The sequence below is a fragment of the Streptosporangium sp. NBC_01639 genome (assembly GCF_045209755.1).
GTDB lineage: Bacteria > Actinomycetota > Actinomycetes > Streptosporangiales > Streptosporangiaceae > Streptosporangium.
The window spans coordinates 7,161,947-7,219,352 of record NZ_CP109272.1 but is presented as its reverse complement, the minus strand read 5'-3'; the positions used below and the strand labels follow the sequence as shown (position 1 = coordinate 7,219,352).

General features: G+C 68.7%; 50 protein-coding genes, 1 tRNA gene and 2 pseudogenes (2 of these 53 cut by a window edge). 26 read left to right on the top strand and 27 right to left on the bottom strand.

The features are described from left to right. Positions 1–1,100, bottom strand: partial view of a SpoIIE family protein phosphatase gene (locus OHA77_RS32825; RefSeq protein ID WP_406313183.1) — the 5' portion only. The gene continues 694 nt to the left of window position 1, outside the view; only the first 1,100 of its 1,794 coding nucleotides appear in the window; its start codon is at positions 1,098–1,100; the stop codon falls past the left edge of the window. A gap of 135 nt (positions 1,101–1,235) precedes the next feature. On the opposite strand from OHA77_RS32825, the gene OHA77_RS32820 reads away from it, so the two are divergent. Then, positions 1,236–2,771, top strand: a complete 1,536-nt coding sequence (locus OHA77_RS32820) for a gamma-glutamyltransferase family protein (RefSeq protein WP_406313182.1) — start codon at positions 1,236–1,238, stop codon at positions 2,769–2,771. Positions 2,772–2,810: 39 nt separating this feature from the next. Continuing rightward, on the top strand, positions 2,811–3,125 hold the full coding sequence (locus OHA77_RS32815; RefSeq protein WP_406313181.1) for a DUF5709 domain-containing protein: 315 nt from the start codon (positions 2,811–2,813) through the stop codon (positions 3,123–3,125). Between the two features lie 217 nt (positions 3,126–3,342). On the opposite strand, the gene OHA77_RS32810 is transcribed toward OHA77_RS32815, so the two are convergent. Next, on the bottom strand, positions 3,343–3,999 hold the full coding sequence (locus OHA77_RS32810) for an HAD family hydrolase (RefSeq protein ID WP_406313180.1): 657 nt from the start codon (positions 3,997–3,999) through the stop codon (positions 3,343–3,345). Between OHA77_RS32810 and OHA77_RS32805 the strand changes: the two genes are divergently transcribed. Next, positions 3,899–4,768, top strand: coding sequence for a Uma2 family endonuclease (locus OHA77_RS32805; RefSeq protein ID WP_406313179.1), 870 nt, complete (start codon positions 3,899–3,901; stop codon positions 4,766–4,768). The genes OHA77_RS32810 and OHA77_RS32805 overlap by 101 nt on opposite strands. A gap of 82 nt (positions 4,769–4,850) precedes the next feature. On the opposite strand, the gene hrpA is transcribed toward OHA77_RS32805, so the two are convergent. Then, a complete protein-coding gene (gene hrpA, locus OHA77_RS32800; protein WP_406313178.1) occupies positions 4,851–8,744 on the bottom strand; it encodes an ATP-dependent RNA helicase HrpA in 3,894 nt (1,297 codons plus the stop codon). A 117-nt stretch (positions 8,745–8,861) separates the two neighbouring features. Between hrpA and OHA77_RS32795 the strand changes: the two genes are divergently transcribed. After that, the gene (locus OHA77_RS32795) at positions 8,862–8,984 is read left to right on the top strand and encodes a hypothetical protein (RefSeq protein ID WP_406313176.1); all 123 of its coding nucleotides are present in this window, start codon (positions 8,862–8,864) and stop codon (positions 8,982–8,984) included. A gap of 75 nt (positions 8,985–9,059) precedes the next feature. Here OHA77_RS32795 and OHA77_RS32790 read toward each other — a convergent pair whose 3' ends face one another. From OHA77_RS32790 to ppgK, 3 genes are all read right to left on the bottom strand, one after another. Further along, positions 9,060–10,178 (bottom strand): Gfo/Idh/MocA family protein, encoded by a 1,119-nt coding sequence (locus tag OHA77_RS32790; RefSeq protein WP_406313174.1) that lies wholly within the window; start codon positions 10,176–10,178, stop codon positions 9,060–9,062. A gap of 305 nt (positions 10,179–10,483) precedes the next feature. After that, the gene (locus OHA77_RS32785) at positions 10,484–12,784 is read right to left on the bottom strand and encodes a glycoside hydrolase family 6 protein (RefSeq protein WP_406313173.1); all 2,301 of its coding nucleotides are present in this window, start codon (positions 12,782–12,784) and stop codon (positions 10,484–10,486) included. Positions 12,785–12,950: 166 nt separating this feature from the next. Further along, on the bottom strand, positions 12,951–13,694 hold the full coding sequence (gene ppgK / locus OHA77_RS32780) for a polyphosphate--glucose phosphotransferase (protein WP_406313172.1): 744 nt from the start codon (positions 13,692–13,694) through the stop codon (positions 12,951–12,953). A 169-nt stretch (positions 13,695–13,863) separates the two neighbouring features. Here ppgK and OHA77_RS32775 point away from each other — a divergent pair, with 169 nt between their 5' ends. Beyond that, the gene (locus OHA77_RS32775) at positions 13,864–14,358 is read left to right on the top strand and encodes a hypothetical protein (RefSeq protein ID WP_406313171.1); all 495 of its coding nucleotides are present in this window, start codon (positions 13,864–13,866) and stop codon (positions 14,356–14,358) included. 116 nt (positions 14,359–14,474) lie between these two features. Here OHA77_RS32775 and OHA77_RS32770 read toward each other — a convergent pair whose 3' ends face one another. The 4 genes from OHA77_RS32770 to OHA77_RS32755 all read right to left on the bottom strand — a co-directional run bounded on the left by OHA77_RS32770 (position 14,475) and on the right by OHA77_RS32755 (position 19,205). Continuing rightward, positions 14,475–15,491 (bottom strand): hypothetical protein, encoded by a 1,017-nt coding sequence (locus OHA77_RS32770; protein ID WP_406313170.1) that lies wholly within the window; start codon positions 15,489–15,491, stop codon positions 14,475–14,477. Between the two features lie 13 nt (positions 15,492–15,504). Beyond that, a complete protein-coding gene (locus OHA77_RS32765; RefSeq protein ID WP_406313169.1) occupies positions 15,505–16,017 on the bottom strand; it encodes a hypothetical protein in 513 nt (170 codons plus the stop codon). 425 nt (positions 16,018–16,442) lie between these two features. Next, positions 16,443–17,423 (bottom strand): LacI family DNA-binding transcriptional regulator, encoded by a 981-nt coding sequence (locus OHA77_RS32760; protein ID WP_406313168.1) that lies wholly within the window; start codon positions 17,421–17,423, stop codon positions 16,443–16,445. A gap of 144 nt (positions 17,424–17,567) precedes the next feature. Further along, the gene (locus OHA77_RS32755) at positions 17,568–19,205 is read right to left on the bottom strand and encodes an ABC-F family ATP-binding cassette domain-containing protein (RefSeq protein ID WP_406313167.1); all 1,638 of its coding nucleotides are present in this window, start codon (positions 19,203–19,205) and stop codon (positions 17,568–17,570) included. Positions 19,206–19,485: 280 nt separating this feature from the next. Here OHA77_RS32755 and OHA77_RS32750 point away from each other — a divergent pair, with 280 nt between their 5' ends. The 3 genes from OHA77_RS32750 (at position 19,486) to OHA77_RS32740 (ending at position 22,432) form a co-directional block, all read left to right on the top strand. Beyond that, positions 19,486–20,292 (top strand): SAM-dependent methyltransferase, encoded by an 807-nt coding sequence (locus tag OHA77_RS32750; RefSeq protein ID WP_406313166.1) that lies wholly within the window; start codon positions 19,486–19,488, stop codon positions 20,290–20,292. Beyond that, a complete protein-coding gene (locus OHA77_RS32745; protein ID WP_406313165.1) occupies positions 20,292–21,209 on the top strand; it encodes a TIGR03619 family F420-dependent LLM class oxidoreductase in 918 nt (305 codons plus the stop codon). The genes OHA77_RS32750 and OHA77_RS32745 overlap by 1 nt, the downstream gene beginning before the upstream one ends. A 71-nt stretch (positions 21,210–21,280) precedes the next feature. Then, a complete protein-coding gene (locus OHA77_RS32740; protein WP_326824343.1) occupies positions 21,281–22,432 on the top strand; it encodes an acyl-CoA dehydrogenase family protein in 1,152 nt (383 codons plus the stop codon). 54 nt (positions 22,433–22,486) lie between these two features. On the opposite strand, the gene OHA77_RS32735 is transcribed toward OHA77_RS32740, so the two are convergent. The 3 genes from OHA77_RS32735 to OHA77_RS32725 form a co-directional block, all read right to left on the bottom strand. Further along, on the bottom strand, positions 22,487–23,527 hold the full coding sequence (locus OHA77_RS32735; RefSeq protein WP_406313164.1) for a family 2 encapsulin nanocompartment cargo protein polyprenyl transferase: 1,041 nt from the start codon (positions 23,525–23,527) through the stop codon (positions 22,487–22,489). A gap of 13 nt (positions 23,528–23,540) precedes the next feature. Then, positions 23,541–24,926, bottom strand: a complete 1,386-nt coding sequence (locus OHA77_RS32730; RefSeq protein WP_326824345.1) for a family 2B encapsulin nanocompartment shell protein — start codon at positions 24,924–24,926, stop codon at positions 23,541–23,543. Between the two features lie 541 nt (positions 24,927–25,467). Next, positions 25,468–25,740, bottom strand: coding sequence for a GlsB/YeaQ/YmgE family stress response membrane protein (locus OHA77_RS32725; RefSeq protein ID WP_406313163.1), 273 nt, complete (start codon positions 25,738–25,740; stop codon positions 25,468–25,470). Between the two features lie 329 nt (positions 25,741–26,069). On the opposite strand from OHA77_RS32725, the gene OHA77_RS32720 reads away from it, so the two are divergent. From OHA77_RS32720 to OHA77_RS32700, 5 genes are all read left to right on the top strand, one after another. Continuing rightward, positions 26,070–26,468 (top strand): hypothetical protein, encoded by a 399-nt coding sequence (locus OHA77_RS32720; RefSeq protein WP_326824347.1) that lies wholly within the window; start codon positions 26,070–26,072, stop codon positions 26,466–26,468. 82 nt (positions 26,469–26,550) lie between these two features. Further along, positions 26,551–27,414, top strand: a complete 864-nt coding sequence (locus tag OHA77_RS32715) for an NAD(+)/NADH kinase (protein ID WP_406313162.1) — start codon at positions 26,551–26,553, stop codon at positions 27,412–27,414. A 327-nt stretch (positions 27,415–27,741) separates the two neighbouring features. Continuing rightward, positions 27,742–29,184: an RICIN domain-containing protein gene (locus OHA77_RS32710; protein ID WP_406313161.1), complete on the top strand. Its 1,443-nt coding sequence runs from the start codon at positions 27,742–27,744 to the stop codon at positions 29,182–29,184. A 195-nt stretch (positions 29,185–29,379) separates the two neighbouring features. Continuing rightward, positions 29,380–30,579 (top strand): FxsB family cyclophane-forming radical SAM/SPASM peptide maturase, encoded by a 1,200-nt coding sequence (locus OHA77_RS32705; RefSeq protein WP_326824350.1) that lies wholly within the window; start codon positions 29,380–29,382, stop codon positions 30,577–30,579. Further along, entirely contained in the window at positions 30,576–31,883 is a 1,308-nt protein-coding gene (locus OHA77_RS32700; protein ID WP_406313160.1) for an HEXXH motif domain-containing protein, read from the top strand. The genes OHA77_RS32705 and OHA77_RS32700 overlap by 4 nt, the downstream gene beginning before the upstream one ends. 47 nt (positions 31,884–31,930) lie before the next feature. Here OHA77_RS32700 and fxsT read toward each other — a convergent pair whose 3' ends face one another. Beyond that, a complete protein-coding gene (fxsT, locus tag OHA77_RS32695) occupies positions 31,931–34,414 on the bottom strand; it encodes an FxSxx-COOH system tetratricopeptide repeat protein (protein ID WP_406313159.1) in 2,484 nt (827 codons plus the stop codon). Positions 34,415–34,700: 286 nt separating this feature from the next. On the opposite strand from fxsT, the gene fxsA reads away from it, so the two are divergent. From fxsA to OHA77_RS32680, 3 genes are all read left to right on the top strand, one after another. After that, the gene (gene fxsA / locus OHA77_RS32690; RefSeq protein WP_406313158.1) at positions 34,701–34,904 is read left to right on the top strand and encodes an FxSxx-COOH cyclophane-containing RiPP peptide; all 204 of its coding nucleotides are present in this window, start codon (positions 34,701–34,703) and stop codon (positions 34,902–34,904) included. A gap of 253 nt (positions 34,905–35,157) precedes the next feature. Next, entirely contained in the window at positions 35,158–35,865 is a 708-nt protein-coding gene (locus OHA77_RS32685; RefSeq protein ID WP_406313156.1) for an SIR2 family NAD-dependent protein deacylase, read from the top strand. Next, complete coding sequence (locus OHA77_RS32680; protein WP_406313155.1) at positions 35,862–37,832, top strand: tetratricopeptide repeat protein; 1,971 nt, start codon at positions 35,862–35,864, stop codon at positions 37,830–37,832. The genes OHA77_RS32685 and OHA77_RS32680 overlap by 4 nt, the downstream gene beginning before the upstream one ends. On the opposite strand, the gene OHA77_RS32675 is transcribed toward OHA77_RS32680, so the two are convergent. Then, complete coding sequence (locus OHA77_RS32675; RefSeq protein ID WP_406313154.1) at positions 37,765–38,586, bottom strand: hypothetical protein; 822 nt, start codon at positions 38,584–38,586, stop codon at positions 37,765–37,767. The genes OHA77_RS32680 and OHA77_RS32675 overlap by 68 nt on opposite strands. A gap of 273 nt (positions 38,587–38,859) precedes the next feature. Then, complete coding sequence (gene recQ / locus OHA77_RS32670; RefSeq protein ID WP_406313153.1) at positions 38,860–40,773, bottom strand: DNA helicase RecQ; 1,914 nt, start codon at positions 40,771–40,773, stop codon at positions 38,860–38,862. Between the two features lie 276 nt (positions 40,774–41,049). Here recQ and OHA77_RS32665 point away from each other — a divergent pair, with 276 nt between their 5' ends. Next, positions 41,050–42,348 carry a hypothetical protein gene (locus OHA77_RS32665; protein ID WP_406313152.1) on the top strand — a complete coding sequence of 433 codons (1,299 nt, stop codon included), beginning with the start codon at positions 41,050–41,052 and terminating at the stop codon, positions 42,346–42,348. A gap of 68 nt (positions 42,349–42,416) precedes the next feature. Here the strand turns inward: OHA77_RS32665 and OHA77_RS32660 are convergent, their stop codons facing one another. Both OHA77_RS32660 and OHA77_RS32655 read right to left on the bottom strand, forming a co-directional pair. After that, complete coding sequence (locus OHA77_RS32660; RefSeq protein WP_406313151.1) at positions 42,417–43,046, bottom strand: class I SAM-dependent methyltransferase; 630 nt, start codon at positions 43,044–43,046, stop codon at positions 42,417–42,419. 144 nt (positions 43,047–43,190) lie between these two features. Continuing rightward, on the bottom strand, positions 43,191–44,084 hold the full coding sequence (locus OHA77_RS32655; RefSeq protein ID WP_406313150.1) for a slipin family protein: 894 nt from the start codon (positions 44,082–44,084) through the stop codon (positions 43,191–43,193). A gap of 310 nt (positions 44,085–44,394) precedes the next feature. Here OHA77_RS32655 and OHA77_RS32650 point away from each other — a divergent pair. Together OHA77_RS32650 and OHA77_RS32645 are read left to right on the top strand one after the other, a co-directional pair. Beyond that, positions 44,395–45,054, top strand: a pseudogene (locus OHA77_RS32650) (TauD/TfdA dioxygenase family protein); the annotation flags it as partial. A gap of 39 nt (positions 45,055–45,093) precedes the next feature. Next, on the top strand, positions 45,094–45,846 hold the full coding sequence (locus OHA77_RS32645) for a DUF6461 domain-containing protein (protein WP_406313148.1): 753 nt from the start codon (positions 45,094–45,096) through the stop codon (positions 45,844–45,846). A 209-nt stretch (positions 45,847–46,055) separates the two neighbouring features. On the opposite strand, the gene OHA77_RS32640 is transcribed toward OHA77_RS32645, so the two are convergent. After that, positions 46,056–46,358, bottom strand: a complete 303-nt coding sequence (locus OHA77_RS32640; RefSeq protein ID WP_406313147.1) for a helix-turn-helix domain-containing protein — start codon at positions 46,356–46,358, stop codon at positions 46,056–46,058. 176 nt (positions 46,359–46,534) lie between these two features. Between OHA77_RS32640 and OHA77_RS32635 the strand changes: the two genes are divergently transcribed. Then, entirely contained in the window at positions 46,535–47,347 is an 813-nt protein-coding gene (locus tag OHA77_RS32635; RefSeq protein ID WP_406313146.1) for an aminoglycoside phosphotransferase family protein, read from the top strand. 47 nt (positions 47,348–47,394) lie between these two features. On the opposite strand, the gene OHA77_RS32630 is transcribed toward OHA77_RS32635, so the two are convergent. Then, positions 47,395–48,276 (bottom strand): GntR family transcriptional regulator, encoded by an 882-nt coding sequence (locus tag OHA77_RS32630; RefSeq protein WP_406313144.1) that lies wholly within the window; start codon positions 48,274–48,276, stop codon positions 47,395–47,397. A 19-nt stretch (positions 48,277–48,295) separates the two neighbouring features. Further along, positions 48,296–49,555, bottom strand: coding sequence for a carotenoid oxygenase family protein (locus OHA77_RS32625; protein ID WP_406313143.1), 1,260 nt, complete (start codon positions 49,553–49,555; stop codon positions 48,296–48,298). Positions 49,556–50,362: 807 nt separating this feature from the next. Here OHA77_RS32625 and OHA77_RS32620 point away from each other — a divergent pair. The 3 genes and pseudogenes from OHA77_RS32620 (at position 50,363) to OHA77_RS32610 (ending at position 51,072) form a co-directional block, all read left to right on the top strand. After that, positions 50,363–50,923, top strand: a complete 561-nt coding sequence (locus OHA77_RS32620; RefSeq protein WP_406313142.1) for a DUF6461 domain-containing protein — start codon at positions 50,363–50,365, stop codon at positions 50,921–50,923. Then, positions 50,920–50,976 (top strand): annotated as a pseudogene (locus tag OHA77_RS32615) (transcriptional regulator); the annotation flags it as partial. The gene OHA77_RS32620 and the pseudogene OHA77_RS32615, both read left to right, overlap by 4 nt. Then, positions 50,977–51,072, top strand: coding sequence for a hypothetical protein (locus tag OHA77_RS32610; RefSeq protein ID WP_406313141.1), 96 nt, complete (start codon positions 50,977–50,979; stop codon positions 51,070–51,072). A gap of 253 nt (positions 51,073–51,325) precedes the next feature. Here the strand turns inward: OHA77_RS32610 and OHA77_RS32605 are convergent, their stop codons facing one another. Both OHA77_RS32605 and OHA77_RS32600 read right to left on the bottom strand, forming a co-directional pair. Then, complete coding sequence (locus OHA77_RS32605) at positions 51,326–53,359, bottom strand: NACHT domain-containing protein (protein WP_406313140.1); 2,034 nt, start codon at positions 53,357–53,359, stop codon at positions 51,326–51,328. 337 nt (positions 53,360–53,696) lie between these two features. Next, the gene (locus tag OHA77_RS32600) at positions 53,697–54,023 is read right to left on the bottom strand and encodes a hypothetical protein (RefSeq protein WP_406313139.1); all 327 of its coding nucleotides are present in this window, start codon (positions 54,021–54,023) and stop codon (positions 53,697–53,699) included. A gap of 126 nt (positions 54,024–54,149) precedes the next feature. Between OHA77_RS32600 and OHA77_RS32595 the strand changes: the two genes are divergently transcribed. Together OHA77_RS32595 and OHA77_RS32590 are read left to right on the top strand one after the other, a co-directional pair. Next, complete coding sequence (locus OHA77_RS32595) at positions 54,150–54,437, top strand: transposase (protein WP_406312792.1); 288 nt, start codon at positions 54,150–54,152, stop codon at positions 54,435–54,437. Positions 54,438–54,484: 47 nt separating this feature from the next. After that, a complete protein-coding gene (locus OHA77_RS32590; RefSeq protein WP_406312888.1) occupies positions 54,485–55,309 on the top strand; it encodes an IS3 family transposase in 825 nt (274 codons plus the stop codon). A gap of 83 nt (positions 55,310–55,392) precedes the next feature. Here the strand turns inward: OHA77_RS32590 and OHA77_RS32585 are convergent, their stop codons facing one another. Together OHA77_RS32585 and OHA77_RS32580 are read right to left on the bottom strand one after the other, a co-directional pair. Next, positions 55,393–55,842, bottom strand: coding sequence for a type II toxin-antitoxin system VapC family toxin (locus OHA77_RS32585; protein ID WP_406313138.1), 450 nt, complete (start codon positions 55,840–55,842; stop codon positions 55,393–55,395). Continuing rightward, a complete protein-coding gene (locus tag OHA77_RS32580) occupies positions 55,808–56,011 on the bottom strand; it encodes a hypothetical protein (RefSeq protein ID WP_326824372.1) in 204 nt (67 codons plus the stop codon). The genes OHA77_RS32585 and OHA77_RS32580 overlap by 35 nt, the downstream gene beginning before the upstream one ends. Positions 56,012–56,290: 279 nt before the next feature. Here OHA77_RS32580 and OHA77_RS32575 point away from each other — a divergent pair, with 279 nt between their 5' ends. Beyond that, complete coding sequence (locus OHA77_RS32575) at positions 56,291–56,611, top strand: hypothetical protein (RefSeq protein WP_406313137.1); 321 nt, start codon at positions 56,291–56,293, stop codon at positions 56,609–56,611. On the opposite strand, the gene OHA77_RS32570 is transcribed toward OHA77_RS32575, so the two are convergent. Both OHA77_RS32570 and OHA77_RS32565 read right to left on the bottom strand, forming a co-directional pair. Continuing rightward, positions 56,582–56,656 (bottom strand) — tRNA-Val (locus OHA77_RS32570). The genes OHA77_RS32575 and OHA77_RS32570 overlap by 30 nt on opposite strands. A gap of 62 nt (positions 56,657–56,718) precedes the next feature. Continuing rightward, a protein-coding gene (locus OHA77_RS32565; RefSeq protein WP_406313136.1) for an ROK family protein crosses the window boundary here: on the bottom strand, positions 56,719–57,406 show its 3' portion. The gene runs 230 nt beyond the window's last position; only the last 688 of its 918 coding nucleotides appear in the window; its start codon lies off the right edge, out of view; its stop codon occupies positions 56,719–56,721.

Below are 57,406 nucleotides of genomic sequence, written 5' to 3'. Positions count from 1 at the left end.
GTGACCACCACGCGGTGTTCCTCCTCCGCCCGGCTCCTGGCACGGGACGCCTGCTCGTGGGCCAGGGCGAGCGCGCGTTCCCTGCGGCGGGCGGCCGTGACGTCCTGGGCCATGATCCGGACCGCTATCGGCACCCCCTCCTGGTCGAGCACGGGCTCGGCGACCAGCCGGAGGTGGCGGATGCCGTGTCGGTGCTGGATCCGGAGCTCCTGCTCCACGGCCTCCCGATACTCCAGCAGCGTGAACATCATCTCCTCCACGAGGGGGACGTCCTCCGGGGGCACCATCCTCGGCAGGCGGTCGAGCGGCATGGGGCCCTCGGCGCTGTCCCAGCCGAACATCTCGTACATCTCGGAGGTCCAGAACACCCGCCCCGTCGCCAGGTTCCACTCCGACCAGCCCAGTCCGACCACCCGCTGGGCGCGCTCCCATCCGTTTATCAGACGTTCCTCGTCGTCGTGGGCCCGCCAGGTGACGAGCACTCCTTCCGCGGCCCGGACGGCCTTGACGCTGACCGAGGCGGGCCAGAGCCGCTCATCCCGGATCTCGACGTATCCGAAAGGCCCCCTGCTGAACGGCTCACCCGTCTCGTAGACCCGCAGATACGCGTCCAGCAACCCTGATCTGACGACTCCGGGGCTGCACTCGACCAACCTGCGCCCGCGCAGGAGATCGGCGGGGCGTCCGGTCATGTCGTACGCGTGGTCGCTGGTCGTGGCGATCAGAAAGTCCACGATCCGGCCGGTCCCGTCGGTGACCGGGGTCAGGTAGGCGGCGGGCAGATGCGCCGCGGCCAAGATCCCGTGCAGCCACGGAGGCACCTCCACCGGCGGATTCCGGGGCATGTCCAGGTGCCGCTCGTCCACGGACCGGGCCACTTCCAGCAGGTCGACCCCACTGTCGTGCGACAGTCGCGCCAGATGCGCGGCGGCCTCGTCAGGACGCACGTTCATCCGTACGGCGAGGCGGCACGTCATCTCGTCGACGGCCGCCTCCCGGCGCATTCGCCCTCTGAGCCGGGCGAGCCTGGCGAGGATCATGGCCTCGACGTCCTCCACCCGTCCGGTCCGCTCGTCCTCCGGCGGCTGCGGGGTGATCATGTTGTCCTCCCCGGGCTGATGCTGACCCTGTTCCCGAGCTGGTCAGCAAAAAGCCAGCAAGACGGACAAATAACGCTTTACCCGGCAACTCGACCTGCCTTTAACGATCGATTACCGAAGTCGTACGCTCTTGGGATGCTCAACACCCGCTATGCGCGCGTCGGAATGGTCTGTACGGTTGATCACCTCGCCTCCCGGGCGGGCGTGGCCATGCTGGAGCGCGGTGGTTCGGCGGCCGACGCGGCGATCGCGGCGAACGCCGTGCTCGCGGTGACCGCGCCGCACATGTGCGGGCTGGGCGGCGACCTGTTCGCGCTCGTCCACGACGGCACCGGAACACCCGCGGCGCTCAACGCGTCCGGACGGGCCGGTTCGGGCGCCGACCCCGAGCGGCTGCGCGCCGAGGGGCACACCCGCATGCCGCACCGCCACGACATCCGCTCGGCCCCGGTGCCCGGCTGCGCGGACGGCTGGCTGAGCCTGCACGGCCGGTACGGCCGGCTGCCGATGACCGAGGTGCTGGCACCGGCGATCGGACACGCCCGCGACGGTTTCCCCGCCTCGCCGCTGATGGTTCCCGGCCTGGAGACGGTGGGCCCGCTGTGCGCGGACTTCGCTGCGGCCCGGCAGGCCGGTGACCTGATCCGGCGCCCCGGGGTGGCACGGGCACTGGAGGCGCTGACCGGCGGCCGGGAGGGGTTCTATCTCGGCGAGTTCGGCGAGGGACTGCTCGCGGTCGGCGCCGGCGAGTACACCGAGGACGATCTGGCCAAGGACGGCTCGGAATGGGTGGATCCGCTCCGGGTGCGGGCTTTCGGGCACGACGTGTGGACGATGCCGCCCAACTCCCAGGGATACCTGCTGCTGCTCGCCCTCGGCATCGCCGAGGGGCTCGACCTGCCCGCCGATCCGGCCGACCCGCTCTGGGCCCACCTGCTGGTGGAGGCCGCGCGGCTGGCCGGGCACGACCGGCCGGAGGTGTTGTTCGAGGGCGCGTCCGTCGACGGGGCGCTGGACTCGGCCGCCGCGCGCCGCGCCCTGATCGATCCGGCCGGCCGGGTCACGGTCCGCGACCTCACCGCGCCGGGCGACACCACCTACCTGTGCGCCGTGGACGGCGACGGTATGGGCGTCTCACTGATCCAGTCGAACGCCGCCGGCTTCGGCAGCCTGGTCTTCGAGCCCCGCACCGGTATCAACCTCCATAACCGGGGCATCGGGTTCTCGCTGATCCCGGGCCACCCCGCCGAGTACGGCCCCCGCCGCCGCCCACCGCACACCCTCGTCCCCGCGCTGGTCACCCATGCCGACGGATCCCTCCGTTCGGTCGTGGGCACCATGGGTGGCGACGCCCAGCCGCAGATCCTGCTCCAGGTCCTGACCCGTCTGCTGCTCCACGGTCAGGCCCCCGGCGAGGCCATCGGAGCCGCTCGGTGGCGGCTGGCCTCCGGCACCGGTTTCGACACCTGGGACGCCCCCGACCAGGCCGTGGTCGAGGTCGAGGACGGCGGCCCGTGGAGCGACGGACTGCGCGACCGGGGACATCCCGTCGGCGCCGCGCCGTACGGCTCCTCCTTCGGCCACGCCCACCTGATCGACGTGCTCCCCTCGGGCGTCCTGGCGGGGGCGGCCGACCCCCGGTCGATCATCGGGGCCGCGGCGGGAATCTGACCGGGGGATTTACCGCCGCATAACGGGTAAGGCGGCGATATGAGTGAAATGCCGGCAGACCGTAAGGGTCTGAGTGACGAGCAGGCGGTCGAGGTCGAGGAGTGGACCGACGACCTCGGCTTCAACCACGAGATCCTTGAGGACGACCCCGGGCACCAGGACACCCTCGACGAGCGTCTCCGGCGCGAGGCTCCGGAGCACACACGCACCCCCCGCGAGGACAACCGCCTGGTGGCGCCGGACGAGGGCACCGGCCCGGACGAGACGTCCGAGGCGTACGCCGAGGACGTCGGCGCCGACGACGGCGACCTGTCCGCCGAGGAGCGTGCCATCCACATCGAACCCGGCGCCTGACGCGAGACCGCGGCCCCGCCGGCCGCCGCCGTCCGGTGGCGGCGCGTTCGGGCCGCGGGGGTCGCCGGCGGTCTCCTTGCGGACTCCGCCGGTGCGGGTCGCCTCAGGGGACCGGCCCGGGGCCGGGTCGACGATGCTCCGGGACGTCAGCCGCCCGTCTTGCGGGTCAGCGCGTCTTGCGGGTCAGCGCGTCTTGCGGGTCAGCGCGTCTTGCGGGTCAGCGCGTCTTGTGGGTCAGCGCCGCCACCAGGGCGTGCAGGTCGTCGACGACATGATCGGCCTCGGCGGCCTCCGGCCGGGCGGCGTGCAGATAGCCCCAGGGGCCCCGGCGGATCAGGGCGGTCCACATCCCGGCCGCGCGGGCGGGCCGGACGTCGTTGTCGAGCCGGTCGCCCACGTAGAGGATCTCACCGGGCTCCCTCCCCGAGACCGCCACGACCTTGGCGAAGAAGGCGGGGTCGGGTTTGGAGACGCCCCAGCTGTCAGAGGTGTGGATCGCGTCGACGGGCAGGTCCATCGCGGTCAGCGCGTCGTAGGCCTGCGGCGGCTGGTTACCCGCGATGATCAGCTCGTATCCCAGGGCACCCAGCGCGGCCAGGCCGGGCCGTACGTCCGGATAGAGGTCGTCGGCGTCGAAGTTCACCCGGAGCCCGTCGGGGTCGTCGCGCTTCCAGGCCTCCTGCTCGGCCTCCACGTCGAAGCCGGGCCTGATCATCTCGAAGGCGTCGGTGTGCGGCCGGTCGAGCGCGGCCACGCCGCCCAGCACGCCGAGCATGGTGAACCGGGGGACGCCGAGCCGGTCGGCCCAGCGCGACCAGATCCTCGTCTCGTCGATCAGCGTCTCCCCGACGTCGAACACCAGCGCCCTGACCACGATGTCCCCCTTCGTTAGGCTTTCTGATCCTATTCAGTACAGCCGGGTCAGACCGAACCGGTCGAGAGGGCATGCGGGAGAGAATCACGACCGTATGCATGTTCCTCCCGTCAACGGGGATTGGATGGCACACTTAGAGTGCCTGTTCGGACACGAAGGGACACAGTCGATGGTGATGACGGTACAAGGACGACTCCCCCGGCATGCCTCCCAAGAGAATCCACCACTTCACCCGGCGAGAGAGCTCTTCGAGTCCCTTCCTTCCACCTTCCCTCTCCGAGCCGAGATCATCGACGGGAACCTCATCTTGAGCCCATCCGGAACCCCCCAGCACGCCCGCATCGCCAGGCGCCTCAGCAGAGCACTGATTCCGGCCGAAGACGCGAACGGATGGGAGAGCTTCTCCGGGGATGTCGACATCTGCATCGAGGGCCCGCGTGACACCATGATCCCTGACTACTGTCTGGTCCACACGGACGCCCCGCTCTGGGGTGACCGGGAGATCCTCTCCTCCGGGCTGATCATGGTGGCCGAGGTCGTCTCACCCGGGAGCTTGGAGATAGACCGGATCTCCAAGCCCAGGATCTACGCGGGATGCGGCATTCCGATCATGCTGCTCATCGACCCGGTCGCCTCCCCGCCGACGGTCACCGTGCTCAGCGACCCCGGGGACGGCGCCTATCGGACCATGATCCACACCGAGATGGGCAAGCCGGTCCACATCCCCGCGCCCGTCGATTTCGAGCTGGACACCTCGATCTTCCTGTAGCCCCTCGTCCCGCCGGCCCGGGTCCCGCTCCGCACCCCTGCGGCCCGGCGCTCCACAGCGGGAACCGGGCCGCCGAGGTGACTCAGAGCTGGTCCATCGCCTTGCGGATGCGCTTGTCGGAGATCGAGTACGGGGTGCCGAGGGTCTGGGCGAAGTAGCTGACCCGCAGCTCCTGGATCATCCAGCGAATCTGGCGGACGTCGTCGTCGGAGCGCCGGGCGGGCGGGAGCTTCTCGACCAGGTCGTGGTAGTCGTCCTCGAGGTCGTGGACCTTGTGCATCCGCTCCTCGTCGCGGAGCCGGTCGTCGGGCAGCTTCTCCAGCCGCCGCTCGGCCGCCTTGAGATAGCGGAGCAGGTCCGGCAGGCGCTTGTAACCCGTGCCGGTGACGAACCCGGGGTGGACCAGGTCGGCCACCTGGTCACGGATGTCCTCGATCGCGGCGGTGGAGCGGCCCTCAGGTAGGAGGGTGGTGATCGAGTGCCAGACCCGCAGGATGCCCTCCACCCGGGTGACCACCTCGGCGGTCGTGTCGAAGAGCTCGGCGCGGACCTTGTCGTGCAGGGCGGTGAAGGCGGACCCGTCCCAGACCGGCCCGCCGTACCGGCCCATCAGCTCGTCGGCGGCGCAGGCGGTGCAGTCGTCGAACAGCGCGACGGCACCGGCGTGCGGACTCCGGCTGAGAGCGAGCTTGGCCTGGTTGTCCAGGCGGCCGAGCACCCACTTGGCCGGTGACGGGGTGTTGAGCAGCAGCAGTCTCCGGGTGCCCTCCCACATGGCGCGGCGCTGCTCGGCCTCGGTCTCGAACATGCGCACGGCCACGGTGGCGCCCTCGTCGGCCAGCGCGGGATATGCCTTCATCCGGCGCTGCTCGAAGGTCTTGGGCAGCTCCCCCACGTTCCATGTGGTCAGGCCGGATTTCTCCAGCCCGTCGGCGGCCCTGGACAGGGTCTGGCGGAGCTTGGGGGCGAGCCGCCGCTTGAGATCGGTCAGATCCTTGCTCTCGGCCAGCTTGTGCTTACAGCCGTCGATCACCCGGAAGGTGATCTTCAGGTGGTCGGGCACCAGGTCGAGTTGCCACGCCTCGCGCGGCACCTGGACGCCGGTCAGGTTGAGCAGCTCCCGCTCCAGCAGGGCGAGCAGCGGCTCCTGGGTGGGTTCCGCCCGCTGGAGCACCTGCCTGGCGTAGTTGGGCGCGGGCACGAAGTTGCGCCGGATGTTCTTGGGCAGCGCCCGGATCAGCGCGGTGAAGAGCTCCTCGCGCAGGCCGGGGATCTGCCAGTCGAAGCCCTCGACGTTCACCTGGTTGAGCAGGGCGAGCGGGATGTGGGCGGTGACGCCGTCGGCGTCGGTGCCGGGCTCGAACTGGTAGGTCAGCGGGAAGCGCAGGCCTCCCTGCCGCCACACGTCGGGGTAGTCGCGGTGACTGACGTCACCGGCCGACTCACTGATCAGCATCGACTTCTCGAAGCTGAGCAGGTCGGGCTGGTCGGCTCTGGCCTTCTTCCACCAGGAGTCGAAATGACGCCCCGAGACGACGTCGGCGGGGACCCGCTGGTCGTAGAAGTCGAACAGGGTCTCGTCGTCGACGAGGATGTCGCGGCGGCGGGCCCGTTCCTCCAGCTCCTCGACCTCTTCGAGGAGCTTGCGGTTCTCCTTGAAGAACGCGTGGTGGGTCTCCCAGTCGCCCTCGACCAGGGCGTGCCGGATGAACAGCTCACGGCTCAGCTCGGGGTCGATGCGCCCATAGTTGATCTTTCGCTGCACCACGATCGGCACGCCGTACAGCGTGACCTTCTCGTAGGCCATCACCGCGCCCTGGTTCTTCTCCCAGTGCGGCTCGGAGTAGGTGCGTTTGATCAGGTGCCCGGCGAGCGGCTCGACCCACTCAGGTTCGATCTTGGCATTGACCCTGGCCCAGAGGCGGGAGGTCTCCACCAGCTCGGCCGACATCACCCAGAGCGGCTGCTTCTTGGCCAGCGCGGAGCCGGGGAAGATGGCGAAACGGGCGTTGCGGGCGCCGGCATACTCCGTGAACGGCCGGCGCTGTTCGGTCATCGGACGTCGCGGGCCGTCGTTCGCCGTCTTCTTGTCGATGTCCTTGACGCCGACGTGCGACAGCAGGCCGGACAGCAGGGACATGTGGATCTTCTGCTCGTCGCCGGGGGTGCTGTTCGGCGTGACGCCGAGGGACTTCGACATCTGGCGGAGCTGGCTGTAGACGTCCTGCCATTCGCGTACGCGCAGGTAGTTGAGGAACTCGGCCTTGCACAGCCGCCGGAAGGCGCTGGAGGAGAGCTCCTTCTGCTGCTCCTGCAGGTATTCCCACAGGTTCAGGTAGGAGACGAAGTCCGACTCCTTGTCGGCGAAGCGGCGGTGCTTTTCGTCGGCGACCTGCTGCTTGTCGGCGGGGCGCTCGCGCGGGTCCTGGATGGACAGCGCGGAAGCGATGACCATGACCTCGCGGACGCAGCCGTTGTTCTCCGCCTCCAGCACCATACGGGCCAGCCGCGGGTCGACCGGCAGGCCGGCCAGCTTGCGGCCCAGCGAGGTCATCTGCCTGGCCTGGTCGAACGCGCCCAGCTCCAGGAGCAGGTCGTAGCCGTCCTTGACCTGACGCTGGTCCGGCGGCTCGACGAAGGGGAAGGCCCCGATGTCGCCCAGGCCGATGGAGGTCATCTGCAGGATGACCGAGGCCAGGTTGGTGCGCAGGATCTCCGGGTCGGTGAACTCCGGCCGGGTGAGGAAGTCGTCCTCCTCGTACAGCCGGATGCAGACGCCCTCGGAGACCCGGCCGCAACGGCCCTTGCGCTGGTTGGCCGAGGCCTGGGAGATCGCCTCGATGGGCAGGCGCTGGACCTTGGTGCGGTGGCTGTAGCGGGAGATACGGGCGAAGCCGGGGTCGACCACGTATTTGATGCCGGGCACGGTCAGGGAGGTCTCGGCCACGTTGGTGGCCAGCACGACCCGGCGGCCGGAGTGCCGCTGGAAGACCCTGTGCTGCTCGGCCGCCGACAGCCGGGCGTACAGCGGCAGGATCTCGGCGTCCTTGCGTTTGGACAGCGCCTCGGCGGTGTCGCGGATCTCGCGTTCGCCGCTGAGGAAGACCAGGATGTCGCCCGGGCCCTCGGCGCACAGCTCGTCCACGGCGTTGCCGATCGCCTGGATCTGGTCGTCGTCCTCGCCGATCGGCCGGTAGCGGACCTCGACCGGGTAGGTCCGGCCGGAGACCTCGATGATCGGGGCGTCGCCGAAGTGCTTGGAGAACCGCTCCGGGTCGATGGTGGCCGAGGTGATGATGATCTTGAGATCCGGCCGCTTCGGGAGCAGCTGCTTGAGATAGCCGAGAATGAAGTCGATGTTGAGGCTGCGCTCGTGCGCCTCGTCGATGATCAGCGTGTCGTACTGGGTGAGGTCGCGGTCGGTCTGCAGCTCGGCCAGCAGGATGCCGTCGGTCATCACCTTGACGAGCGTGCCGTCACCCACCTGATCGGTGAACCGCACCTTGTAACCCACGGCGTCGCCGAGCTGCGTGTCCAGCTCCTCGGCGACCCGCTCGGCCACGGTCCTGGCGGCGATCCTGCGGGGCTGGGTGTGCCCGATCAGACCCCGGACGCCCCTGCCCAGCTCCAGGCAGATCTTCGGCAGCTGGGTCGTCTTGCCGGAACCGGTCTCACCGGCGACGATCACGACCTGGTGGTCGCGGATCGCCGCCAGGATGTCGTCCCTGCGCTGGCTGACCGGCAGCGCCTCCGGATAGGTGATCGCGGGCACCCCGGAACGGCGGGCGGCCACCCGGCGCTCGGCCTTCTCGATGTCGGAGGTGATCTCCGCAGCGATCTTCTGCTGTGCGGCGTGGTTTCTGACCTTGCGCGCGCCGTCGAGCCGGCGCCGGAGCCGCCGCTGGTCACGCAGCGTGAGCTCGGGCAGGCGCGCGTGGAGGTCGGCGAGTGGAGATGTCAACGGAGGCGTTCCCATACTGCTTCCAGAGTACTTTCAGCCCGCAAGTCAGGAGCCAACCGCCCATCGTGCCCGACCCGCCGCGCGACCGCATCCCAATTTGGGGCTCCCCGCGGCAAAGGGCAGGAGCGCCCGATGTTTTCGACCGGAAACCCGCGGATCGTCAAGGCCGTCCGGCGGACAAGGACGGAGAACTCGGCGCCCCGGCCGCCGTACAAGCCCGACCACCGCACGAGCCTGACCACCCCACTGGCCTGAGCGTCGTACGACCCTGAGCGTCGTACGGACCTGGCCGCCGTACGGGCCGGAAGGCGCTCCGCTCGGTCGGGCCGCTCAGCGGACGGACTGCCGGGTGCCTGTCTCGGCGGATCGCCGTACGGCGTCGAGCAGGCGGTGCAACCGCAGTCCCTCATCGAAATCCGGCGTGGTGCGACCACCGGTGCGGAGGTCGTCGGCGATCCGGACGTACGTCTGGGCCACGTTGACGACCTCGGTTCCGCGGGCCGCCTGGGGGATCCGGCGGTATCCGTCCGGGATCGGCAGTTCCTGCCATGGGCCGCCGACGCCCTGGGAGCCCAGGATGCGCAGCTCGCTCATCTGGATGCCGCCCGGCCCACCGGCACCGGAGACGATCGCCAGGTCGCCCCCGGTCCCGGTGATCTCGATCCGGGTGCGGCCGTCGGTGGCCTTGGCATCGTGGATGTGCGCGGAGATCGCGGCACCACCGGCTGTCGTCGCGTGGAGGACGACCTGGTCCGGGCTGGTCACCTCGATGGTCTCCCCGGTTTCGGAGATGGTCATCCGGGGATGCTGGACCGACAGCCCGGCCGAGAGCTCGGCGATGCGGCCGACCAGTTGCTCCAGTGCGTCGAGCGTGTGGCCGCCGACGACCTCCAGCGTCCCGGCGGCGTTCGCCAGGTCGAGGGTGTACTCGAACCCGGCCGGCATCCGGTCGCCGGCGCCCTTGGCACGTGCCGCGTAGACCGTCGCCGACGTGACCCGCCCGATGTGACCACCGGCGATCAGCTCGCGCGCGTGACCGATCGCCGGGGAGTGGCGGGCCTGCAGGCCGACCGTGGCGTGCACGCCCGCGTCGCGGGCCGCCTCCGCGAGGACCTCCGCCTCCTCGGTGGTGCGGACCAGCGGCCACTCGCAGTAGACGTGCTTGCCCGCCTCAAGAGCCGCCTGGATCAGCTCGAAGTGGAACGGCACTTTGACGGTGACGGCAACGAGGTCCACCTCCGGATGCGCGGCGAGGCTCCGCGGATCGGTGAAGGCGTGCGGAACGCCGAACCGGCGGGCCGCCTCCTGCGCACTGGCCTCGCGGCTGGTGCCGACCGCGGTGATCTCGAAGTCCGGCAGCGCCCGCAGCGCTGGGATGTGCGCCCGCGCCGCCCACCCCCGATCGGGGTTGGCGCCGATGATGCCCACCCGGACCCTGTCCGATCCCATGACGTGTCCTCCCGCTCCGCTCAGCACGCTCACATAAATGGACCAGCTACCTCCGTTTCGGATCATATAATAAACGGACGCAATGTGTCCATTTATGCACAGGATCATCGTATGAGCAGGCCGGACAGTGCCGTGGACCGATTTCCGGCGGACAACGCGGGTCACCTGCCTCGCGCGGACGCACGGCGCGACCTCGAACGGCCGGTGACCTCGGCGAGGTGCTCGGGGACGCCTGCGGACAGGGCAGGACCCCCGGCCGCGGTGCGGCCGGGGGTCCTGCTCGGAGCGGTTGGCGGAGCGTGCGGTTACAGGGCGGGGTAGGCGTTCTGGAGCAGCTGACGGAACTGCGCGGAGAACCACTGGCCGGCGAGCGGGGAGTCCGGCAAGGCGCCGGTCAGGCTGTTGCCGTTGCGCTCGTTGCCGGTGTAGGTCGGGTCGCACATCCGGTCGAAGCCCTTGCCCTCGTCGTTCGGGATGAGCTTGCTGGCGCCGTCGGACTCACCCGGAGGCTTGATCCAGACGTAGGCGTCCAGGCCGGTGGCGGGGCTGGCCTGCGGGCGCTCGCCGAGCCCGGCACCGCTCTGGTTGCACCAGTTGCCGGCGTGGATACGGCGGTCCACCCGCGAGTTGTCGACGAAGGTGTTCATGTCGGTGGAGGTGCTGGGAGCGGACGGACGGGCCGTGCCGCCCCAGCCGTTGCGGGAGGTGTCGATCAGCATGCCGAGGCCCGACTTGAAGCCCTTCTGGATCAGCAGGTTCCGGAAGGCCTGGGCGTAGGAGAGCTCGTCGACGTAGAAGTTCCAGTCGACCCACTTGGACTGGCGGACCGTCTGGCCGTTGACGGTGCTGTTGATGGTGAAGTGCGGCTCCTTCAGAGCCGAGTAGTTGGCGGTGTTGGTGATGAAACCGTCAACGCTGTCGAAGCCCGCCGTGGTGCCGGAGACCGTGCTGGCGAACAGGTCGGCCGAGGGGCCCAAGTTGGTGTCCCAGCCCAGCCAGCCGTGGTGGCCGGCGTCGATGTAGGTGTAGACGTTCGGGATCGCGTGCAGCTTGTTCAGGGCGTAGCGGACACCGTCGACGTAGGCGCCGCTCGACTTGGCCTCCGCGCACTTGGCCACGTTCAGGTTGGTGATCAGGTTGGGCAGCGAGTCGATCTCGATGACCGTCGAGATCCGGAGCGCGGCGTACTTCGACTCCTTCATGATCGAGGCGATCGGGTCGATGTACTCGGTCTTGTAGCGGTTCAAGCCGTTCTCGGCGATGAGCAGCTCACCGTTGGAGGCCAGCGCCGAGCAGTCGCGGTTCGGCAGGTTGTAGATGACGAACTGGATCGTCAGCGGCTTGCTGCCGTTGGCCGCGTCCTGCTTGAGTGCCTCGTCCAGGTGGGCGCGGAGGCCCTTCGCCGAGGCGGTTCCCTCGATGGCGGCGATGCGGTCCAGCCACACGCCGGTCGAGATGTTGGCCACCGCGGAACCGCCCGGCTCCGCCGCGGCCTTCGTCGACCAGTCAGGGTTGACGTAGCCGGTGGCGCCGGCGTACGGGTTCTCGACGTGCTCGCCGGTCGGCGGGGTGCCGTCGTCGTCGGCCTCGGTCGCGGTGACGGAGACGCCGGTGTGCCCGGTGGCCGCGGCCGCGATGGTGGCGGTGCCGTCGGTCTGGTCGGCGTCCTGCGCGGCCGAGACCGTCACGTTCTGCGCCGTGTTCCAGTTGGCGGTGGTGAAGGCCAGGGTGGAGGGCGAGATCGTGAGGTCGGCGTCACCGGTCTTGGTCAGGTTGACCGTGACGTTGCCGGTGGGTGCCTTGCTGAGCCTGAAACCCACCGTCTTGGAACTGCCCTCGGGAACGCTGACCGAGGTCGCGGAGGCGACGATCGACGCGGTGCCGGTGTCGGTGCCCACCGTGAAGGGGACCTCGGCGGTCTCCTTGGTCAGGGCCGGGCTCGCGTTGTCGTAGGCCTTGGCCTTGGCGGTGTGGCTGCCGGCCGCCACGCCCGTCGCCGAGAAGCTGTACGGGGCGGAGGTGTCGGTGTTGACCAGCGCACCGTCGACATAGAACTCGACCTTGCTGACCGCGCCGTCGTCACTGGCCGTCGCCGCGAGCGGTACGGCGGAGCCCGCCGGGATGGAGGCGCCGCTCGCCGGACTGGTCAGGCTGACCGTCGGGGCCTGGTTGACGGGCGGCTGCCCGCCGCAGGTGACGCCGTTGACCGTGAAGGCGGTGGGCTTGGGGTTGCTCCCGCTCCACGACCCGTTGAAGCCGACGCTCGTCGACGCGCCGGTGGCCAGGGCGCCGTTCCAGTCCAGGTTCTTGGCGGTGACCTGGTTGCCGCTCTGGCTCCAGGTCGCCGACCAGCCCTGCTGGAGCTGCTGGCTGCCGGGGAAGGCGAAGCCGAGGGTCCAGCTGCTCAGCGGGTCACCGAGGTTCTTGAGGCTGATGTTGGCGGTGAACCCGCCCTGCCATTCGTTGGTGCTGTATGCGACGTCGCACGAGACTGCGGCGTGCGCCGTGGCGGCCTGCCCGGTGGCGAGACCGGCGGCGGCCACGAACACGGCCGCGGTGGTCGCCGCCCGATTGCGCCAGGCTTGGCGGCGCGGATGAACTCTCATTCGTAATCATCTCCAGGACGAGGGTGGGAGCGCTCCCATAGTCCGGATGTTTCAGGCGTGTGTACAGCTTGTTGCGCTCCGCGGGCGCTTCACCGGGACTGTCCTCGCCCCTGACCTCACCGAACGCTTTTCCGGTTCGATGAAAGTTTCAAAGATCACAGCGGCTCTACCGCCCAGCGGCGGTCGCGGCGGCCATGGCGGCGCCCACGATGCCGGCCTCGTTCTGGAGGGTGGCGGGTACCACGGGCGTGCGCACCTCCACCTTGGGCAGGAACTTGTCCGCCTTCTTGCTGACCCCCCCACCGAGAATGATCAGTGAAGGGGAGAACAGCGCCTCGACATGCTGCAGATACTCCTCGACCCGCTCGGCCCACTTGTCCCAGCTCAGATCATGATTCTCGCGCGCATGGTCGGAGGCCCGCTTCTCCGCGTCCTTGCCCCGGATCTCCAGGTGACCGAGCTCGGTGTTGGGCACCAGGCGGCCGTCGACGAACAGGGCGCTGCCGATCCCGGTGCCGAAGGTGAGCATCAGCACCACCCCGGCCCTGCCCCGGCCCGCACCGACCGCCATCTCGGCCGTCCCCGCCGCGTCGGCGTCGTTGAGCACCACCACGGGCAGCCTCGTCGCCTTGGCGAACAGCGCCCGCGCGTCCTCACCGATCCACGACTGGTCCACGTTGGCGGCCGACCTGGTGACCCCGTCGACCACGACGCCGGGAAAGGTCACGCCGATCGGCCCGCTCCAGGTGAAGTGCTCGACGATCTGCGCGACCACCGCGGCCACCGACGCGGGGTCGGCGGGAACGGGGGTCGGGATCCGCAGACGCTCCCCGACCAGCACCCCTCTGGCGGTGTCCACCGGCGCGCCTTTGATCCCCGATCCACCGATGTCGATTCCCAGCGCTTCCATGACATCCACCTCCTGCCCCGGGCTCCTTCCCCGGGATGGGCCGCTGATGCCCTCCAGGGTCTGCGGTCTGCCGGCAGGTCCGCTGACGGTCGCCTGCAGTGCAGGGTCAACCCCGCTGAAAGCGACCTATCTCAGACTGCGGGCACCACAGCAGGAAAGGATCCCTCCGATGACGCTCCTCCGCTCCCTGACCGGACCCGCCCTGGTCGCCGTCCTCGTCTCGGCCGTCCCGGCCACCACCGCCCAGGCCGCGACCGGCCACTCGGACACCACCGCGGCCGCGGCCGCCCAGTGGGGTCCCGCCTACTCCCCCGGCCGCAGAGCCAAGGCCGTCGGCTCCCTGTCGGTCTCGGGCGAGGATCACGGGGACATCCCCGCGGCCTCGACCGTCCGGATCTCCGGCAACCTCCACGACCTGACCCGCAGGGGTCCGTCCTGCGGATGGGCGGTCTTCCGCATCACCTACCGGACCCATGACGGGAACCTGCCGTTCCGGCACCGCAGCATCAGCACCTGCTCGTACGGCGCGCCGAAGTCCTTCACGTTCGCCTACCATGACGTCTACCAGGTCGAACTCAAGGTCTGCGCCGAGCCCAAGGCCGCCAGGCCGTCGCTCACCTGCCTCTACGCCGGCACCTGGAAGGTGCTCTACCTGTCCAGGTGAACGGGCCCCCTCCGGGAGGCTCCGGCGATCCTCCGGAGGCGTCACAGTGGGAAGGGTGCACCCAGGCGCCCGGGGTGATCTCTTCCTGTGACGCCTCCGTTCCGGATCGGCCGCCGTCAGCCCGCAGCGACACCGGCATCGACATCGGTATCGGTATCGGTACGACGACGCCGGCGGACGGCCAGGGCGAAGGCCCCCAGAAGCAGCGCGGCCAGCCCCCCGACAGCGGCGAACAGGGTCAGCGGACCCAGGTCCGGGGAAACGGACAGACCCATGCCGGCGCGCGGGAAGGTGACGGTGGCGGTGGCCGTCCGCTTCACCATGCCGCTCGCCAGGGTCAGCTCCACCCTCCAGGGACCGTCCGGCATCTGCCGGTCCAATGTCACGGTCACCGGAGCGGAGGCCTCGGGGAGAAGCGTGACGCCCAGGTCCGCAGCGAACGGCCCGGCGCGCAGACCACCCGGCCCGTCCGACAGCGCCAGCGTCCCGCGCATGTCCAGCGCACGCTTTCCGGTGTTGTGGACCAGGGCCAGCAGTTGCGGCCTGCCGTCCGGGGCGCGGGCGGGAGTCAGGTTCTCGATCTCGAAGTCCGACGGCGGTTCGCCCCCGGGTCCGATGTCGAGGTAGACGCGGAGCCCGACCCGGTTGACGACGCGCACCGGGTGGGTGGCGTCGGGCTTGGCGCTGACCTGCGCCCATACGACGCCGTACCGTTCACCGCGCGAGGCGGACGGTGGCACCTGGATCGTGACCTGCGCGGTCTCGGTACGACCCGGGGGTATGTCGATCGAGGTGTGGTCGAGTGACATCCAGCTCGTCAGCTCGTTCGTGGAACGACCCGGCGGCGTGCTGAAACTGTTGCCCACGATGTCGGCACTCGCCGGATACAGCGCGATGCGCTGGATCTCCTTCGAGGCGTTGGAAACCTCCAGCTTCCGCTTGATCGTGGTGCCCGGATGGAGATGGTCGACGACATAGGAAAACGCCCGGGGGTCGTCCCGGTGGCTGACCGGCGCTTCGAGCAGGCGGATGCCGATCGTGCCGTGGGAGCCTTCGTCGACGGTCCGGCTCGCGCCAGCCGGTGCGCCGGCCGCACCCGAAAGAAGTACGGCCAGCAGCATCGGCGCGAACAATCCCGTAAGCCGACTATGCCACCGAATGTCCCACCGTCCCGGTATAAGTGCCCACCTGGGCCGTGATGGGAATCCTGAGGATCAGGTTGGGGATCCAGGTCGCCGTGCTACCTCCGGTGCCTCCGGAGTGGGAGAAGACGGTGATAGGGGTGGCGAAGAAGCTCAAGGGGACGGCGTCACCGGCTGCGGGCTGCCCCGGGGTGAAGGTGCCGCCGCCGGCTTCGGCGGTCGCCTCCCCGGACCAGTAGGAGATGGCGGTGGGAGGGATCTCCAACGCGCCGGAGGTGAAGATCGACCCGTATGCCCGCGCCACCCAGACGGAATCCTCTCCACCACGGGTGTCGGAGACCGAAACCTCGCCGAGTTCCCCGGTGAGCGTGCCCCCGGGAGGGGCGGAACCGAGATCGACCGGACCGGCCGGCACGGTGATGTCCAGGCTGCCCGCCGTCACGTCGAACGTGACGATGGTCTCGCCGCTGGGCAACGCCACCGCCGGCGCCGCCGGGATGAACAGTGACGCCCCCATGGCCGCCGAAGCAAATACGACAGATCTTTTACGCAAGGTCTTTCCCTCCGAATGGCCGAATGTGTCTTCCGAGTAGGCAATAGGCACATGCCTCCCACCTACAGCGATCACGGTAGGACATAGACCATTACGGAGAGCGACGATGACGGCAAAGGGCCGACCAGGAAATGTACCGATGATGATCAGCCCGTTCGCACTCCTATCGATCTTCGGTGTCTCATATCGGAACGCGTCCGAAATGATCAACCGTGAGACGGTTCGAAGGTCGGCCACTCGGCATGGCCGTGGCAAGCATTCGCAATGAGAGAGTGAGCAACCGCAAGAAAGTGACGGCCCGCCGCAAGGTCACTGGCAAGCGTGGGGACTGAGCACCCATTCCGCGCCGGGCAGCGCGGGCCCTCGCGGCGGGAGCCGCCCAATCCGCGCTAACGCTTCACTGGACCCGTCGAGGCCCTGACGACGAGCTCGGGCTCGAAGAGCAGCTCGTCCGCCGGGACCAGGGCCTTGTCGATCTGGGCGGCCAGGAGATCGACGACCGCTCGGCCCATCGCGTCGATCGGCTGGCGCAGGGTGGTCAGCGGCGGGTCGGTGCAGTTCATCAGTGCGGAGTCGTCGTAACCGATCACCGAGATGTCGCCGGGCACCGACAGCCCCGCCCGGCGCGCGGCTCTGATGGCGCCCAGCGCCATGACGTCGCTTGCGCAGATGATGCCGGTCACACCCCGGCGGACCAGCCGGGCCGCCGCCGCGTGGCCGCCCTCCAGGGAGAACATGGTGTGCTCGACGAACTCGGCTTCCAGGCCGGCCGCCGCCAGCTTGCGCCGCGAGGGCACGTGGTCCGGCGGGCCGAGCACCATGCCGATCCGTTCGTGCCCGAGCGAGCGCAGGTGGCCGAGCGCCATCTCGGCGGCGACCACGTCGTCGCACGAGACCTGAGGGAAGGCGAGGTGCTCCACCGCGGCGTTGACCAGCACGGTCGGCAGGCGGCGTTCCAGCAGCAGCCGGTAGTGGTCATGAGAGGCGTCGGCCTGGGCGAACAATCCCCCGGCGAACACCACGCCGGACACCTGCTGCTGGAGCAGGAGATCGACGTACTCGGCCTCGGAGACCCCGCCCAGCGTCCTGGTGCACAGCACCGAGGTGAACCCCTGCTGGGCCAGCGCACCCCCGACCACCTCGGCGAACGCCGGGAAAATCGGATTCTGCAACTCGGGCAGGACGAGCCCCACCAGCCTGGCCCGGTCCCCGCGCAACTGCGTCGGCCGTTCGTAGCCGAGCACGTCGAGCGCCGTGAGCACGGCCTCCCGGGTCGCCTCGGACACACCGGGTTTCCCGTTGAGCACGCGACTCACCGTCGCCTCGCTCATCCCGACCTTCTTGGCCACTTCTGCAAGCCGTCGCGTCATGGCGAAACCATACGGCATTAGACGTAATTATTTGCGGAGTTTTGCGAAATTCGTCGCACATTTCCGGTATAGCGTTGCCCTCGGCGATCACCGCCACCGCCTGCCCCTGTGCTCCGCCGGAGGCACCGGGGCGGTGGAACTCCGCTAGACCTCGGTGATCCGGCCGGCGTCCACGTGGATGTGCCGGTCGGTGTGCACGGTGTCCAGCATCCGGCGGTCATGGGTGACCAGCAGGAGCGTGCCGGGATAGGAGACGAGTGCGGACTCCAGTTGCTCGATGGCGATCAGGTCCAGATGGTTGGTCGGCTCGTCGAGGACGAGGAGGTTCACCCCCCGGGCCTGGAGCAGGGCGAGCGCGGCCCGGGTCCGTTCCCCGGGCGACAACGTGGCGGCCGGGCGCAGCACGTGCGCCGCGCGCAGCCCGAACTTGGCCAGCAGCGTGCGCACGTCGGCGGGGACCATGTCCGGCGCGGCGGCGCCGAAGGCGTCCAACAGGGGTTCTCCGCCGAGGAACAGGCCCCGCGCCTGGTCCACCTCGCCGACGACCACACCGGGGCCGAGCGAGGCGTTCCCCTCCTGGAGCGGAAGCCTGCCCAGCAGGGCGGCCAGCAGTGTGGACTTGCCCGACCCGTTGGCGCCGGTGATCGCCACCCTCTCCGCCCAGCCGACCTGCAGGTCCACCGGACCGAGGGTGAAGGCGCCGCGCCGCACCACGGCCCCGCGCAAGGTGGCGACGACCGCTCCCGCCCGGGGGGCGACGGCGATCTCCATACGGAGCTCCCACTCCTTGCGCGGCTCCTCGACCTCCTCCAGCCGCTCGATCATCCGCTCGGTCTGGCGGGCCTTGGCGGCCTGCTTCTCCGTCGTCTCGGTGCGGAAGTTCCGGCCGACCTTGTCGTTGTCGGACGCCTTGCGCCGCGCGTTCTTGACGCCCTTCTCCATCCAGGCGCGCTGCACCCCGGCCCGCTGCTTGAGCGAGGCGACCGTACCGGCGTACTCCTCGTACTCGTCGCGGGCGTGCTGCCGGGCGACCTCGCGTTCGGCCAGGTATGCCTCGTAGCCACCGCCGTAGACCCCGATCCGCTGCTGGGCGAGGTCGAGCTCGACGACCCGGTTCGCCGTTCTGGCCAGGAACTCGCGGTCATGGCTGACCAGCACCGTCCCGGCGCGCAGGCCGGTGACGAAGCGTTCGAGCCGCTCCAGCCCCTCCAGGTCGAGGTCGTTGGTGGGTTCGTCCAGCAGGAAGACGTCGTACCGGCTGAGCAGCAGGGAGGCCATGCCCGCCCGAGCCGCCTGCCCGCCGGAGAGCGCCGTCATCGGCCGGTCCAGATCGACCGCCAGGCCGAGCTCGGCGACGACCTCCTCGGCGCGGTCCTCCAGATCGGCTCCGCCCAGCGCCAGCCATCTCTCCAGGCCGGCGGCGTAGTCGTCGTCGGCGCCGGGACGGCCCTCGACCAGTCCCTCGGTCGCGGCGTCCAGCTCGCGCTGGGCGGCGGCCACTCCGGTCCGCCTGGCCAGGAAGTCCGCGATCGTCTCGTCGGCCCGGCGTTCCCGCTCCTGGGGCAGGTAGCCGACCACCGCCGATGGGGGGCTGAGCCGTACGGCGCCGTGTTCCGGAGGCATCAGACCGGCGAGGATCCGCATCAGGGTGGACTTGCCCGCACCGTTCATCCCCACCAGGCCCACGACATCGCCGGGGGCGACGACCAGGTCCAGCCCGGAGAACAGCGCGCGATCTCCGTGCCCCGCGGCGAGATCCTTGGCGACGATGGTGGCACTCATGGGAAAACGTTATACGTTGCCGGCCGCCCGGGTGGACGACGACCTCGGCGACGGTACCGGCCGGTCCGACCCGCTCCAGGTCCCGACCGGTCGACGACCCAGGTCGGCGTCCGCGGCAGGCGAATGACCTGTGCCCCGATCGAGGGGGCGGGTGGACGACACGGAGGGCCGGCTCGGCTCGGGACTCCGTTGTTCTTCTTACAAAGTCCCGCCTACAGCCACAGATAGAGCATTACGCTCAGAAGAAGGATCTTCACGACTGTCCAGGCAAGGGGCGAACGTGGTGGAAGAAGAGTGGGCGAGGCGGGGGATCGACGTCAACACCCCGAGTGTCGCCAGACTGTACGACTACTACCTCGGCGGCAAGGACAACTTCGCGGCCGACCGCGCCGCGGCCGAGGAGATCCTCTCGGTCGCTCCTGAGCTGCGCAGGGCCGCCCGGGAGAACCGTGCCTTCCTCGGCCGGGCCGTCAGGCTCGCCGCGGCGGCGGGGATCGGGCAGTTCCTGGACATCGGCACCGGACTGCCGACCCGGGGCAACGTCCACGAGGTGGCGCACCAGGTCTCACCGGACGCACGTATCGCCTACGTCGACAACGATCCGATCGTCCTCGTGCACGCCAGGGCGCTTCTCCGCGGCAACCGGGGCCAGGTCACGGTCGTCCCGGGGGACCTGCGCCAGCCCGAGGAGATCCTGAAATCCCACGAGATCCGGGATCACCTCGACTTCTCCGCGCCGATGGCCGTGCTGCTGGTGGCGGTCATGCACTTCATCACCGAGTCCGACGATCCCCGGCACATCATGGCCACGCTGCGGGACGCCATGCCGTCCGGCAGCTATCTGATCCTCTCCCACGGAACCCGGGAGAGCCGGGCCGAGGCCGCCGACAGGGGGACCAAGGTCTACGAGCGGGCCAACTCACCGCTCGTCCTCCGCACCCGCCAGGAGATCCTCGATCTGTTCGACGGGTTCGAACTGCTGGATCCGGGACTCGTCTGGCTGCCCGAATGGCGTCCGGACGGAGTTCCGCCTCCCGGCGATCCCTCGCAGGCGCTGATCCTGTGCGGCGTGGGGAAGAAGATCTGATGGCCGTCCGCCTCGGACTGGGACTGCCGCAGTACGGCCGGTTCGCCGACCCGGATGCGCTCGTCACCGTCGCGCGGGAGGCGGAGGCGCGGGGTTTCACCAGCCTGTGGGTGGGCGACCGCCTGCTGACACCGCTCGAACCCAGGGACCGCTACCCCGGTGGTGACGGCACGATCCCGCACGCGCACCGCACGTTCCTGGACCCCTTCACGATCCTGGCCGCGGCCGCCGCCGTCACCTCACGGATCCGCCTGGGCACCAGCACGCTGAACGCGAACTGGTATCCCCCCGCGCTGCTGGCGCGATCCCTCACCACGATCGACCGGCTCAGCTCCGGCCGGCTGGAGGTGGGGTTGGGACTCGGCTGGTCCAGCGACGAGTACGCGGCGGCCGGCATCCCGTGGGAGGGACGTGCCGCGCGGTTCGACGCCGTGCTCGACGCGCTGGAGACCATCTGGCGTGACGACCCGGTGAGCCTCACCGACCGGCGGTGGAGCGTCGCACCGAGCCATATCCTCCCCAAACCCGCCCAGTCCCCCCGGCCCCCCATCCATCTCGCCGGTTTCTCACCCGCGGCGCTGGCCCGGGTCGGCCGCCGCGCCGACGGCTGGCTCGCGGTGGCCATGCCGGTGCCGGTGCTGACGGCGATGTGGGGGACGATCAGGGAGTCGGCCGAGCGGAACGGGCGCGACCCGGACGAGGTGCGCGTGATCGTACGGGTCAACCCGATCGTGGCCGGCTCCCCCGCCGCCGACGCCCCGCCGGGAGGCCGGACCGTGGAGGAGATCGCCGAGCACCTCGGCGCCACCGCCGAGACGGGCGTGCACGAGATGTTCCTCGACCTCCAGCAGACCGCGCGCGACCCCGCCCACCTGCTCGATCTCGCCGAGGCCCTGCGTAAGGCGTCCGGCCTGTGAGCCGGGTCACTGGTTGACGTCGCGGCCTCGGGGCAGTCGGACCGCCACACGGACCTGAGGGGACTGCGGCGATGACGACAGGTGACTTCTACGACTACTTCGAACTGCTGGACGAGGACGAGAAGGGCATCGTCCTGCGCGTGCGTGAGTTCATGGCCCAACGGGTCGCGCCCATCGCGGACGAGGCGTGGACCAACGCGCGGTTCCCGCACCAGCTCATCCCCGAGTTCGCGAAGCTCGACATCGCCGGCCTGCCGTACCGGGGGGCACGGAGCCTGCTGACCGGGTTCGTGGTGTTGGAGATGAACCGGGTGGACCCCTCGATGGGGACGTTCTTCGGTGTGCACAACGGGCTGGCGATGGGAAGCATCGACCGGCTGGGCTCCGACGGGCAACGGGAGCGGTGGCTGCCGGAGATGGCCGCGATGGAGAAGATCGGGGCCTTCGCGCTGACCGAGCCGGACGGCGGCTCCGACGTCGCGGCGGGGCTGCGCACCACGGCCCGGCGCGAGGGCGACGTGTGGGTGCTGAACGGGGCCAAGCGCTGGATCGGCAACGCCACCTTCGCCGACCTGGTCGTGGTGTGGGCCAAGGACGAGGCCGACGGACAGGTCAAGGGATTCGTGGTCGAGAAGGGCACCCCCGGATTCTCCGCCACGAAGATCGAGAACAAGATCGCGCTGCGGACCGTCCAGAACGCCGACATCACGCTGACGAACTGCCTGGTCCCCGAGGAGAACCGGCTGCTGAACGCGAACGGCTTCCGCGACACCTCGACGATCCTGCGGCAGACGCGGGGCGGGGTGGCCTGGCAGGCGGTGGGCTGCATGATGGGCGCCTACGAGCTCGCGCTGGAGTACGCCAGGACGCGCGAGCAGTTCGGGCGGCCGATCGCGGGCTTCCAGCTGGTCCAGGACCTGCTGGTACGGATGCTGGGAAACGTCACCTGCTCCCTGGGCATGGTGGTACGGCTGGCGCAGCTCCAGGATGCGGGTGTCTACAAGGACGAGCACTCGGCCATGGCCAAGGCTTTCTGCACCGTACGGATGCGTGAGGCGGTGGGCTGGGGCCGGGAGATCATGGGCGGCAACGGAATCGTGCTCGACTACGGTATGGGCCGGTTCGTGGCCGACTCCGAGGCCATCTACTCCTACGAGGGCACCCGTGAGATCAACAGCCTGATCGTGGGTCGCGCGATCACCGGGGTCGGCGCGTTCGTCTGACCCGCGACCCACCCCTGCCGCTCCCCCGCGACCACGACCGGCCCTCCGCCTCGTTCAGTGGTCGCGGCGGGTGACAAGGCGAGCGAGCACGTCCAGTTCCGCGACCGGCACGGGCACCGACCCGGCCGACCGCAGGTGGCCGAGCGCCCGGGTCAGCAGTTCGTCGGCCCGCGCCTGACTCCAGGCACGACCGCCCACGGCGTCGACGAGCTCGGCCGCTCGGACCAGATCCGCGTCGGACAGGGGATGCTCCCCGTGGTAGAGCTTGGCCAGCTCCCGTCCATCCGAGGTCGCGGAGGTGAGCGCGGCCACGACCGGCAGGGACTTCTTACGGCTACGCAGATCCGAATAGACCGGCTTGCCGGTCACCGAGGGGTCTCCCCATATACCCAGGAGGTCGTCGACGAGCTGGAACGCGAGTCCCAGATCCCTGCCGAAGGCGTTCAGGTGCTCAACCTGTTCCAGACTGCCGCCGCCGAACAGCCCGCCGAGCGCGCAGGCGCACCCGAGCAGGGCGCCGGTCTTACCCGCCGCCATGCTCAGGCACTCGGCGAGCTCGACATCCTGGCGCCGCTCGAAGGCGACGTCGGTGTGCTGGCCCTCCAGCAGCTCCTGGATCGCGACGCTGAAGATCCGTGTCGCCTGCGGGGCGTCCGGATGCCCGCCGGTGGAGAGCACGTCGAAGGCCAGGGTCAGCAGGGCGTCACCGGCCAGGATGGCCGGGCTGACGCCGAAGACGGCCCAGGCCGTGGGACGGTGACGACGGGTCCTGTCGCCGTCCATCACGTCGTCGTGCAGGAGGGAGAAGTTGTGTGCCAGCTCGACGGCGACCGCGGCCGGCAGCGCGGCGGCCGCGGCGCCGCCCACGGCCTCGGCCGCCAGCAGGACGAGCGCGGGACGGAGTGCCTTGCCCGCGTCCGCCTCCGCCGGACGGCCATGCTCGTCCCACCAGCCGAAGTGGTAGCCGGCGATGCGCCGCATCGACGGGGGGAGCCTGTCGGCCGCCGGGCGCAGGGCGGACTCGACCATGTCACGGCTCCAGTCCAGCACCTCGCGTGCCGAACGCCCCCCGGCTGTCACCTCAACCGCGGTCATGTCGTTGCCTCCTTCAGTGGCCGAGCTCGACGTCTTCGAGGATGCCGAGCGCGTCGGGGACCAGCACGGCCGCGGAGTAGTAGGCGCTGACCAGGTAGGAGATGATCGCCTTCTCGCTGATGCCCATGAAACGGACCGACAGGCTGGGCTGGTACTCGTCGGGTATGCCCGTCTGGTGCAGACCGACGACGCCCTGGTTGTCCTCCCCGGTCCGCATGGCGAGAATCGACGTGGTGCGGGTGCCGGTGATGGGGATCTTGTTGCAGGAGAAGATCGGGACACCGCGCCAGGCGGGCACCGTGCCCCCGCCGATGTCGATGCCGAGGGGGTAGATCCCGCGGCTGTTGCACTCCCGGCCGAACGCGGCGATGGCGTAGGGGTGGGCGAGGATGAACTGCGTGTTCCTCCGGCGGCTGAGCAACTCGTCGAGGTCGTCAGGGGTGGGAGGACCGCTCCGGGTGTGGATCCGCTGCTTGAGATCGGCATTGTGCAGCAGCCCGAAATCGCGGTTGTTGATCAGCTCGTGCTCCTGGCGCTCCCGCAACGCCTCGATCGTCAGCCGCAGCTGCTGCTCGATCTGGTCCATCGGATCGTTGTAGAGGTCGGCCACCCGGCTGTGCACGCGCAGCACGGTCTGCGCGACGCTCAGCTCGTACTCACGGGGCGCGACCTCGTAGTCGACGAACGTCCCGGGAAGGTCCGGCTCTCCCGCGTGCCCGGCCGCCATCTCGATGGCGGCCTCGCCGTACTTGTTCTGCGGTCCCTTCGGACCGGCCTGCACCCGGTGCAGGTGGGCCTGGAGCTCCTGGGACTGGTCGGCGAGCTCCTGGAAGGCCTGCCGGGGTAGGACCATCGCCGTCCCCGCGGTCACCGCCTTGACCGTGAACTCCCACTCCGTCTGCGGGCCCGCCAGCATCTCGTCACCGAAATGGTCACCGTTGGCCAGCACCCCCAGGATGACCTCGTCACCGTAGGGTCCCGTGCCGACCTTGTTGAGCTTGCCGTGGGCGATGAGCACCACCTCGTCGGCCGGCTGGCCCGCCTGCGCCAGCACGTCCCCGGGGGCGAACTCCCGCTGGGCGAACCGCTCCCCCAGCGCCTGGAGCAGCTCGGAGTCGTCGAAGTGGCGTAGCGTCGGCAGCTCACACAGCTCCGCCGGAACCACCTTCACCTGCGATCCGACGGTGGTGAAGCTCACCCGCCCGTCCCCGACGGTGTAGCTCAGCCGCCTGTTCACCCGATAGGTGCCGCCGGAGACCTGGACCCACGGCAGCATCCTCAGCAGCCACCGCGAGGAGATCTCCTGCATCTGGGGCGCCGTCTTGGTCGTCGTCGCGAGATTGCGCGCCGCGGCCGTACCCAGACTCAACTGCGCCCTGCCGGCATCGAACTCCGTCACAACACACCACCTGTCCGCACTCGTGTCGAAAGAGAGAAATGAGAGCTCGAATCAGAGCATGAGAAGTCGACCGCCGTCAGAACCGCAAGAGCTTCCCACCTCTGAAACGAAAATCCGGATGCAGACCGCCATCGCGAACAGGACTGATTTTGGAGTTCTCTTAAATAGCCTGTCAAGCATTAAATATTATTTGGCAAAATCAGAATGCCAACATTAATAGGAAATGCGGAGCTAAAGCCGAAAGTCTCGGTTTTGCCGGGTGTTAACCGCATCTGGGCCCTACTGGGCGGTCTGGATCGCCGACGGCGACCGGAGCGGACGGAGGCGGCCGGGAGGGCGCGATCGCCCGTCCCGCGCCGGAACCCGCAGACCTCCGGCGAGCCCGACCCGGGTCCGCGAGGAAGACCGGAGGCCTTCTCGCCCCCACCGGACCGCAGACCGCACGGCAGTGGCCCCGGCCGGGAATTCCCAGGCCGGGGCCACAATGAGACGGCCGACGCCCGGTTGGGCGGGCCGGATGCCGGTCAGCCGGTCGGGTCCGCTAACGGACCCCGCGCCTGCCGTACAGGGTGACCGCCAGGAAAACGCCCGCCGCGGCCAGAACGACCTGGATGAGCAGTTCGATCCAGTCGATCCCCCGGGTGGCGCCCACTCCGAGCGCACGGGCGATCGCGGTGCCGATAAGGGCCGCGACGATACCGATCACGATGGTGAGCCAGATCGGGATACTCTGGCGCCCCGGCACGACCAGGCGTCCCAGTGCGCCGATGATCGCTCCGATGACGACGGCGGTGATGATGCCGGTAACTGTCATGGTCCACACTCCCAATACTTGTCTACTGGTCGTATACCCGCAGAAAGGGAATTGACATCCTTCTGATCCTCCGGACACCGGAATTCCCGGACGGAGCAGGACGACCGGCGGTCCGCGGACGTCTCCGGCGGCTGGAAATCCCCCTGCGCCCGCCTCTTCACCCCCGTGTCGCCGGACGGCGCCGATCCGGCGGTCACCGATACGATCGCCCTGTCCGGCCCCGATCCGGGACCGTCGCGCCACGGTTCCGCGTTCCCTCCCGGTCCCGACACCGGGAACACGGCGGAGAACGGACCGTCCAGACTGCGAACGCCCGGCAAGGAGACCACGTGACCACTGGAGAACAGCCTGGCCGGACCCCGTCTCCCGGCCTCGACGACACGACCGTGGAGGCGCTGGGCAGGCTGTCGGAGGCCCTGGAGACCACCGAACGGGCCCGCGGCCATCTCTACTCGTTCCACCAGCTCACCGGCCACGCCGACCTGCAGCTCGACCGGGCCGTGGAGCTGCTGCGCGCCGCCGGCCACGCCGATCTGGCCGACACCGTGACCACCGAACTGATCGGCCGCGACGTGCTGCCCGGCCGGTGGACCTTCCAGGTCGTGGAGGAGTACGACGACGGCTACTACCGCCCCTTCACCGAGGTGGAGGCGCGGATCAGGGACCGGCTGGCCGGCGGCCGCCGTCATCTCCACGAAGCACGGATGAAGGAACGGCGGCAGAGCTGACGGCCGCGGGATCCGGGCGGCACGTCCCGCCCGCCCGGCTGCCCGGCGGCCACCACGAGACGGCGCCCCGTACAGTGTCGGCATGGGCATGGTCGAAACGGTGGGTCTGGTACTGCACCCGCGACGCGACTCGAAAGTGGCCATCGACACGATCGTCGAGTGGGCCCGCGACCGGGGGGTCACGGTGTACGGCCTGCCCGACGAGATCGGGCGGATCGACTGCAGCGCGGTCGCGGTCGACACCGACACCCTCGTGGAGCGCGCCGACCTGCTGGTCAGCCTGGGGGGCGACGGCACCATGCTGCGCACCATGCGGCTCATCGCGGGACGGCCCACCCCCATCCTCGGCGTGAACCTCGGCAAGCTCGGCTTCCTCGCCGAGATCGACGTCGACGACCTGCCCTCCGCGCTGTCGTTCATCGACAACCACGAGTACACGGTCGAACCGCGGATGGCGGTGCGCGCGACCCTGCCCGGCGACACCTCCGTGACCGCCTTCAACGACATCGCCCTGGTCCGCATCCCCGGTGACGGACTGTCCGCGGTGGCGATCTCGGTGGAGGGCCATCCCTTCGTCCGCTACGCGGCCGACGCCGTCATCGTGGCGACGCCCACGGGATCGACCGCCTACAGCTTCTCCGCGGGCGGGCCGATCGTGTCCCCGACGGTCGAGGGGTTCCTCGTCGTGCCGGCCGCGGCTCACTCGGCGTTCAACCGGGCGCTGATGCTCTCCGCCGACGAGCAGGTCAGCCTTGAGGTGCTCCCGACGAGCGGCCGGCTGGCCGTGGAGGTGGACGGGGCGATCGGCGCCCACCTGTGCCCCGGGGACCAGCTCACCGTCACCGCGATACGCGCCCTCGCCTGGGTCGTACGGCTCGGCAGTACGAGCTTCTACGAGCGCGCCCGCCGCAAGTTGCGCGTGAACGACAGCGCCGAGATCGGCTGACCGCGCGGACCGGATGCGGTCTCCCGGACAGGCGACGCCCCCCGGCTCCCGGTTCCCGGCTCCGGGCTCCGGGCTCCGGGCTCCGGGACGGGCGACGTCCTCGACTCCCGGGCGGGTGACGCCTCCGGCCGTACCCGCCGCACGGCGGTGGGCTGACTCTCCGTTTCATGAAAGTTTCATCGTCGATTGACAGCGGGAAAACGCTTTCCTACCGTGTCATTGTTCGCTCATGTGCATATCGATCACATATGTGAACAGTGAGTGCTCGCTGGGGGGAACCCGAACCGCAGACCACACCGGTCTGCCGGACCAGCAAGGAGCCCGGAAGTGAAACGAAGGATCAACGGAAAGATCGCCGTCGCCGCCGTCGCCGGCGCACTCGGCGCCTCGGGACTGGTCGCCGGCGTGGCCACCGCCGCGGCGGCCGCACCCGCACCCGGGGCCTACACCCTGGTCAACGCCGCAAGCAGCCTCTGCCTCTCCGTACCGGCCGCCAGCACCGCAGACGGCGTACAACTCGTCCAGAACGGCTGCGCCGGCACCGCCGGCCAGACCTGGAACCTGACCGCCGTCAGCGGCGGATTCCAGCTCAAAGCCGCCCACAGCGGCAAATGCGCCGGCGTCAAAGACGCCAGCACCTCCGCCGGCAAAGCCGTCCAGCAGGAAGGCTGCTCGGGCGCCTCGTCCCAGACCTGGCAGCTCACCGCCTCCGGATCCGACTACCGGGTGGTCAACGCCAACGGCGGCAAGTGCCTCAACACCAAGGACAACGCGACCTCGGCCGGCGCCCTCGTCCAGCAGAACTCCTGCGACTCGGTGGCGACCAAGCAGTGGCGACTGGTCCCCGCAGGGGGCTCGGAACCCACCCCGACGCCCACGGTGACGCCCACCACGCCGCCGGGCAACACCACCGGCCTGGTCGGCTGGGCCACCCAGGGCGGCGGCACCACCGGGGGCGGCGGCACCTCGCCGACCACGGTCAGCAGCGCCTCGGCGCTGACCAGCGCGCTCTCCGCCAGTGGCGCGGCGGTGATCCGGGTGTCGGGCACGATCTCCTGCTCCGGCATGCTCAAGGTCGCCTCCAACAAGACCGTCATCGGCAACTCCGGAGCCGCCATCGTCGGCTGCGGTCTCAACATCTCCGAGGCGTCCAACGTCATCGTCCGCAACCTGACCTTCCGCGACTGGGACGACGACGGCATCAACGTCCAGTACTCCACCCGGGTCTGGCTCGACCACAACACCTTCAGCGAAGGCTACGACGGCGCTCTGGACGTCAAGCGGGCCAGTGACTACGTCACCGTCTCGTGGAACAGGTTCTTCAACCACGACAAGACCATGCTGCTCGGCCACAGCGACGACAACGCGGGTGAGGACAGCGGGCACCTGCGGGTGACCTACCACCACAACTGGTTCGACGGCACCAACCAGCGCCACCCGCGCGTGCGGTTCGGCAACCCGGTGCACGTCTACAACAACTACTACGCCAACGTCGGCAGCGGCGGCGGGTACGGCGTGGCCTCCACCGAGGGCGCCGGAGTCCTCGTCGAGGGCAACTACTTCGAGAACACCGACGACCCCTACCACCGTGGCGAGGGATCGTCGGACCCGGGCAACCTGGTCGCCCGCAACAACCACTTCGTCAACTCCGGCGCCGGGGACGCCGGGGGAAGCGTCGCCTCCATCCCCTACTCCTACTCACTCGACTCCGCGGCCAACGTCAAGTCGGTCGTGAGCGCCGGAGCCGGAGCCGGCCGGATCGCCCTCTGATCCCGCCGCGCGCCGTCCGCCGAACTCCCTGAGCGTGACCGGGCCCCCGGGAGCGGGGTCCGGTCACTTGTGGGTACGGTCCGGTACCCCGCACCCGAAGGGCCGAAATACCGGGCGCGCCGGGGTGCCTTCGCTATGCTGATCTCTCCCGTCACAGCGGGCTACAGCATCTGGTCTCAGCGTGGAGGCTTATCCGTGCCCGAATGGCCCTCCACTCTCGATGTGATGGAGCTGACGGCCGGTGGCTGGCGCCCGACCCCGTTCCGCCAGTTCATTCTCAAGATCCACAGCCGCTGCGATCTTGCGTGCGACTACTGCTACATGTACGAGATGGCGGACCAGAGCTGGCGCTCCCGTCCGCGCCGGATGTCCCCGGCGGTCATGGCCGCCGTCGCCGACCGGATCGCCGAGCATGTCCACGCGCACGACCTGCCCTCGGTCGAGGTGATCCTGCACGGGGGCGAACCACTGCTCGCCGGCCGTGATCCGATCCGTGAGGCGGTCTCCTCGATTCGTTCCGCGGTCGGCCCCGCCACCCGTGTCGACGTCAGCCTCCAGACCAACGCGACCCTGCTCGACACCGCCTACCTGGAACTCTTCGACGAGCTGGACGTGCGGATCGGCGTCAGCCTCGACGGCGACGCGGAGATGCACGACAGGAACAGGCGGCGCCCGGACGGCACCGGCAGCCACTCGGCGGTCACCGCCGCCCTGGGCCGTCTCTCCTCCGCCCCCTTCCGGCACCTGTTCGCCGGCCTGCTGTGCGCCGTCGACCTCCGCAACGACCCGATCGCCACCTACGAGGCGCTCCTGGAGTTCGACCCGCCGGCCGTGGACCTCCTCCTCCCCCACGGCAACTGGTCGGCTCCACCGCCCGGCCGGGTGCCCGGCTCGGACGCCACGCCGTACGCCGACTGGCTGATCACCGTCTTCGACCGGTGGTACGGGTCTCCTCTCCGGACGACCCGCATCCGGCTCTTCGACGAGATCGTGCACCTGCTTCTCGGCGGGGCGTCCACGAACGAGCAGGTGGGCCTGTCGCCGGCGGGGATGGTGGTGGTCGAGACCGACGGCGGAATCGAGCAGTCCGACATCCTCAAGTCCGCCTACGACGGAGCGGCGTCCACCGGACTGCACGTGACGCGCGACGCCTTCGACGCGGCGCTGGCACTTCCCTCCGTCGCGGCGCGCCAGATCGGCGAGCTGGCCCTGGCGCCGCAGTGCACGGCATGCCCCGTCGCCCGCGTGTGCGGCGGCGGCCTCTACGCCCACCGCTACCGCGCGGGTGACGGCTTCGCCAATCCCTCTGTCTACAGTCCCGACCTGCTCCGCCTCATCACCCACATCAGGCGAGCCGTCGCCGCTGATGTGTCCACGCTGAAAGGATCCCGATGAACCTCCGTGAACACCGGATTCCCGCGGATACGTTCTCCGAGCTGTCGTCGGGCGGGGGTGGCGTGGCGGCAGCACGCCTGCTCGCGGCCACGCAGTACAGCAAGCACGTGCTCCTGGTGCGCGGGGTGCTGGACACGGCTCAGGCGACCGGGCACCCCCAGGCCGGCGACGCGCGCCGGGGCTACGACATCCTCGCCGCCGTCCAGTCCGGGCATCCGGAGGCCGTGGACGCGGTGCTGCGCTACCCGGCGGTCGGGGCATGGGCCCGGCACACCGCCAGGAAGCTCTCCGAACCCGGCGCCACCGCGGTACCGGCGCAGCTCGGAGCACTGGCCGTCGCCGCGGCGCTGCGATCCGGTACGGCCTGCACGGTCGAGGTGCCCGTGATCGACGGGGTGATCACGATTCCCTCGGTGGGGCAGGTCCTCGTCCCCGGCGGTGCCACCCGGGCGACGGTCCGCTGCGCCGAGGGAGCAGCGGAGGTCGTGGGAGACGGCTTCCGGATCGAGGTCTCCCCGTCCGCCCAGGACGACACACCGGGCTGGCTGCCCCTGAGGGCGTTGGCGGCCGAGACGGACGGCAGGCGCCTGCGGGTCCTGATCGACGACCTCGACCCCTGGCGCATGCCGGGCTCGGCGGGCCTGAGCGGCAGGCTCAACGCGACGCGGGTGGCCTGCTGGCAGTCCACGCTGGACGCGGCCTGGGATCTCCTCGTCCGGTGTCATCCGACGGTGGCCGACGAGGTCGCCGCGGTGGTCTCCGTCTTCGCTCCGATGGCCCCGGAGAACGCAGGACAGTCGAGCGCGTCCTCGCGCGAGACCTTCGGCTGCGTGGCGCTCTCGGAGCCGCTGGACGGATGCTCGCTCGCGGTGACACTCGCCCACGAGGTCCAGCATGCCAAGCTGTCCGCCCTGCTCGACGCCGTTCCGTTGCTCGCGCCCGATGACGGCTCGCGGCACTACGCGCCCTGGCGTGACGATCCCCGTCCCCTGGGCGGACTGCTTCAGGGCGCCTACGCCTATCTCGGTGTCACCGACTTCTGGCGGCGCCAGCGCGCACATGAGAAGGGAAAGGCCGCCGTCCTGGCGAGCGCCGAGTTCGCCCAGTGGCGGGTGGCGGCTCGACTGGTCTCCGGCACGCTGGCGGACAGCGGGCGGCTGACCGCGGCGGGAGAGGTCTTCCTGGCCGGCATGATCGAACGGCTGGACGCGTGCGCGACCGAGCCCGTCCCGGACGAGGCCCTGGCGCTGGCCCGCGAGGCGAGCCGCCGCCATCGCGACCGGTGGGTCGAGCGCAACGGCTGAACGGCCAGGCCCTCGCCTGCGGCCCGGAGCGGGCCGCGGGACGGGATTCAGATGGCGGGCGGGTCGAAGTCGAAGTCGAGGCGGTCGTTGCGGGCCGCCACGAGGACGTCGGGATGGCTCTGGCCCAGCACGCGGTGATAGCGCTCGAAGGTGTCGCTCCGGAGGGCGTCCGCCTCCTCGGCGTGCCCCTCCGCCCGCAGGTCCTGAACCAGGTTGGTGGCGCAGGCCAGGGTCAGCGGGTGGTCCACGCCGAGGACGTCGCGCAGCCGGAGAAGGGTCTCCTGGCTCATGTCGAGCGCCTCGGCGTTCTCACCGAGGACCGCGAGGTCGCTGGCGAGGTTGATCGCACAGGTCAGTGAGTAGTGGTGGTCCACGCCGAGCGTCCGGTTGAGACCCTCCAGCGATATCCGGTCGAGTTGCCGGGCCTGCTCGGCGTCTCCGTGGACCCGGAGCAGCAGGGCGAGGTTGGTGGCGCACCCGTAGTTGAAGGGATGGTTCTCGCCGTACATCGCCGGATAGCGGGTGGAGGTGTCCCTGAGCAGTTCGAGCGCCTCGCCGGTGCGCCCACTGGCGCGCAACGCGTTGGCCAGGCACAGGGCGGCCGCGAGGGTGTCGGGATGGTCCCGGCCGAAGATGCGTTCCTGCCGCTCGAAGGTGCTCTCCGCGAGCTCCAGCGCCTCGTCGATCGCACCGGCCCGGCGTTTGGCGATGGACAGGTCCTTGGCTGTGCGCAGCGTCCAGGGGTGGTCGGCGCCCAGTTCCTGCAGACCGTACTCCAGCGCGTCCTCTCCCAGGTCGCAGGCCTCGAAGTATTCTCCGCTCAGCCGTACGACACGGGCGAGGCCGTTGCGGAAGGCGAGGATGTTCTGCTTGCTGGAACCGGAGCCGGCTCTGCTCTGCACCATGTAGGTTCTCTCGAGCAGCCGGCGGGTCGCGGTGTAGTCGCCGAGCAGGAGATAGTCGATGCTCAGGTTGTTCATCGCGCGCAACGTCCGCCGGTGGTCCGGCCCGAACACCGCCTCGTGCTGCCGCAGGGACTCCTTGTCGTGCTCCAGGGCCGTGGAGAACTCGCCGCGCGCCCGGATGTCGGCGCCGTAGCTGTTGGTGAGCAGCAGCGTCTCGGCGTGCTCCGGACCGAGCACCTCCACCATGCGGGCGAGCGTCACGCGGTTGAGGTCGTAGGCGGCCTGGTACTCGCCGAGCTCGCGCACGACGATGCCGAGGTGGCGCTGGGCCGACAGGACGTACTGGTCGTCGTCGCTGGAGTCCTCCTGCCACTGGGTGAGGAGGCTCTCGACGAGCACCCGCGCCGACTTGAAGTCACCCGAGGAGTAGAGGTAGCGCACGACGTCGAGGACGAACCGGCGGACCTGCGGCTCCTGGCTCTGCGCGACGCGTGCGGGTGTCACGTGGCCGAGCAGCTCGGAGTATCGGGGCCAGGCCGTGTTGTCATCGGGCTCGTCCGGCGCCGCGGCGGCGAGCAGGAGATGCACCTCGTGCCGGAAGCTCCGGCTTTCCTGCGCGTTGAGCTCGTCGCGGAGCAGTGCCTGGACCAGCCGGTGGACCTGGATGGTGCGGCTGACGGAGTCGAGCCGGACCAGGGCGTAGCGGCCGAGTTCGCGGATGGCCCGGCTGACGAGGATGGGATTGCCGAGCAGCGCGCCGAGGCGGGAGTCGGCCTCCGCCTGTTCGGGCAGCGGTGCGAACACGTCCCGGGGGATGGGTTCGGGACCGAAGAAGGCGCAGCAGCGCAGGAGCTCGACCGCCTGGGGCATCTTGGAGACGAGCTGCGACACCGACAGCGACCAGGCCGCGGTCATCGACACCGGATAGTCCGACGGTTTGCTCTCCGCCAGCAGCAGCGCCGTCTGCTCGTGAAGCAGCCGGAGGTATTCGTCGACGGACATGCCGGTCTCGGCCTGGAGCGCACCGGCCTGCTCCAGTGCCAGCGGCAGGTCGCCGAGCTCCTCGGCCAACCGGTCGGCCTCGGCGCGGCTCACCGCCTTGGACACCCGCTTGCTCAGGAACTCGATGCTCTCCTCGCGGCCGAACACGTCGATGGCGACGGTGTCGACGACCCCCTGCCACCGGTGGTTGCGGGAGGTGATCAGAACGTGTCCCGGGCCCCGGGGCACGATCTCGTTGAGGTCCTCCGGCTGGTCGGCGTTGTCGAATATCAGCAGCCACTTGTCGTACGGCTCACCTCTGCGCAGCGCGTCCAGCACGGCTGTGGCAGCGTCCTCGATGCCGGTGGTGGCCGCCGAGGGCAGGCCCAGGTAGGGGGCGAGCCCGGCCAGGGAGGAGCGGACCAGCATGGGCTGGTCCGCCGGGACCCACCAGACGAGGTCGTAGGCGGACCTGTAGCGGTAGGCGTACTCGATGGCGATCTGGGTCTTCCCGACACCGCCCAGTCCGTGGAGGGCGTGCGGGACCACCGCGGTGACCTCGGCGGTGACTCCCTTGCGCAACTGTTCGAGCAGATCGTCTCTACCGGTGAAGTTCTTGTTTCGCTGCGGAACCTTACCCCACACGTCCGGCGATCGTCCCGACGTCCGCGACGTCCCGGAAGAGTGCGAAACAGACACGTGACCGCCTCCACTGACCTGGTTCTGCGCTCATCCTAGAGCCGGTTCAACCGAATGTTTATAAGCCGGTCGGACAGAACCTGCTATTCGACTCGCATAACTTGAAACACTTTCGTGACAACGAAGAACGAAAAGAAGTCTCGGCTCCCGCCACCACAAGTCGCAAAAATCCCCAATAGCGACAAACGTCCTAGTCCATCTGGGGTCGAAGTTGACTTCATAACATGGAAGGATGGAGGCGTCAAGATGTTTGATGAGCCAGGGAGCCCAGGTGGGTGAGCAAGCTACGGATTTCGGCACAGACTTCATCGATGTGACCGACATAAGACTGAGCGACCTCGACGGAGTGGAGGAGTCCGGTCTCACGCTCGCACTGCGCCGGTTGCTTAGCGAGGAGGACAGCGGTCCGGTCGCCGGATTCACATCGTCAATCTAACAAGGCTTGACGGCACCGCCCTGGATGTGCGACACAAGGTGTCACAAAGGGACCTTCCACCAATAACCAGGGCGGTGTCGTGGACGACGCGGACTGGCGGCGCCTGATCGACCAACTCCACCGCGGAGAATGTACGCCTTTTCTCGGCGCGGGAGCCTGTTACGGCACCCTCCCGACCGGTTCTGAACTCAGTAGAAAATGGGCAAACAGCTACAAATACCCTTTTCCTGATGATCACGACCTCGCGCGTGTCATGCAGTACGCGGCGGTGCTGGAAGGCGACCCCGTCTACCTCAAAGAGCAGATCTGCGAATACCTCCGCGCTCGCGGGCTGCCGGACTTCGCCCACCCCGGCGAGCCCCACGCGCTGCTGGCCAAGTTCAAGCTGCGTGTCTTCCTCACCACGAACTACGACAACTTCCTGGTGGAGGCGCTGGGGGGCGCGGGCAAGTCGGCCGCCACCGCGATATGTGCCTGGGCCGACCGCAATCCCCAGGAGACCCCGGAGCTTGCGGAGCCCTCGGACGACGAGCCCCTCGTCTACCACCTCCACGGAAGCTGGACCGAACCGTCGTCGCTGGTCCTCATCGAGGACGACTATCTGGAGTATCTGGCCAACGTGGCGGCGGCCCAGGCCTCCGGCACCCGGACGCTGATCCCCACCCCCGTCCTGCGCGCGATGACCGCCTATCCCCTCCTGTTCGTGGGCTACAGCCTGCAGGACTGGACGTTCCGGGTGCTCTTCCACGGTCTTCTCCGCGGCATACCGGCCGTCCGCCAGCGACGCCATGTGAGCGTGCAACTGCTCCCGCCGGTGAACACGCCGATAGCCGAGGCCGAGGAGCGGGCGAAGCAGTACCTCATCCGCTACCTGGACGCGGGCTGGCGCATCTCGATCTTCTGGGGCACCGCGGCCCAGTTCTGCGAGGAACTGCGGCGCCGGTTGGGACCGGACGTATGACGTCCACGGGGCACGTGCAGAGCGAGACGCAGCCGTACGTGGGGCTGCGCGCCTTCCGGCAACAGGACAGAGGCCTGTTCTACGGCCGCGAGCGGGAGTCGCGGGAGATCGCCACTCTCTGGCAGGCCGACCGGCTGACCGTGCTGTACGGCACCTCCGGTGTCGGCAAGACCTCGCTCCTGCACGCGGGGGTCCTGCCGTTCCTCGGCTCCGACCGCGTCGACGCCCTGCCGGTGGGCCGGGTCGCCCCGGACCCGGCTCTCCTTGTCTCCACCACGCCGGTGCGGAGCGTCTACACCCTGAGCCTGCTGTCCTCCTGGTCCGCCGCGCCCCCCGCGGAACTCGCCGGGCTGACGGTCCGCGACTTCCTCGACCGGCGCCCCGCCCGCGTCGACCGGTACGACGACCCCATCCCGACGCTCATCTCCATCGACCAGGCCGAGGAGATGTTCACCGGCGCCCCGTACCAGGAGTCCGATCTTGAGGAGTTCGTCGCCCAACTGGCCGACGCCCTCCAGGCGAACGCGGGTCTGCACCTGCTGCTGTCGATGCGCCAGGAGTATCTCGCGTCCATCGTGCCCTTCGAACGCGTGCTGGGCCAGGGGTCGCGCGCCTGGTTCCATCTGCTGCCCTTCCGGCGGGAGACCGCGCTAGAGGCCATCCGGCGGCCGTTGGACGGCACCGAACGCAGGTTCGGCGACAGCGCGGCCGAACTGCTCGTGGACGACCTGCAGACCGTGACGATCGACAGCGACCAGGGGGAACGGACTGTACTGAAGGTCAGCGGCGTCGAGCCGGTGCAGCTCCAGGTGGTCTGTTCCGCGCTGTGGGAATCGCTGCCGCCGGAGGTCCACGAGATCACCGCCGACCACGTACGGCTGTACGCCAACGTCGACCGTTTCCTGGTGGGCTTCTGCAGACGGATGTTGAAGGATGTCGCCGAACGTCACAGCGTTCCCGAAGGCAGCATCCGCTCCTGGCTCAGACGTGCCTTCATCACCGAGCACGGCACCCGGGGCACCGCCTACGAGGGACTGCACCAGACCTCGGGCATGCCGAACGCCGTGGTCCGGGCCCTGGAGGACCGTCACATACTCAAGGCCGAGTACCGGGCGGGCGCCCGCTGGTACGAACTGCAGCACGACCGCCTCATCGCCGCCATCCGGCACACCGATCCCGAGACGTTCCTCCAGGCGGCGCGGGTCGCTCTCTCCCGGGCCGATTGGCCGCACGCGCGGGAACTGACCGAGGACGCGGTGCGCACGGCGGAGTTCGACGACCTGGGGGTGCGCGCCGGAGCCGAGGCGATCTTCGGCGACATCGCGGTCGGCGCCGGGGATCCGGAGGCGGCCCGGAGACACTACGGAACGGCGGCCGAGATGTTCGCCGTGCTGCAGCGGGCCGACGGGGTGGGCCAGGTCCTCGCCGCCCAGGGCCGTCTGTCACTGAGGCTGGGCGACTACTCCGATGCGGTGAACACCCTCAGTGCCGCCGTCGCCAGGGTGCCGGGTGACATGTCCGCGCAGACCGATCTCGCGCGGGCTTTCTGGCATGTCGGACAGCCTCGCGCGGCCCTCAACGTCCTGAACGGCGCCCTCGCCGCCGCGGGCGAGACGCTGCTGGACGCGCTGGCCCTTCGCGGGGCGATCCTCGCGGACCTGGACCAGCCCGTGGCCGCGCTCCGCGACCTCGACCTCGTCCGCCAGCGCCAGCAGCCCGCCACCCTGGCGGCCCGCGCGCTGGCGCTGGCCCTGGCCGGCCGCTTCGACGCCGCGGGGCAGGAGGCGGCCGACGCGATCGCGAACGCGGGGAACGACGGCCCCGTGCTGCTCCGCGCCGCCCGTGTCCATGTCATCCTCGGCGACGCCGGGACGGCCGCCGCGCTGGCCGCCCGGGCGGTCAGCGCGGACGACCCCGCTCTTCCCGAACATCTGCGGGAGCAGGCCCGTCGTCTGCTGCCGGACTGACGTCCGCCGGGGTGGCCTCCCGCCAGATGAAGTCGAACTGGCGCACCCAGTAGGAGTACCAGCGCTCGTTCAGCGCGCGACTCAGTTCCAGATGCATCCGCGACGAGGTCGAAGAGTTGTGGAAACCATGGATTTCGACGATCGCCCGCCCTTTCGGGGTGTCCGGATCGATGAGCACGATACTGAATCCGGGATTGTACGACAGGAGCCGATAACGGAACCGTCCCTCCGTCTCCCATTTGCTCATGAGATCCAGCCGCTCGATCGTGCTGTCCAGCGCGGCCGGAAGCCGCTGCACGGGGAAATCGATGGAATCGTCCAACTGCCGGGAGGCCAGCCGCACCGCATCCTTCTCCGCGGGGTCGAGAACCACGACACGGACCGAGCCTCCCGCACGGGCGAGCACGACCTTGCGCAGCACCTCACAGGTGTGGGCGGAGAGCAGATTCACCGCGGACGGCGCGAACACCCTGACGTCGCGCGCGCTGGCCAGGGCCGACGACAACGGCACCGAATCGAAGTCCGACCGGTCTCCCAGAATGCCCGTGGAGCCCTCGTGATGTTCTTCCGGAAAGGTGAGCCGATAGACCAGAATTCCCACGCCGGAAAGAAGGGCCGCCCATTTCAGCTGATCCGGGACCACGTCTCCGAAGATCGACACGAGGGCGAAGGCGAACACGACCACGGTCACGACGTGGGCATCGACGTTCTGCCGGATTTTCAGATCATGGATAAGCCGCCGCAGCCAGACCACCACGCCTCCTCCGGACCTTCTCGCCGCTCGCGGCCCGTGGGTACATTGTCGATGACGGGCATTCGGAATGCGCGTCGTCAGGCGATTCCCTGATGTTTCGGCACAGAATGCACGATGTCTACCCGAACAACGCCCTCGGCCATGGAGCGCCGGAGGATGAATACGTGCGCACGGAAAGGCACCCCTGTGACAGGAGAGAATGCGGACCGGTCCGTGGGCATTGGACCGGCGATCTCATTGGGGTGCGCGAGCCAGATCGGATCCGGGGCCAGGTCAGGCTTCGCCTTCGGGTCCGCCTTCGGGTCCGGGTCCGCCTTCGGGTCCGGCTTCGGTGTGAGCCTCGGCGAGGGTGTCCAGGATCTGCCGGCCGTACTTCGCCAGCTTGTTCTCGCCGACCCCGCTCACCTCACCCAGCTCGGCCAGTGACGACGGAGAGCCGGTCGCGATCTCACGCAGGGTCGCGTCGTGGAAGATCACGTATGCGGGCACGCCCTGCTCCTTCGCGGTGGCGGCGCGCCAGGCGCGGAGCCTCTCGAACACCGCGACGGCCTCCTCCGACAGGTCGGCGGACACGGCGCGGCGGGCCCCGCCGGCCCGTGACGCGGGCTCGGATCTGGTCCGTGCCGCCCGCTCGGGCTCGCGCCGCAACATGACCTGCTGCCGACGGCCCAGCACTTCGGCGCTCGCGTCGGTGAGCAGCAGCGTGCCGTAGTCGCCCTCGACGGTCAGCAGGCCCTGGGCGAGCAGCTGGCGCACCACGCCGCGCCACTCGGCTTCTCCCAGCTCCTTGCCGATGCCGAACACCGTCAGGGAATCGTGGCCGAACTGGGTGACCTTGGGTGTCTCCCTGCCGAGCAGGATGTCGATGATCTGGCCTGCGCCGAACTTCTGGCGCCGCTCGCGCTGGAGCCGGAACACGGTCGACAGGAACTTCTGGGCGGCGATGGTGCCGTCCCATGACTGGGGCGGCGTCAGACACGTGTCGCAGTTGCCGCAGGCCGTACTGTGCTGGCCGAAGTAGGCGAGGAGTCGCACGCGGCGGCATTCGACCGTCTCGCAGAGGGCGAGCATGGCGTCGAGGTGGACGCCCAGGCGGCGCCGGTGGGTGTCGTCGCCCTCGGAGGTGTCGATCATCCTGCGCTGCTGCACGACGTCCTGAAGGCCGTAGGCCAGCCAGGCGACGGACGGCAGGCCGTCACGTCCCGCTCTGCCGGTCTCCTGGTAGTAGCCCTCGACGGACTTCGGCAGGTCGAGGTGGGCGACGAACCGCACGTCGGGTTTGTCGATGCCCATGCCGAACGCGATGGTGGCGACCATGACGAGGCCGTCCTCGCGCAGGAAGCGCGCCTGGTTCGCGGCGCGGGTGCGTGCGTCGAGCCCCGCGTGGTAGGGCAGCGCGGGGATTCCGTTCTCCACCAGGAACGCGGCCGTCTTCTCGACCGACCCCCGTGACAGGCAGTAGACGATGCCCGCGTCCCCGGGATGCTCGGCGCGCAGCAGCTTGAGCAGCTGCCGCTTGGGCTCGTTCTTGGGTGCTATGCGGTACTGGATGTTCGGGCGGTCGAAGCTCGACACGAAGTGGCGGGCCTTCTCCAGGTTCAGTCTGGAGGCGATCTCGGTGTGGGTGGCCTCGGTGGCGGTCGCGGTCAGCGCGATGCGGGGCACCGCGGGCCACCGCTCGTGCAGCGTGGACAGGGCGAGGTAGTCGGGCCTGAAGTCATGCCCCCACTGGGCCACGCAGTGCGCCTCGTCGATGGCGAACAGGGAGATCGTGCCACGGTCGAGCAGCCGCAGCGTCGAGTCGGTCCGCAGGCGTTCCGGCGCCAGATAGAGCAGATCCAGCTCGCCCGCGAGGAAGGCGGACCCGACCTGCCGGCGCTCGTCGAGGTCCTGCGTGGAGTTGAGGAACCCCGCCCGCACGCCCAGCGCGGTCAGGGCGTCGACCTGGTCCTGCATGAGCGCGATGAGCGGCGAGACGACGACGCCCACGCCCTCCCGCACGAGCGCGGGGATCTGGTAGCACAGTGACTTGCCGCCCCCCGTCGGCATGAGCACCAGCGCGTCACCGCCGGCCACGACGTGGTCGATGATCTCCTGCTGACCTTCCCGGAAGGAGTCGTAGCCGAAGACGCGGTGCAGCACGCGCGACGCGTCACTCACCTCGGGATCGCTCACGGGGGAAACCATCGGGTCATTCTACGAGGCCCCCGGCGTCCCCGGAGGAACACCACCCCCACCGGTCCCCACCCGGTCACGCGGATTCCCGGCCCCGTTCTCCGGAACGACGCGTGGCGCCGTTCTCCAGCCGGAACTTCACGTCGGTTTCATCCGTCGTCCAAGAAACAGATCTTTTCCCGGAAAAGGGAGACGCCGATCGACGCCTCACATTCGCTCGCCGGAGGCGGGTGCGAGTTACGCGCCGTCGGAGGATGTCTCTCCGTCGACATCCCGGGACGCCACCCGGTGCGGATTCCGCTGACCGGTCCGGAACGCGGCGCGATGCTGCTCATGTACGGGTATCCGGACATGGGCAGGACCGTGTACGGCCTGGCGGTCCTGGACGAGGACGGGCGGGTCGTCCTCGACTCCCCGGGAGCGAGGTCCCACCAACGGGCGGGAATGTTCGCAGCGGAGATCGGGCTGGCGTACGAGTTCCGGCACTACGGAACGGAGTGGGAGGCCCGTGCCATGCTGGCGCACCGGGCTGCCCGGTGGCACGAGACCGGCAATGACGGGCTGCCCGTACACGACGATCCGGATCCCCTCGCGGTGCCGGGCGAACTCCGCCCGCGGGCCGGGGCCGTCGAAGGGGCGCCCCGCCCGGTGACCGTCCTCTCCTGGGACGGCGACGCGTTCGTGGCGGCCGACCCGGCTTCTGGGAGTTCGGCGCGGATCACGCCCACCGCGTTCTACCACTACCGGTACGGGCAGACGCTCCTCGGCTCCCGCAAGAAGGAGAAACCGAAAATCGTCAGCGGGCTCGCGGTACTGGACGGCGACGGACTGGTGCTCCTCGATCTGCCCGGCGAGTGGTCGGTGCGGGATGTGGCCGGCTTCGCGGCCGAGCGGGGGGTACCGGTTCGCGACGCCCTGGCCGGACGCGCAGCGAGGACACGCGCGGTGCTCGCCGGGCGCGCACCCGGCTGGCGGCGTCTGATCGGGCTGCCTCTCCCCGCCGTCACGCCCCGGTGGAAGAGGTTCGCGATGTTCGGCCTGGGCGTCTCCGGCCTGCTGGTGATGGCCTACCTCGGCGCGACGTTCGGCTGGGTTGCATGGCGGGGCCTGTCCGGCCTGGGCCGACTGCTGCTGGACATCGTCGACGTCAAGTGGCTGCTGGCCTTCTTCAGTCCCCTGGCCGTTCTCCTGGCTCCCGTACGCCGGGCGCTCCATATGACACGCCAGGCGCTCCATATGAGGCGAGGAAGGCGCGGTGCCGTTCTGGGACCGCCCGGCGGCCCCCACCTCTCCGTCAGGAACGGCGTGCTGCGCATCCGGCCGGCCCCACGGGCGAATGTCACCGAGACGTCTGTCGGATGGGAACCCCATGAGGCGGCGGGTCTGCTGGTCTACCGCCACGAGAGCTCCTACGGGCTTTTCGTGGTGAGCAGGGGCGGCCTGCCGCTGTGTCACCTGCCCGGCCCCTGGCAACCGGAGGACGCACACCGCTTCGCCGTACGGCATGACCTGGGGTGTGAGGTCCGCACACTGAGCCGCGAGGAATATCTCGACCTCGCCGGCCGCACCCGCGACGCGCTCCCCTGACCCCGGCCGGAAGACCCGTCCCGCGCGGTGGACCGCCGACGAGGAGCGCGCGGGCAGGCATCCGCGGTTCAGCCGCTCCCTCGGGCGCGAAGAGAGACCTTCGACGCGCTGAAGACCAGGGCGGGCGGGACATTGCGCCAGACCGGACCCGCCGTGTCGACCGTGGCGAAGGTGCTGTCGAGAAGCTCGCGGAACCGCCAGAATCGCCGGAAGGGCATCACGGTCAGGGTGATGACGGTGCTGAACGTTCCGGCCGGCGTGAGCACCGCCGACACCTCATCCAGGACACGCTTCTGCTGACGTTCCTGAAACAGGGTCCACGGGAGCGAGCAGATGACCGCGTCGACCTGTGTCACCCCGACCCGCCGCAGGAGTTCCGCCAGCTCCCCCGCGTCGCCCTCGACCACTTCCAGCCAGGGACGGCTGCGCCGAAGATGGCGCACCATGTCGCCGTTGAGCTCGACGGCGAGCTGCCGTCCGCCCGGCGGAAGGCGGTCCCGGATCGCATCGCTGATCACGCCGCCGCCGGCACCCAGCTCGACGACCACGGCTCCGGGGGTATCCGGGACGACCGACGCGGCCAGCCGGGCGACAGCCTTTGAACTGGGCGCGATCGCACCCAATTGATAAGGATTGCGCATGATCGCACTAAGGAAGCTGCGGGTGTCGCCATCGGGGTAAACAGTCTCAGCACTCATCAATGACTCATTCCCGCAGTTAGGAGCGTTATGCCGGGTTTACCGGCGTGCCGACCGGCATCAGCCGGCACCTCCCGCCGGCTCCCGCTCACCTGACCGAGGGCAGCCGACGGCGCCTCCACCGGCAGCGCGGCCGGACACGGCCTACCGGTCGGCTTCCGTGCCGTTGGGTACGGCCCGGTCAAGGATGCGGGTGTCCGCGAGAGGCTGGTCGGCCGGTGCCGACAAGCCGTCGGACAGCGCCGGAGCGGGCTGCGGGACGGCCTGGCCGGGCTCGGAGGGCGTCGCCCGTTCCAGGAAGCGGAGCAGTTCGACGGGGAAGGGCAGCACGAGCGTGGAGTTCTTCTCGGCCGCGACCTCGACGACGGTCTGGAGCAGGCGCAGTTGCAGCGCGGCGGGATGCATGGCCATCGTTTCGGCGGCCTGGGCCAGCTTCTTCGAGGCCTGCAGCTCACCCTCGGCGGTGATGATGCGGGAGCGCCGCTCGCGTTCCGCCTCGGCCTGCCGCGACATGGACCGCTTCATCGACTCGGGTAGCACCACGTCTTTGATCTCGACGCGGTCGATGTGCACGCCCCAGCCCACGGCCGGGCTGTCGATCATCAGCTCCAGACCCTGGTTGAGCCGCTCCCGGTTGGACAGCAGGTCGTCCAGTTCGCTCTTGCCGATGATCGAACGCAGCGAGGCCAGCGCGACCTGGCGAATCGCGGATTCGTAGTCCTGGACGCCGACGACCACGCGCACCGGGTCGACGACCCGGAAGTAGATGACGGCATCCACGTGGACCGTCACGTTGTCCCGGGTGATGGCGTCCTGGGCGGGCACCGGCATCGTGATGACCTGCATGTTGACCTTCTGCAGGCGGTCGGCGACCGGCGCGATCAGGGCGAGCCCGGGACTGCGGATCTCAGCACGGACCTGTCCGAACCGGAAGACGACGCCCCGTTCGAACTGCCTGACGACCCGGACGCCGGTCTTCAGCCATATCGCGCCCAGCACGAGGACCGTGATCAGCACGGAGATGACGATAGTGATCATTGCGTCCTCCCATGTTCCGTCTCGATCCCGCCATCCCGATGCCACGTGGATCGATGACCGGTCCGCCGGTCGGTGATCTCGCCACCGAGCAGGGCCGCCGCGGACATCGAACCGAGTGTCGTCGGGACCGGGCAGAGTCGCCGGAGCGGACCGGATGACGTGCGACGCGGTCCAGCCACTCCAGATATTCGGACATTTCTATCTTAACTCGACATAAAGCAATCGAGGATTTTCCTTTTCCGCCGAGGGCTCCGCGCTCGCTTCCCGGGCAGGGCTCGCCCCCGGCGCGACCCGCACACCGAGGAACTCCCGGTGGAGCCACCGCGTGGTCGGAGGCGTGGACGCCGAGCATCCCGAGATCTACGCCATCGACAGCTCCGACAACGGATTCGCCGACGTGTGGCACACCGACGTCACGTTCATGCCCCGGCCTCCGATGGGCTCCATTCTCCGGGCGGTGCGCCTGCCGGCCTCAGGCGGTGACACGAGCTGGGCGGACAGCCAACTGGCATACGACTCCCTGGCCGCGCCGGTGCGGGAGATGGTGGACCAGTTGACCGCGGTACACGACGGCAATCGCGAGTTCGGCTACTACCTGGCCCAGCGGCGGGGCGGGAAGGGCAACGTCTGGGAGGGCGAGACCGTCACCCGGCTCGACCCGGTGGAGCACCCCGTGATCCGCGTACATCCGGAGACGGGGCGCAAGGGCATCTTCGTCAACCCGGGCTTCACCTCCCACATCGTCGGGGTTTCGGACGCCGAGAGCCGGGCCGTCCTCGACCTGCTGTACGCCCATCTGACCAAGCCCGAGCACATCGTTCGCCACAGGTGGCGGGCGGGTGATGTGGCGATGTGGGACAACCGGAGCACGGCACACTATGCCAACCGCGACTACGGTGCCACCCGACGCGTCATGCACCGCGTCACCCTGCGCGGCGACCGGCCTTTAGGTCCCGCAACGACCCGATGACCGCCCGCTCCAGCCGGCTACCGGTGTCCGGTCCCGTCCATGGTCGTCGCCACTTGGTCGGTCACCCAGAATGCCTTCCTGGGAAAGGGGCGTCACTCGACATTTTCTTCGCCGACCGAATGTCCGAAACTCTTTTTTGTCGGTGACTGCTGCAATCATGCGGCTCACGTGACCAAAGGAGTGACAATGACAGAGAAGACCGAAGAATTCGCCTGGCTCTCCGGCTGCGAAACACTGGATGAAATCTACTGCGTGTCCTTCGTTCGGGGCATCCCCCCGGAAGAAGTCCTCCGCCGATTCGGCGTGGACGAGAGCACCATGGAGGAGGTCACGTTCGACGAGCTGGACGAGCGCTCAGCGGAGAGCATGCGGGACGACGTGGCCGGTTACATCGGCGCCGCGCAGATCGGTGGCTGGACCCTGGTCATCGAACCGGGGGGATGGCAGATCGCCGTCGACTCCGAGATCCACGGCCGGGTCTCGCAGGGGACCGAGGTCGTGTCAGTCTGCCGCCACGACTATGCCTCGGATACCTTCGCCTACATAGTCGACGGCAAGCCGGTCGTCTGGTTCGACCCGCGCATGCCGGACTCACGGTCGGGCAGCGATCCGGACCGCTTCATCGTGGAGATGCGCCGGGTAGGGCTGGACCCCGATCATGACATCGACGGTCCGGGCATCGCCTTTCCCATTCCGAGTTCGTTCGCCCTGGCGAGCAGAATCACCGGACTGTCTTTCTCCTCCGAAATGCTGGATCTACAGTTCCTCGGCGCAGAAACCCTTGAGGAATGATCGGGCCCCTTTGAAATCGTTCCGGTCGACGGAGCCGGCCGCTCCGGCCTCCACACCGGCGGCACACCCGTTGCCGTCCAGGCCTGTCCACGGTCGTCGTCACCCAGTCGGTCACTCGGGCACGGCATGCGGCCGGACGGCGCGGCGATGACGTGAACGCCTACGTGGGTGAGAAGAACGCCGGAGCAACGGCGTCCATCACGGATGGATCATCCCGTACGGCGCCCGCGAGGCGTATCAAGCACCATGACCGAGTCACCGAAGTCGGCCACGATCTTGAGCTGACCTCCCAGCGCCGTTACGTAAGCGGCCAGGGTGGCCACTTCGCTGATCACTCCGCTCTCGATCTGTGAGATGCGTGCCTGTGACACCCCCATCGCCTGAGCGACATCCTCCTGGCGCAGGCCAAGCTTTCGCCTGGCTTCAGCGAGTTGATAAGCACGCCGGCGAGCTACGAGCTCATCGCGGAGTTGGGCAACCTCCTGCTCGTCCTCGACCATGGCCTGACCCACGGCCCAGACGCTCAAGCATGATCCGGCCTTCGCAAAACCCTTTGCACGGCGGCAGGAACGGCCGTCACACTCTCGGGGTGGTCGAGAGCCTGTTCCCGGACGGACGTGCTGGAATCGATGCGTCGCTGGTGAGACGTCTCCTCGCGGACCAGTTCCCACAATGGAGCAATCTGCCCGTGACGCCGGTCGAGGTCGATGGATGGGACAACCGCACCTACCACCTCGGTGAGGAGATGACGGTGCGTCTTCCGACCGCCGTCGGCTACGCATCGGCGGTGGACAAGGAGCATCGATGGCTGCCGATCCTCGCGCCGTCGTTGCCGGTCGCCGTTCCCGTGCCACTGGCGAAGGGCGTCCCGGGCGCGGGCTATCCGTTCAGTTGGTCGATTCGCAGGTGGCTGGAGGGTGAGACCGCCACCCTTGACCGTATCGACGCCCTGGCCGCGTTCGCGGCTTCGGTAGCCGAATTCATCCTCGCCCTGCAGCGCATCGACGCGACGGATGGGCCTCAGGCCGGTGCGCACAGCTTCTACCGGGGTACGCCGCCGGCGCACTACGACAACGAGACCCGTCGCGCCCTCGCCGCGTTGGACGGCCACATCGACACCGGCCGGGCGGCGGCTGTCTGGAACACCACCCTGGAGGCGACCTGGTCCGGGCCGCCGGTATGGTTCCACGGCGACATCGCGAGCGGCAACCTGCTGGTCAGGGAGGGCAAGCTGGCCGCTGTCATCGACTTCGGAACATCGGGTGTCGGCGATCCCGCGTGCGATCTGGTGATCGCGTGGACGATGTTCTCCGGCGACAGCCGGGAGGCCTTCCGCAGCGTTGTCGGTCAGGACCCCGCCATGTGGGCGCGGGCCCGGGGCTGGGCGCTGTGGAAGGCACTGATCGTCCTGGCCGAGAAGATCGATACGGACGAGGAGCAGGCCGCCGTCCACCGTCGCGTGATCGATGAAGTCCTGGCCGACCACAAGAGCATCGGCTAGGGCCGCTCCGGCTGCCACTCGACGTTTCGACTCCGGTAAAGGCCCGGTTACCGGCGGATCTCCCGCGGCGTGAGCACGACGGTCAGGCCGTCGAGCAGGCGTTCGAGGCCGAAGGCGAACAGCGACTCCAGGTCGAGCTCCGTGCCCGGCTCCGCGACCTGGGCGATCAGCGGCCCGTCGATGGAGAGCCGGGCCGTACTCCACTGCCTGCTGGTCATCCCCGTGTCCAACTCGGCGCCGACCTCGCTCTCGATGTTCACCGCCGTCCCTCGCACATAGTTGACCATCGTGGCGTAGATGTGCATTCGGGTATTCGAGTCCAGGCCGAGGCCGTCGAGCGCACGCAGGGTCCACAGCCCGTATGCCAGCAGCCCCGGCAGCGTGACCGGCCGGGTGATGGACACCAGCCGCGGCAACCAGGGATGACGCTGATAGGTCGCCCACTGCAGCTGAGCGGCCACCCGCAGGTGGGAACGCCATCCCGGTGGCGGCTCCGGATAGCTGATCTCGGCGAACGCGGCGTCGGCGATCAGCTGGGTGAGCTCGGCCTTGGCCTCGAGGTGGCGGTAGAGGGCCATGGTGGCGACCCCGAGCTTGGCCGCCACCGCCCGCATGGAAAGCGCGGCCAAGCCGTCGGCGTCGGCGATCTCCATGGCCGCGTGGACGACCCGGTCGCGTTCGAGGCCCCCGGCCGAACGCGAGGGCAGCCTCCGGGGAGCGACCACGGCGCCGACCCGAGAGGCAGACTCGATGGCGCCTGCATGCTTGAGCGCGGCCAGCGCCTTGGTGGCCGTCGCCATGGCGACGCCCCACTCACGCATGATCGCCCTGGTGGTGGGGATGGAATCGCCGGGCTGCAACCGTCCATCGGCGATGCGTCGCTCGATGTCGGCGACGATCCGGAGGTAGGGCGGTTGCGGATCGTTCACGAGGCCATGTTGCCACGCCTCAGCGGTCAGGCAGCCAGTTGCCGTGCAGACCGAGCGGCACCCTGACAGGGAGGTGGACGCGCGCGACGGGCTCGCCGGTGAAGTCCTGGGCCGAGAGTATCACCAGGTCGCTGGCGTTTCGGAGGGGGTTGTGCACGTACGTGAGCAGGTACCCCTCGTCCTCCCCATGCCCCACGGCGGCGAACGAGGCCTCTCCGACCGCCTCGTCCTTGCCGAACCCGTGCACCTCGGCCGTCCCCCGTTCCATGTCATGCTTGACCAAGGCGTTGGTGAAGGCGTCGTCCGGCGGCATGCCCTCGGGCGTGAACGGGATCCCGTACAGGGCGGTCGCGGCCGAGTAGCCATATCGGTACGGGCGGGTGGCACGCGCGTCGTTCACCCGCGGAAAGTCCTGCGGCCGGTCGTCGATGCGCTGCTGGTGGATCTTGTCCGGCGCGATCGTCCAGCGGTCCAGCATCGGCCGGATCGCCCCGGGGTCGGCGGGATCGAACGGCCCCTCGGCAGTGACCAGGTCGACCACGACCGAGTCGCCGTCGTCATAGGCGTTGAGCGTGTGACTGACATGGATCGGGTCGATGTCCAGCCAGCGCACGTCACCGCCGGTCCGTGGCATGACCCCCACGCGCGTCGGGTGCTCCGGCAGCCACCGGCAATCAAATCCGTCGAAGCCCAGTGGCGTGTCCCACAACACCACGTGCTTCTCGGTGAGCGCGAAGTCGTGCATGAACGGCGTCCGCGGCAGGGGGACGGCGGTGCTCCGGACGACGCTTCCCCCGGCGTCGGTCACGATGTACTGGACGAGGTCGCGGCCCATCATGTACGACAGCGAGTGCAGTTCGCCGGTGAGCGGGTCGTGCTTGGAGTGCGCCCCCGCCGTGAACCCCTCCGCGGTCCCTCCCAGATCGCATACGCCCACGGTGTTGAGCTCCTCGTCCAGCTCGGCGGGCGGCAGGCCCCCCTCCGCCATGGCGAAGGTGCGCTGGGCGTGCTCGATCACGTGCACCATGGGTGCGAAGCCCGGTGTGCGCACGAAGCGGTTGCGATACCACTCGGCCTTGCCGTCACGCAGCCGCACCCCGTGCACCATGCCTTGGCCCATGCCCCAGATGTGCACCACGGGGTCTTCCACGCCCAGCGGGTTGGGCCCGTTGCGCAGGTAACGGCCGTTGAGTTCGGCAGGGATCTGTCCGGTGACGGGCAGGTCGTAGGCGGTGACTTCTTCAGCAAGGGGCGCGAAAGGCCCTTCCAGATACTTCATGTGGACACCGTACGCAGGAGAACGCCTGAGCCTACGTCCACGACGGGAAACGCCATGCTGTGCACTAGTGCACAGCATGAGTGCGCCTGAAACGGGATGGTACGGCGATGAACCGCACCCGAGGCCGTACGGACACGCTCATGATCAACGCACCTCGGATCCATGAGCCGCGATCAAGGGTCACCTCTCTGCCATGTGTCGAATCGGAGGACGGGCGGGTCCATGAATTCTCTGAGCTGCTTTGCCCTGTTCACGCAGCCGGGACAGACGCGTTTCTCAACCGATCCGGCGGTGGCTTCCGGTGCCGGCTCACGGAAAATACCTGACAACGTCCTGCCTATCGGACTCCGGCCTCCCGATCGAGGACATCTCACGGCTCGTCGGCCACCGGAACATGGTGGTCACCGAGACCGTCTACCGGAAGCAGATCCACCCGGTGCTCATGCAGGGCGCGGAAGCCAAGACCGACATCTTCGGAAGTCAGTCGCCCACGCCCCGTTCCGAAGATCAGGAACGGAGCGTGCCGGCTGGTGGGTGCTATTGGGTTCGAATCGGTGAAATCTCGTTTGCAAGGCGCTCAGAACGGATCCTCAGCCAGGCCCTATACCGGCTCTGGCCTGCGGCTACGATCCACGGCCGTCCACCGTTGTCCGGCCCCGTCCAGGGTCGTTGTCACTCAGCCGGTCACCCAGAAGACAGCTTTGGAGCCAGAGTCGTCCTCCACCATTCCCTCATCAAATGAATTTCCGAATCCCTTTTGTCGGTGACGACTGCCACCATGCCGCTCACATGATCGAAGGAGTGATGATGACCTCGTGCCCCGAGGAGTTCTGTTGGCTCTCCGACTGCGAAGAACTGGCTGAAATCTACTGCGTGTCCTTCGTACGAGGTCTCGCTCCGGAGGAGGTCCTCCGCCGGTTCAGCGTGGGCGGGAGCACCATGGAGGAGTACGACCCAACCGATTACATCGGCACCGCGAAGATCGACGACTGGACCCTGGTCGTCGAACCGGGAGGATGGCAACTGGTCGCCGCCCCCGAGATACAGGCCCGGGTCGGGCAGGGAACCGAGATCGTGTCGGTCTCCCGCCACGACTATGCCTCGGACATCTTCGCCTACATCGTCGACGGTGAACCGGTCGTCCAGTTTGAGCCGGTGCTCCCGGACGATCGGTCGGGTACCGATCCGGACCGCCTCATCGAGGAGATGCGAGAGGTCGGGTTGGACCCTGACCGCGACGTCGACGGCCCGCTCATCGACTCCCCGATCGAGAGGTCGTTCGCCCTGGCGAGCAGGATCACCGGCCTCCACTTCTCCCCAGAGATGCTGGAACTGTGCTTCCCCGCTGCGGAACCCCTTGAGAACTGATCGGCATCTCCCAGTCACAGGTCTCCCAGATCGAAAACGGCGACCTCGACGCCATGGAGCTGGAGACCCTCCGGGCCTACGCGGCCACGCTGGGTGGACACGTCGAGGTGACGATCAGTGTTGGTCCGCACTCCGTCAAGGTCGCCTAAGGCGGGTCGGGCTTGGGATAGGTGCAGCCGATCGTAAGCGACCTCAGCACGGCGAAGAGGTCCGTACCGGAGAACGCGACGCTGCCCGCGACCACGCCGCCGACCTCATTGTCTTCCGTGAACCCTTTTCATCCTCGGGCGAGCTCGTAGTTCTGTAGGACGGCGGTGGCCTTGCAGAGGTGTCCGGCCTTATGTGGGCAGCCCGTCCGATGCGGAGAAGGGCGGGGGCGTCCGGTGCTTGAAGGCGTACGGGTCATGTGGTGACAGAGGGCACGGGGGTCTCGGTCGTGGTGGTGAGGTGATCGCGGAGGACGGCGTGACGGAACTGGTAGAAGGGGCCGACCGCGCGCAGGACTCCGAGACGGTGCATGTCGCCCAGGAACCGCATGAGCCGCAGGGGCAGGCGGCCCGACAGGGCGGTGGGCAGCAGGCCGATCGTGGCCAGCAGCCAGGCCTGGCGGGTCTGCTGCACCGCGCCGAGGACGGCTCCGCTGAACAGACCCCAGCCGAGGTCCCGCCAGAATTCCGTCTGCGATGGGCCGAGGTAGGAGGTGATGTAGTCGCCGGTCAACGCGATGACAGCCCCCACCAGCAGTCCGTTGACGAGCCGGAGCCCGAGCAAGGACCGATTGACCTTCCATGAGGTCAGTGGCGTGAGCGCGGCGGTGAAAGGCAGAAGCGTGTCCGTGGGCGCTGGTTTCCGTTTGGCGGAGGGCATCCGGTCGTTCATCACGATCGCCATCCACATGCCCAGCGCGAGTACCAGCCCACTCGCTAGCGCCGCCTTGAACCCGACGGTCGTCGACAGACCAAGGACGATGAAGGTCGGCGGCCCCAGCAGGATGAGGAGAAGCCAGTGGCCGTGCTGGCTGATCGTGGCGGTGATCCGCCGGGCGACCGGGAGCTGGGTGAAGTCGAGAGCGTTCAGCGCGCTGCTCTGGCAGGCGAACCCGAACACCAGCCCCGCCGTCACGCCTAGAACGGGCCCGTCACCCAACCCGGCGGCCAAGCCGACGGGAAGGCCGTAAAGCAGCGCTGCGCAGGACTTCACCACCCACAGGCGGCCTCGCGTGGTCAGCTCCCACCAGGCCAGGTCTGGGGATCCTTCCCCGGACAGGGTGACCAGCCACCGCCGCACCCGCTCGGGGCGGATGGTCCGCTGGTGGGCCTGGAGCAGCGCGGGGACGAGACCATCCAGGAGATGCGTCTGCAGCGAGGCGGCGTCCGTGTAGGTCGTGACCAGCGCCGTCGGGTCCTGGGCTCGGTCGAGGTAGGTGGCCCTGAGCAGCCAGAGCCCCAGCGCCGTCGACGTCACAGCAGCGAGCGCGGGAGCACGTCCCGACTCCAGCATCTCCAGCACCGCCACCCAGGCGGGCGAGGGACGCGGGCCGAGACAGTCGGACAGATACCTATGAGCGTCCCGAGGGGTCAACTCTCTGGGCACGATGACGGCCGCCGCCTTGAGCGCCCGGCGTGCCTCCTGCAACGCCCCGCCGTACTCCGTCGTCCGTGAGGTGACGATGACCTGGTCACGGTCGGTGAGGGTCTCGCTCAGCGCGGCGATGACGCCCGCGCGAGCGGCCGGGGGCAACTCGTCGAGCCCGTCGAGGATGGCCAGGATATGCCCGCCCGAAGCCAGCGTCTCCGCCGTGTCCGGACCTCTCTTGCCGCGCATGGCCAGGTAGTCGGTGCGCAGGCGTTCGGCCACCCAGCCCGCCAGGCGGGGGTGGGTCTCGGTGTTCCAGTCCGCGACGGACAGCAGTACCGGGACGGGCTCGTCGTCGGTGCGGGTCTTGGTCAGTTCGAGCAGGAGTTGTACAGCCAGCGTCGTCTTCCCGGTGCCGGGGCCGCCGGTGATGACCAGGCGGCGACGCCGTAGCCGACGGAACTCGCCCGCCAGGGCGGCGATCTGGTCCGACCGGCCGGTGAAGGAGAGCTCACCGTCGGCGATGAGGTGCGGATGGTCCATGAACCTGGCGCGGCGCGTCACCTGCCACGAGACCGGGATCGGCGGATCGCCGAGTGAACGCCTGGACAGCTCCTGGTGCCAGAAGGTGTCCACCAGGCCGGCCAACCGCTCCTTCGTCTCGGCGAGGGTGCCCATGGGCTGAGGGGCGTACTTCGCTTGCTGGCGGACCGCCCCCGCGGCGGCCAGCGTCAGGACCACGGCGCCAATGGTCCAGGGCCTGCTCCACTGGCCGTCGTCCAGCACCTGGTTGACAGCGACGGCGACCACGGAAGGCCCCAGAATCGCGGCGAGGCCCCAGGCCCAGAAGCGGAACGTCATGCGGAGATTCTGATATTTCATCCCCGGATAACAGGATGGAATTGTGCAAATCGTAATCAATCGCCGAGGGGATGGAGTCGACCTGTCCACTCTCACACCACCGGACATTCGATGATCGCCTTCTCAGCCGCCGCATCAGCGGCCATGGCGACGTCCCCAGCGCCCTTGTCATGATCCGTTCGGGATCCTCAACCGGGGTTCAGGCCGCACCCAGCGGGTGCGATGAGGGGGATGACCAGGGCGGATACCGGACCTGACCTGGGTGTATGGTCCATGTCCGTCCGCCGCTGTCCGGTCCCGTCTGTGGTCGTTGTCACCCAGTTGGTCATCCACGGATTCAGAAGTTCTCGCGCCATAGGTACCAGGGGCCGTAGTAGTGCTCGACGTCGGGCTCGTACCCCTCTTCTTCCGGCAACGGTGGCTCCCCGCGCGGGCTCCATATGACGCCCTGCTGATGGATGTCGTCTCCCCCACCGGCCAGTGCGAAGCGCACCGTGTTCCCCTGTCGCGCGGCCCAGGAGACATCGAACAGCCCCAACGTTCCCGGGCCCATCTTCCAGTCGGCGCTTCCCGCCACCGCCGACTGTGCGACCGTCTCGAAGCTCTTTGCCGACAGAGCGAACCTGGATTTCTTCAGTTCTCCTACGGCGGGCAGCGCAAGCACCAGGATCCCGATGAGCGGTGGTGCCGCCCAGCGCAAAAGGTTCCGCCTGACACCCGGTGAGCTTCCCCCCGTAGCACGGCCACCTCACCTGAGTTGACCCTGTGTCGGCTGGGAAGGAAGTGCTTCGTGCCTGCACCTCACCCGATCGAGTTCCGTCAGCGTGCCGTCGAACTTGCCCGTAAGGGTGATAAACCGGTCTCTGTCCTTGCTGAAAACCTGGGTATCAGCGATTCCTGTCTGCGGAGTTGGATGCGCCAGGCCGACACCGATGACAACGGCGGTGCGCAGCTGACCAGCGCGGAGAAGAAGGAACTCTCCGATCTACGGCGCCGAACCCGGCAGCTTGAGCTGGAAAATGAGATCCTCAAGCGGGCGGCTGCGTATTTCGCCCGGGAGAACGTGCTCCCAAAATAGGGTACGCGCTGGTCCGTGAACTCGCCGATGACGACTTTCCTGTCGCGGTGGCCTGCCGGGTGTTGAACATTTCCAGATCGGGCTACAAAGACTGGGTTGGCCGGCCGCAGTCACCACGCGACCAAAGAAACACCGAACTACTGAAGCTGATCCGTGACATCCATGAGACGTCACGTTACAGCTACGGCTCGCCGCGGATCCACGCGGAGCTGACGCTCGGCCTGGACCTGGAGGTCAACCGCAAGCGCGTCGAGCGGCTCATGCGTGAGGCCGGCATCCAGGGCATCTACCGGCGCAAGGGCCGCCGCAACCTCGTCAACGCCGCCACCGAGGAGGATCTGGTCCGCCGGGCCTTCACGGTGCAAGCGCCGGACCGGCTGTGGGTCAGCGACATCACCGAGCACCCCACCGACGAAGGGAAACTGTATTGCGCCGCTGTCATGGACGCCTATTCTCGTCGCATCATCGGCCATTCTATCGACATACGCCAGACCAGCGCTCTGGTCGTCGACGCGATGGTCATGGCCGTCGCCCGCCGTAACCCGCCCAGCAGGAAGACGATCCTGCATTCTGACCACGGAACACAGTACACATCGTTCTCGTACGGGAAACGGCTCCGTGATGCTGAACTCCTCGGCTCGATGGGAACCGTCGGCGATTGCTACGACAATGCCATGATGGAATCGTTCTGGGGAACGATGCAGCTCGAACTGCTCGACGTTAACAAATGGTCAACAAGAGCCGAGTTGGCCAGCGCGATGTTTGAATGGATCGAGTGCTGGTATAACCCGTATAGGCGTCATTCCAGCATCGACATGAACAGCCCAATCGCGTTCGAGGAGCTCTACAAGCCCTCAGACGCAACCTCGTGATCCCACACCATCGGTGGCTGTAGTACGGGGGGAACCTCAGGTCGTTGTCACCCGGTTGGTCACTCAGGTGTAGCAACCGCCGGTCAATCAGGCAGCAGCCTGAACGCCGATATGTGGCGAGGCCGAACAACCCTGAAGTGTCGATGATCTACCGTGGCGATCTCCTTCAGTCCAAGGCGTTCAGCGATGGTGATCGCTGCCGAGTCGACGAGCCCCAGCGGCAGATCGAGGTAGGTCTCGACGAGTTGCGCCATGCGCGGCAAGTCCTCGTCCTCCAGCTCGGCCACGTGAAAACCGTTATCGCCGAATGACTTGAGGAACGTCACCTCAGCCTGTGGACCCACACGAGAGTCAAGGAGATAGCCAACCTCGCCCATCACCGGAGACGGAACGAGTAGTGGGCCTTCAGCCTGCCGGAGGAGTTTCAGACACGCCTGGTGGTGTTGATCCTTCACGTTACCTGCGGCGAGAAGAACACCTGTGTCACACAGGAGCACCTCAGCGGCCCCACTCCGAGCGGAGGATCTCTTCATGCCGCTCAGCGAGATCGGAGGCGGCCTCGAACGACGCGAAGAACGGAAGGTCGCGCTCACCCGACTCATGCTCACCCAAACGACCGCGGATGAGCTCCAGGGCCGGACGCAGTTCCGCCTCCGGCAGCTGATCTACCAGGTGATGCAGTTCCTCACGCATGACGCTCATACCAACAAGTGTAGGTCGCCTACTTTCCACGCAGCAGGCTCAACCCCAAACCATGATTACAAGAAGTAACCGGATCTGGCCACGCGTGCCTCCAGCAGATGTCTCAGACGTCACATACGAACCGTCAGAAAACCGGAGACATCGTGAGTTACCCATCTCAAGGTCAGCAACCACGATGTGCTCGTCCCCTAAGCGCGCTTTCTCGTCTCAGTTCGGCTGCTGACGCAGCCCGTGGAACCGGAAGACAGCCTCACGTCGTTGCTCGATGGAGCCGATCCCATGGGGCTGGGCCGGTGCGAACACGTCGACTTCCTCAGGCGCCTCGTCCGGTGGTCTGGGTGCCAAGACGTATCCGACGCGACCGTTGGTGAACTGCCGGAGCTGGCCCGATGGCCAGACGTCCGATCGTGCTCCCTGGCAGCAGAGGTTGAGCCCTTCAGCTTCCAGTCGGCGGCGCAGATCGATGAGGCAATCCAGCAGGTCTTCGCCCTCTACATCCAGCAGGAGACTGCGGCACGTGAGTACGAGCCGGGCCGGCACAGCGTCATAGAGCGTGAGGGTCCTACTGACTGGTGGGCACTACTGGGTTCGAACCAGTGACATCTCGCTTGTAAGGCGAGCGCTCTACCGCTGAGCTAAGCGCCCCAGGGATCACGTACGACAGACGGGACAATACCTTACGCCAACCGGGAGGACTTCAGCACATCCTACGACCATGCGGCGCCGGCGTCGGGGATTCCGGCCGCCCGCCAGCCGAGGAGGGCCGCGCCGAGCATGCCCGCGTTGACGCCCAGAGCGGCAGGGCGGAGCGGAGGAGCGTCGCGGAAGGTCAGGCGGGCGCGGAGACGGTCCGTCAGCGGGTCGGACAGGGTACGGCCCGCCTCGGACATGCCGCCGCCCAGGACGATCGCGGAGGGGTCCAGGAGGAGCGTGTAGGTGGCCAGGGCAAGGGACAGGGCCTCGACGGCGTCCCCCCACACCGCCGTGGCCAGCGGGTCGCCGGAGAGGGTGAGCGCGGCGACCTGTTCGGCCGTGGCGGGCGAGGCGGCGCGGGCGGAGTAGCGGCGGGCCACCGCGGAGGCCGAGGCGTAGGTCTCCAGGCAGCCGATCTGACCGCAGGCGCAGGTCTCACCGCTGGGAAAGACCGGGACGTGGCCGATCTCGCCGCTCCATCCGGCGGTCCCGCCGTACGGCTCGCCACCGAGGATCACGGCGCCCGCGATGCCCGTCCCGATGGGCAGGAAGAGGAAGTCGGAGACCTCGCGGCCGGCACCGAGCACGCTCTCGGCGAGACCTCCGGTGCGCACGTCGTGGCCGAGCATGACGGGCACATCGAGCGGGACGAAATCGCCTGCCGGGACGTCGCGCCAGCCGATGTTGGCGGAGTAGAGGGCC

Coding starts and splice junctions, on each gene's coding strand:
- OHA77_RS32805 (WP_406313179.1), top strand. CDS start 3,899: ATGGTGAACCGGGGGACGCCGAGCCGGTCGGCCCAGCGCGACCAGATC.
- OHA77_RS32585 (WP_406313138.1), bottom strand. CDS start 55,842: ATGAAGAGATCCTCCGCTCGGAGTGGGGCCGCTGAGGTGCTCCTGTGT.
- OHA77_RS32740 (WP_326824343.1), top strand. CDS start 21,281: ATGACGACAGGTGACTTCTACGACTACTTCGAACTGCTGGACGAGGAC.
- OHA77_RS32765 (WP_406313169.1), bottom strand. CDS start 16,017: ATGGGGGCGTCACTGTTCATCCCGGCGGCGCCGGCGGTGGCGTTGCCC.
- OHA77_RS32760 (WP_406313168.1), bottom strand. CDS start 17,423: ATGACGCGACGGCTTGCAGAAGTGGCCAAGAAGGTCGGGATGAGCGAG.
- OHA77_RS32715 (WP_406313162.1), top strand. CDS start 26,551: ATGGGCATGGTCGAAACGGTGGGTCTGGTACTGCACCCGCGACGCGAC.
- OHA77_RS32605 (WP_406313140.1), bottom strand. CDS start 53,359: ATGACGTTCCGCTTCTGGGCCTGGGGCCTCGCCGCGATTCTGGGGCCT.
- OHA77_RS32680 (WP_406313155.1), top strand. CDS start 35,862: ATGACGTCCACGGGGCACGTGCAGAGCGAGACGCAGCCGTACGTGGGG.
- OHA77_RS32610 (WP_406313141.1), top strand. CDS start 50,977: ATGGAGCTGGAGACCCTCCGGGCCTACGCGGCCACGCTGGGTGGACAC.
- OHA77_RS32620 (WP_406313142.1), top strand. CDS start 50,363: ATGACCTCGTGCCCCGAGGAGTTCTGTTGGCTCTCCGACTGCGAAGAA.
- OHA77_RS32700 (WP_406313160.1), top strand. CDS start 30,576: ATGAACCTCCGTGAACACCGGATTCCCGCGGATACGTTCTCCGAGCTG.
- OHA77_RS32745 (WP_406313165.1), top strand. CDS start 20,292: ATGGCCGTCCGCCTCGGACTGGGACTGCCGCAGTACGGCCGGTTCGCC.
- OHA77_RS32795 (WP_406313176.1), top strand. CDS start 8,862: ATGTTTTCGACCGGAAACCCGCGGATCGTCAAGGCCGTCCGGCGGACA.
- OHA77_RS32785 (WP_406313173.1), bottom strand. CDS start 12,784: ATGAGAGTTCATCCGCGCCGCCAAGCCTGGCGCAATCGGGCGGCGACC.
- OHA77_RS32645 (WP_406313148.1), top strand. CDS start 45,094: ATGGTCGTCGCCACTTGGTCGGTCACCCAGAATGCCTTCCTGGGAAAG.
- OHA77_RS32580 (WP_326824372.1), bottom strand. CDS start 56,011: ATGAGCGTCATGCGTGAGGAACTGCATCACCTGGTAGATCAGCTGCCG.
- OHA77_RS32575 (WP_406313137.1), top strand. CDS start 56,291: ATGGGGCTGGGCCGGTGCGAACACGTCGACTTCCTCAGGCGCCTCGTC.
- OHA77_RS32725 (WP_406313163.1), bottom strand. CDS start 25,740: ATGACAGTTACCGGCATCATCACCGCCGTCGTCATCGGAGCGATCATC.
- OHA77_RS32655 (WP_406313150.1), bottom strand. CDS start 44,084: ATGATCACTATCGTCATCTCCGTGCTGATCACGGTCCTCGTGCTGGGC.
- OHA77_RS32790 (WP_406313174.1), bottom strand. CDS start 10,178: ATGGGATCGGACAGGGTCCGGGTGGGCATCATCGGCGCCAACCCCGAT.
- OHA77_RS32775 (WP_406313171.1), top strand. CDS start 13,864: ATGACGCTCCTCCGCTCCCTGACCGGACCCGCCCTGGTCGCCGTCCTC.
- OHA77_RS32685 (WP_406313156.1), top strand. CDS start 35,158: ATGCAGTACGCGGCGGTGCTGGAAGGCGACCCCGTCTACCTCAAAGAG.
- OHA77_RS32815 (WP_406313181.1), top strand. CDS start 2,811: ATGAGTGAAATGCCGGCAGACCGTAAGGGTCTGAGTGACGAGCAGGCG.
- fxsA (WP_406313158.1), top strand. CDS start 34,701: ATGGAGGCGTCAAGATGTTTGATGAGCCAGGGAGCCCAGGTGGGTGAG.
- hrpA (WP_406313178.1), bottom strand. CDS start 8,744: ATGGGAACGCCTCCGTTGACATCTCCACTCGCCGACCTCCACGCGCGC.
- OHA77_RS32625 (WP_406313143.1), bottom strand. CDS start 49,555: ATGAAGTATCTGGAAGGGCCTTTCGCGCCCCTTGCTGAAGAAGTCACC.
- OHA77_RS32735 (WP_406313164.1), bottom strand. CDS start 23,527: ATGACCGCGGTTGAGGTGACAGCCGGGGGGCGTTCGGCACGCGAGGTG.
- OHA77_RS32660 (WP_406313151.1), bottom strand. CDS start 43,046: ATGAGTGCTGAGACTGTTTACCCCGATGGCGACACCCGCAGCTTCCTT.
- OHA77_RS32820 (WP_406313182.1), top strand. CDS start 1,236: ATGCTCAACACCCGCTATGCGCGCGTCGGAATGGTCTGTACGGTTGAT.
- recQ (WP_406313153.1), bottom strand. CDS start 40,773: ATGGTTTCCCCCGTGAGCGATCCCGAGGTGAGTGACGCGTCGCGCGTG.
- OHA77_RS32755 (WP_406313167.1), bottom strand. CDS start 19,205: ATGAGTGCCACCATCGTCGCCAAGGATCTCGCCGCGGGGCACGGAGAT.
- ppgK (WP_406313172.1), bottom strand. CDS start 13,694: ATGGAAGCGCTGGGAATCGACATCGGTGGATCGGGGATCAAAGGCGCG.